Here is a 56,394-nt window from a genome sequence, read left to right as displayed (position 1 = left end):
CAGATAATTCCGTGTGTTGTATTGCAGTCGGGAAAGCAATCTGGCCGGCAGCCACCAGTACAACTCGGCCGCCAGTTCCGGTACCGAGATAAAGGCAGACTCCAGAATAAGTGCGCCGGGTTGCACGCGTGCAGCGAGCCAGGCTGCCAATGCGCCGCCGAGTGATCGACCGAACAGTACGATTCGATCAGGTGATTCGCCCCGGATGTCCACCAGATGATGCCATGCCGCCAGGGCGTCCAACTGGGTTCCCCGCTCGCCGGGTTGTCCCTGGCTTTGTCCATAGCCACGGTAATCAAAGATCAGGACGTTGAGTCCCAGTTGATGAAAGATCTGCAATGATTCCAGCCGGTGGGAGATATTACCCGCGTTGCCATGGAAGAACAGCAGGGTTCCGCGCGCGCGCTCGGTGGGAATATACCAGCCATGCAGGTCCACGCCGTCGTCGGTCAGCAGCCGCACATCTTCATGGATCAGGCCGATATCACGTGGGCTGGCGGTGAGTTCCCGTGATGGCATGCCGGGCAAATAGAGCAGGCTGGATTGATTGAGATAAACGATGAGCAGTAAGACAGCGTAAATGCCGGCCGCTATCAGTATCACGTTCAACATGGTCCCGGATTTCCTGGATTGATCCATAAGAGCAGCATAGCGGAATCCTTACCCTGTGTGTGGTCGACGTAGAGAGGCCGGGTTTGTTGGAGGGGGGCGATTCCAGGAAGTTTCAAAATAGAGAGATTGGAGGGTTACAGGAAGTGCCATGGGTAAAACCGGCTGCCATACATGGTTGATAACTGTACCGGGGGCTTTAATATTGCTGTGTGTTATTTATGGAAATTGATTGACAATATTCGCACGGTTATTTGCAGAGAGAAAAAACAGGGCATCTTCTATGAAATATTCCAGACTGGGCAGCAGTAATCTTAGGGTATCCCGGGTGTGTCTGGGCACCATGACCTGGGGTACCCGGAACAGTCAGCAAGATGCCAATGCACAGATAGAGTACGCCCTGTCCCAGGGGATCAACTTTATCGATACGGCGGAGATGTACGCCATACCGCCTACGGCAAAGACCTATGGAACGACAGAAACCCTTATAGGTAACTGGATCGCGGCCAATTCAACCCGGCGTGGCGAGTTTGTTCTTGCCAGCAAGATCGCCGGTAACGGCCTGGAATACATCCGCAAGGGCGGCGATATTACCGGTGAGGCGGTCATCGCTTCGGTGGATGCCTCTTTACGGCGATTGCAGACGGATTATATCGACCTGTACCAACTGCACTGGCCCAATCGCACCTCCCCCCACTTTGCCAAACATCATCCAGGGATGCTGCGTTTCACGGAAGTGGAGGCAACGGTCCATTCCCGGCAGATGCTGGAGATTTTGCAGGCGCTTGATGCCTGTGTTAAAGCGGGAAAAATCCGCCACTTTGGACTCTCTGACGATACCCCCTGGGGCATCAATGAGTATATCCGTCTCAGTGAGCAGCATGATCTTGTACGCGTGACTTCGATTCAGAATGAATTCAATCTGCTACATACCAAGGACTGGCCCTATCTGATCGAAAACTGCGTGCACGCCGATGTGGCCTATCTGCCCTGGTCACCGCTGGCGGGTGGGGCGTTGACAGGGAAGTATATTGATGGTGCCCGGCCTCCAGGTACCCGCTGGAGCAAAATGCAGCGTAATGGATTGTTTCGGGATACCGGAGTGAGCAATAGTGCGATAAAGGCTTATGCCGAAGTGGCGACCCGGCACGGGCTTGTTCCCGCCCAGATGGCACTGGCTTGGTGTAATCAGGTGGATGGCGTGACCTCTACTATCATCGGTGCCACTTCAATGGATCAGCTGCGGGAAGATATCGCCGCATTTGCACTCTGTTTAAGTGAGGCTGTACTGAATGATATTGCATCGGTCCATCGGCAGTACCCGGTGCCATTCTGAAAGTGGCCGCATTTCTGCTCCGGCTTGACCTAACTTTTATCCACCAACACAGTTGAAGCCGAATGAGGTGAGACGGGCCATATGCACAGCCGTAGTTCTGTTATGGATCAAACCTTCCCCTGTATCGGGATCTGCTACTATTGATACCTAAGGCAGATCCCAATACAGGGGATGAGGTAATGCGGGTGCTCTCATGAATAGTATCGGGCCAAATAAGCAGCAGTATTCGTCAGCCATCAACAATAAGATCGGTTCATTACCTCTGTTGCCATCCGTCGTCTCACAACTGCTGGTATTGAGTCCGGATGATGATGACTTTCTTGATCAGGTATATCACCTGGCCAGGCAGGACCCAACCTTTTCCATCAGGCTGGTCCAGTATGCCGCAAAGACCTGCAAGTCCAGTCAGATGGCGGAGAAGTTCAGTCTTAAACATGCCATAGCCAGACTCGGCTCCCGGCAAATCGCCAGTATCGTCGCCAGCCTGTCCTTGATGGACTCCTTTGAACCGCGTAATCAGAGTGACCGAAATCTCTGGGTTCACTCAGTACAAGTTGCGGTAATTGCGAAAAAGCTGGTGGAGGTGATGCCCGATCTGCATCTGGAAAGTGAAATCATCTACCTCGGAGCGCTGTTGCATGATATCGGGCGATTCATCATTTTTCAGGCCGTTCCGGAGGGTCCTTCCCGTATTGATGAAAATCGCTGGTCGACGCCTGCCGCGCTACTCGATGCTGAGATGAAAACCTGCGGTATCGATCATGTTCGGGTCGGAGCCGATGCCTGTGTGCATTGGGAGATACCCAAGGCGATAACTGATATTGTTGCCAATCACCACAACTATAATCTGCCGACTGATGCGTTGGATGAGCGATTGCTGCGCCTGCGTGTCGATATCATTCAGATCGCGGATTTTTACAGTGTCTATCTGATGAACCAGCCCGTTATGGTACCGGATGAGATTGAACAGGAAGAGGGATATGAAGAAAAACAGATTGAAATACTGGCCGCAGAGCTTGCTGAAGTGATCTTGTCCACCGGCTCTGTACTGCCGGAAAAATACCGATCAATAATCCCCAGAACATTGATTGTTCAGCGGGAAAATATACTTGTTGAAACCGGGAAAATCCTGGATGCGTTGGGGCTTCAGGAGTAGACGGCAAACGGTGTGATGCGGTATGTCTGAAGTTAAAACGGTAGGGCTTTTTCTATTAACCGCGCTGGCGGAAATTGTTGGCTGCTATCTGCCGTATCTCTGGCTTAACCAGAATAGATCCCCCTGGTTACTTGTTCCTGCCGCACTTAGTCTCTCCCTGTTCGCCTGGCTGCTTACGCTGCACCCGACGGCGGCCGGACGAGTATACGCGGCATACGGCGGTGTTTATGTGTTTGTGGCCATTCTCTGGCTCTGGGCCGTTGATGGCGTTCAGCCTACGTCCTGGGATCTGGTGGGTTCGGCTGTTGCATTGACCGGTATGGCGATAATCATGTTTGCCCCGCGGTATGGCTGAAACATCAGGGTCTGGCAATGTTCTATAAAAGTACATTGCACGTTATGCCACCCTGCGGTGGCTCTTAATATCACGCGGATCGCGTTATCGATTTACCGGTCAGATTAATTCATTTTATGGAGATCTATGACACAACAAGAAGCTGTATTCATTGGTCCGCCGGTTACATACAAGCAGGACGATACACCCAGGCGGGTCGGCTTCGAGCTGGAGTTCACCGGCCTGACACTTGATCAGACGGAGACGGCACTGGTGTCTTCACTGAAAGGTGTTGTAGAGAGCATATCGGTAGCGGAGCGGAAATTACATGTAGAGGATCTGGGTACGTTTAATATCGAGCTGGACTGGGAATTTCTCAAGCGTACAGCGGCGAGGAGTGAGCAGGCGGAGGAGGGCGGTGACTGGGTCGATCTGCTGAGTCAGGCGGCGACCCTGCTGGTGCCAATGGAGGTGGTTTGCCCGCCGATTCCGATTGCGGATCTAGGGGCTCTGCTACCCATGGTTGACGCCCTGCGCCAGGCCGGGGCCATCGGGACCGAACATTCCCCGATTGCTGCCTATGGGGTTCATGTGAATACCGAAATTCCGAGTCTCGATGCCGGCACACTGAACGCCTATCTGCGTGCCTTTGCACTCCTGCAGTGGTGGCTGGTTGACGATCTGCAGGTTGATGTGACACGTAAAATCAGCCCCTACATTGATTTGTTTCCACAAGCCTATCTGGAACAGTTGTTTTCCCGGTCTGAACCGACACTGGATCAGGTTTTTTCTGACTATCTTCAGCATAATGCCACGCGCAACCGTGCCCTGGATATGCTGCCAATACTGTCTGACATAGACAATGACCGCGTGCGCCGTGCCGTGGATGATCCGAAGATCAAGTCAAGGCCCGCTTTTCATTATCGGCTTCCCGATTGTCATGTCGAGAAGGCTGACTGGACATTGGTAGATCCCTGGAATAACTGGTTGGTGGTCGAACGCCTGGCCAACCAGAGGAGTGCATTGGATGAGTTGTCGTCTGCCTTCCTTGCGGCGGAACGGCCAGTGATTGGCGTAGGGCGTTCGAGCTGGGTTGAGTTTATTGATCAATGGTTAAGAGACCACGAGTTGGTGTAACCGGCAATGCACGACGCTGGTCTCCCAGTTGGTGGTGCACCCGGTTTGCATTACGCCTGGCCGGTGGCGTGCCGGAACGGATCAGTGTGCGCCACCAGTTCAGCGGCGATTCTCCAGACGCATTGATTATTGGCGGTGGAGACGATATTGCACCGGAACACTACAACGGTGATATCAACGCCATGGTCAAAGCGGATCCGGAACGTGATCGTCTGGAGATCGGCTGGATAAAGTATGCACTGGAGAAGCACATACCACTGCTGGGGATCTGTCGTGGCGCCCAACTGATCAACGTGGTATTAGGCGGTACCCTGCACCAGGATATCCGTCAGTTGCGCAAACTCACTTACAACCGGCCTGGTCTGTTACCCACCAAGCAGGTGCGGCTGGCAGAAGATTCGAATATTGCCTCGGTGTGCGGAAAGATCCATCTCAGGGTTAACAGTCTGCACTATCAGGCAATCAAAGAGCACGGTCCCGATCTCAGGGTTGTGGGTTGGGACCTGGACCAGATTACCCAGGCTGTTGAATCGACCACCGGATGCAGAATCATTGGCGTACAGTGGCATCCGGAATACCTGTTCTACCTGCCGTCCCAGTTTGCGCTGTTTCGCTGGTTGCTGCAGGATACGGCATGATTCTTTCGTACCTGCTGTTGTTCAGCTCCGCCTTTCTGGCGGCCACCATTCTTCCGTTCTATTCTGAGGTGGTTCTGTTCGCCCTGTTGCGCGATGGCGGTGATCCCATCGTGCTGGTGAGTATTGCCACGCTCGGTAATACCTTGGGGGCCGTGGTCAATTGGCTATTGGGCTGGTACCTGCTGCACTTTCAGGACCGACGCTGGTTCTATTTCAAGCCGGCACAGATCGAACGGGCCCAGCGCTGGTTTCAGCGTTACGGTTTCTGGACCCTGTTGCTCGCCTGGATGCCGGTGGGGGGGGATGCCCTGACCCTGATTGCCGGCATCATGAAGGTCCGTCTCTGGCTGTTCCTGCTGCTGGTGGGCACTGGCAAGGCGCTACGCTATATTTCGGTAGTCTATCTGACTGCCTGGGCCCCGGTGTAAAAACTCAACGAACTAAAGTAGCGGTAGTTCCTCTTGGGTAGATGGGCAATCCTGTTTTTTAGCAAAACGCATACTGAGGTTTTCCACAATTCTGTTGCTACGGCAAACCAGTACAATAGCGATTGAAAATAAATTTGGGGGTTAAATGAATATGAAAAGAAGAATTGGTGCAATCTGCCTGGGCGTCCTGCTGTCAAACACTCTGCCGGCTGATGAGGTATCCCGAACGATCAATATCAAGCGCCTCTCCCTGGAGACGGCCCAGGAGATTGCCCATGGTGCGATCGAGGCGTGTCGTAAGGAGGGCATTCAGATAGGCGTCACGGTCGTTGACCGTGAGGGCACAACACAAGCCGTGCTGCGGGACACAATCGCCGCGCCCATTACCTTGGAAATCAGTCGGCAGAAGGCCTTTACGGCGGTCAATTTCAATGCCGCTACTTCACAACTGGTTTCCCGTGCCAATACACCGATTGGTCGTGTCGAAGGACTGGTGATGTCTGCCGGTGGCCTGCCGGTTCAGGCTGGCGGCATGCTGCTCGGTGGCGTGGGGGTCAGCGGTGCGCCCTCCGGTGAAACTGACGAGGCCTGTGCCCAGGCCGGCATCGACAAGGTCGTGGATGATCTTGAGATGTCCATGTAAGCCAGTATGTCGGCACGCCGGTCATCACATTACCGATGGTTAATCAGGAGAGCTCATGGGGGTAGTGCTATGGATGATGGGGGCCTTGTTCTCTTTCTGCCTGATGGCGGTGGGTGCTCGTGAGCTGTCGGGAGAGATCGATACCTTTCAAACACTGTTTTTCCGCAGCCTGATCGGCCTGATTTTCATCACCCTGATTATCTACAGTACCGGGCGTGTTGCTCTTTTTTCCACCCGGAGAGGTGCCCTGCATATCGGCCGAAACCTGTTCCACTTTGGCGGACAGTATGGCTGGTTCACCGGTATCGGATTATTGCCGCTGGCGGAGGTGTTTGCTCTTGAGTTTACCGTACCGATATGGACCCTGTTGTTCGCTGCCTTGTTTCTGAAGGAGGGGCTGACGGCCAAAAAGATCCTGGCCATTTTGTTCGGAATTGCTGGTGTCCTGGTGATTGTCAGGCCGGGTTCGGAGATATTTGATCTCGCTTCACTGATTGTGATCGCCGCGGCGATCTGCTATTCCGTCGCCCATGTCTCCACCAAGGCTCTTTCGAATACCGACCATCCCCTGACGGTGCTGTTCTATATGTGCCTGGTGCAACTGCCGGTCGGCTTGTTGCTTTCCCTCTCCTCCTGGCGCCTGCCGGATCCCCTCCAGTGGTTGTGGCTGTTGCTGGTGGGTATTACCGCCCTGACTGCACATTACTGCATTACCCGGGCGATGCAACTGTCCGAGGCCGGTATTGTGGTGACACTGGATTTTCTTCGCCTGCCGCTGATTGCGGTAGTCGGTGTGTTGTTTTATCACGAGGCGTTTGATGTCGCGTTGATGCTGGGTGCAGGATTGATGCTGCTGGGAAATCTGCTGAACGTGTATCAACAGAAGGCGGATGCTCCACGCATCCTCCGCGGTGGCCAGGACTAGCGGGACATTACCAAAAACCGGATGGCATAAACTGCTCCGGCTTCAGGCGCTTTTGTGCTAAATTTGTCCGGTCATTGTTGTGGATATAGCGAAGCCCTATGAGCGGAATGCCAGTTAAAAAACCAGTTTTATCACTTTGCATGTTATTGATTGCGCTTGTCTTTCACCATTCCGGGCTCCATGCGGCCAAGATGTATAAGTGGGTGGATGAGGACGGCGGCGTCCACTTCAGCCAGACGCCACCGCTGAACAATGAAACACCGGTGGCACAGGATCAGGTTCAGGTCCACCAGACCTCCGGGGCCGTGCTGGTTCCCGCCCTGGTTGATGATCAGCTGTATTGTGGCGAGTTGAAGTTGCCGCTGGAAACAGACCGACAGCGATTGTCGGTCAAACGGCTGAACGATCAAATCAAGCACTGGAGCCAGTCGCTGGAGCGCTCAACACAGGCTCTGGAGCAGTTTCTGGCGCCTAAAAAGCGCTCCAGGTACACATCCTCCTATCAGAAAAAGAGCACATTCAACGAAGATCTGGCACGCTATCAGAAACCGGTGAATGAGTACCAGTGTGCCATCGAGTGGGCCAATGGAAAAATGGACCAGGTACGCGAAAGTGAGTCTGCCCATGCAGAGGCACGATCCAAAGCCAGGCAGGATCTGGATGTGGCCACGGCGCAAATGTACCGAATTTGTGGTGATGAACCGGAAAAATATAACGAATACGGCAAGAAACGTGAACGTTATCTGGAGTGGCGCCGGTGCACCCGAAAACACAGTGAAGTGGTGCGGGAGATGCGTGACCGGTTGCGCGCCGTTGAGCGCAATATTTATTGACCTCTGGAGAGCAAGCTGATGATCACATCGATTATTTTACTGAATGTCGTCCGTACCCGGATCAATGAGATTGCGGAACAGTTGGCCGGGATGGATGAGGTATCCGAGGTCTACTCGGTGACCGGCAACTATGATCTGGTGGCCATTGTGCGTGTTGAGCACAATGATGATCTGGCTCGACTGGTGACCGATCAACTGGTCAAGATCGACGGCATCGAAAAGACCGATACCATGCTGGCATTCAAGGCTTACTCCAGACACGATCTGGAAGCGATGTTCTCACTCTGATTTCAACACAAAGCCTGTTCAAATTAATACTCCGGGTTGGGCTATGATTAATGCCTCTCTTAGCAGTTGAGCGTTAATCGGATCAGGAGAACAGGTGATGAGTGAACCCGTACGTGCAGCAGATAGCCCCTTTGCGGTTGAGGTCGAACAGGGCAAGACCTACTACTGGTGTGCCTGTGGCCGGAGCGCAACCCAACCCTTCTGCGATGGTTCGCATAAGGTGACAGAGTTCCGCCCGGTGAAATATGAGGCTGTAGAGTCAGGAACTGTCTACTTTTGCGGCTGCAAGGGGTCGCAGAATAAACCCCTGTGTGATGGCAGTCATAAGAAAACCTGAAAATCCATCTTTCCCGGCCATATTCAGGCGACTCCATTTCTGAGCCGATGGCGGGCGCGAATCCCGCCCGGTTTGCTTACGATCAATTCGTATTGATTCGATCTCAGCCTATAATTGCCGAATCGTTATAGGTGGAGCTTATATGAACAGTTTTGGAACCCTGAAGATTTTTGCCACCGCCCTGATGGTCAGCGTGCTGGCCGGGCCGGTTATCCAACGACTGCTACCCGATTGGGCGACGCTGGCGGAGAGCGTCGGATCGGGCGGTGCCTGGTTCGCCTCGATCATGTACCACATTGTTTACGGGATCATCATCGGCGCTGCAGCGGCGTTGGCGGTGACTCTGCTTGGCCGATTCGGCAAGTTTTTGACCCTGCCCGGTGCGGCGATTGCGGCGCTGGTCACTGTTGTGCTGTTTGATGCCGGATTTGTGCTGTTCAAGCCAAAGGTGGAGACTTTCGCCTGGCTGGCGCTGATTCTGGCGCTGATCAGTTTTGCCGCCCATACCCTGATGACCTTCATTCCGATTGGCCAGCATGCGGGGGATGATAACCGGGAACTGCCGGGGTAAATCCTGCCCCTCCCGGTTTGTCGCTTTGAAAAATCAGGTGCTGCCGCCCCGGTAGCGGATCGACCGCAAACAGAAAAACACTATCCCGCCAGTGTGCCGAATTCACGATCGGCGAAAAATCCCTGCGGATCTTTCAGCATCAGGATGCTGTCCTGGATCGCCTTCAAATGATGGAACTCTTCGTGGGCCAGTTGGGTATAGAAGTTTTTCTCAAACAGATCGGTGACGGCTTCCGCCCGCTCGGCATAGAAATTCTCGCCCTTGCGCTCGAACTCGGCGGCCTGCTCAAGCGCCGCGATATCGTCAGCATCCAGATGCTGTTTTTCATCCAGTTCGGCCAGGGCGTTGGTGAAGATGGTTTTGTACGCATCCCCAGTTTCTTCGGCCACGGGGGGGTGCTCTGGCCAGACGCCGGATTGTTCCAGGGTGTGGTAGATCTCGCGGATGCGCCGGATGTGGCCCTCCTCGGACTTGCGCAGATATTCAAACATATTGCGTCCGATTTCACTGGTAGCTTTGTCGCGGGAAGCCTGGTAGTAGGCCATACCCTCTTTTTCCAGTTGCATGGCCCGTTTGAGGGCGTTTAGTCGTACATCCAGCATCGTTCTGTCTCCGGTCAGACGGGAAGAGTCATAACCCGGCATGTGAATATGCTTCTTTATTCAGCGCCGAATATCGTAATCTGTATCAGTTTTACACGGTTTGCCATCAACTGGCAAAGGAACTGTTTGGGTGATGTAGGGCTCCGATCCCTTCTGCGCCTTCGATTTCTATTTCTCCCCCAGGGCTCGAATGGTCTGCATGAAGTCCTTTGCAAACTGTTCGCCATCCAGCTTGGCAAAGTCGAGCTGGTACTTTCCATTGATGATCAATGCGGGCACGCCAGTCAGCTCCGCCTGATCGAACAGGCGCCTTGACCGTTCGATCAGTATTGAAACCTCCTGGCTGTTCATCTGCTGCTCCAGGGCTTCCCTAGTGATACCGGCGTCGCTGAACAGGTCGGCCACTTCGTCCAGTGTCGGATAGCGCTTTTCATTGCGCTTGTCGGCGTAGATTTTGAACACCCGATCATAGTGGGATTCCTTTACCCCCAGGGCCTCCATGGCGTAATAGATTCGCGCCTCGATCTCCCAGCGCTGGTTTGGCGCCGCCGGGATGGTGATGAACTGGATATCCTGGTTGTCCTGCCTGAATGCCTTGACCAGGGGTTCCAGGCTGTAGCAATGGGGGCAGCCGAACCAGAAAAATTCCACCACATAGGGCGCGCTGGCGCCCAGTTCATCGGCTGGCAGGGGTGTATTGAGCAGGGTGTACTTGTCCTGGGCGATGTCCACCGCGCTCTCTGTCAGGCTGGTCTGCTTGCCAGGCTCTGGTTTCGGAACCTGGGTGCCATTGTCGCAACCCAGAAGGGCCAGTGCCAGACTGGCGATGAGGAGGTACTTTTTCATTATTTTTCCAATGGATGGTTAAATTGGGGAATGGTCTTGGGCGACGCTCGATCGGGGAAGAATAGCCTTACACCCGGCGGACTTCAACCTGGAGCGCTGTTTGATGTCGCGCCTGTTATCCGGGGTGAGATAACCTTCACGCCATGATCGCCTCTGTGCAATACTCACTGCTGCTTCATGGTGAATTATTGCTTTGCAACCGAGTGGCGGTACATTCGGGGCTACGCCGCTGATGAGAGGAGCTGTGTCCGTTGAGTTATCGAATCGATTCCACTGTACGAAAACTCACCCCCCCCAGGATCCTGTTGCTTGACTGGCATGCCACGCTGGTGGATTCACTGGATGCCATGTATCGCGCCATCGATGATCTGCTACCGCAGTTTGAAGAGCTGGGTCTGTTGAACCGTCTGGCCCCGGAGGAGCTGAGCAAGACCCCGGATGATGTCAAGCTGGTCCGCTTTGTCCGTATTTTCCGGCGTCTGCACCCCAAGATCCGCGCCGAACGCCGGGTCTCCCGGACGGATATTTTTGATGCCCTGTTCGGTCCCGACCTGGAGGCGATCTCGATTGCCCACAAGGCGTTCAACGAGTGCTACCGGGACCATTTTGGTGAAGTGAAGCCGTTCGAGGTCGGGATGCGGGAGCGGTTGCTGTTGTTGCGAAAACTGGGTATTCGCCTCGGGGTGCCGACCAACCGCAGCCGGGAGTTTCTGGGGCAGGAGATGCACAGCCTGGAAGGGGGCAGTTGGGTCGAGCTGTTTGACACCACCGTGTGTGGTGATGAGGTGACTCACCACAAGCCGGCACCGGATGTTCTGCTCCAGGCCATCGCCAACCTGAACGCCGAACCGGGAGCGGATGTCTGGTATCTGGGGGATAGTCGCACCGATACCATCGCCGCCAAGGAGGCCGGCATCACCAGCATCTTCTACAACGGCGCCATGTGGGACTGGGATTGGCTGGAACGGATCTTTCCCCGTACCGAGCAGCATCCACACAAGCCGGACGCGGTGGTGGATGATCTCGATTCACTGCTGGATCTGCTCTACAAGCTGGAGCCGGAAACGATAACACCGGAACGATCCGCCATCTGGGCGAGCCGGCCGGAACCGTTGCCACCGCGCCGCCCGCCGCCGCCCCGTATCGAACCGGACTGGCATCCGGCGGTGGTGGACCTGACCGCCCCGGTGCTGCTGCTGTTTGACTGGCACGCCACCCTGGTGGATACCCTGGATGCCATGTATCACGCGGTGGATGATATGCTGCCCGAGCTCGATACGCTGGGACTGTCGGAGCGCCTGGTGGATTCCGCCCACAGCAAGACTCTTGAGGATGCCAAACTGGTGGAGCACGTGCGCAATTACCATCAGTTGCATCCCAAGATCAAGGCGGACCGGAAGATCTCCCGCACCGATATTTTTGAAGTGCTGTTTGGTAGCGATGAGGAGGCCAAGCAGATTGCCCATGCCGCGTTCAACCGGCACTATCGCAACCACTTTGGCGCTGTTTACCCGTTTGAACCCGGGGTCAAGGATATGCTGGTGGCACTGCGCGCGCTGGATATGAAGCTGGGGGTGCTGACCAACCGTGATCGCGAGTTTTTCGAGCACGAGCTGGCGGCCGTGGAAGGTACCGGCTGGACCGACCTGTTCGACACCACGGTGTGCGGTGACGACACGGCGCTGCGTAAGCCCCATGCCGAGCCGATACTCAAGGCGCTGGACAATCTCCACCTGCTGCCGGGGCCGGAGATCTGGTATATCGGCGACAGCACCACCGACACCATCGCCGCCAAGCGGGCTGGCGTCACCAGCGTGTTTTTCAACGGCGCCCAGTGGGATCAGCAGTGGCTGGACAAGATCTTTCCCGGCACCGAGCGGCACCCGCACAAGCCGGATGTGGTGGTGAATGATTTTGGCGAGTTCTGGGCCCTGACCCTGGCCTGTCGCGCGGCCCGTCCACGCAAAGGGTGGAGCATCTGATCGGTCGGATCAGAGGCCGCTGTTATGGATATCAACCGTTTTCACTGCCCGGGCTGTGGCCAGCGAGTCGAATCCTGGGTGGCCCGCCGGCCCGAATTCCACTGTCCTGGTTGTGCTCAACGGTTTCACTCCAATTACCGCCGTTCGCTGAAACGGAGTGCGTTGTTCGGTCTGTTGTTCTGGATTGGTGGAACCGCGCTGGGCTGTCTGCTGATAGATCCCTGGCAGGTGGTGTTTGTATTTGCCATTGAATTCGGTGGTCTGCTGGCTTTCGCCGCTGCCTTCCTGCTGCACCGTTACACCATCCGTATCACTCCAGATCCATAGGGCGGACCATGCCAGCCCGGAGCCGGTTTCCTCCCCTATGGATAGTCCGCCTCAGACCCCCACACGACTAAAATCTGTCCCCACCCTGAGTCCGTAATGCTGTTCCAGGTCAAACTCCTGGATCAGGCCGTCCACTGCCTGCTGACCCTGGGTGCGCTGCATCTCGCCGAGAATCATGCGCACTGCATTGCGGTTGTAGCCGCTGCCGAACTGTAGCTGTACCTGTATCAGCTCCCGTGCCCTGTCGATATTCATAATGCGTCACCTTTTGACCGGCCTCTAAAAAACTTACGACCGGCTGAAACAGCTTCTACCGGTACGGCTGGCCGCCGGCGTGAGTTTGATCTGTAGGAGGCTCGCGCCGGGCCGAATTCCCGGCGAGGGTGCCATCCTGGTGTGCGAATCCGTGGCGGAGTCAACCCTGAACCGGTTTTACGCGCATACCGACGGTATCGAACAGATGTGATTCCGGCATGCCGCATAAAAGCACATAAAGTTTGCGTAAATATAATAATAAAGCAAATAAAATTGCATTCATCCATTCTGCTGCCTATGCTTTAGGGCAGTTCAGCACCCTTTGTGATGCGTAACAACCCCCGGAGACTATGGATAGCCAGCGACAGAACGCCACCGGCATGGAGAGCGTGAACGGGCCGCAATCCCTGGAGCAGCTCTCCCGATTGCTGGCGGACCTGAAATCAGGCACCGCGGAGCTTAAAGTCGGCAAGCGCGCGCTTGAGGTGCTGGACGGAATGATTACCTATCCCAAGCAATCCGCGATCTCCTCCATATCGCATCTGGCCAAGACATTCGACGTGAACCCCTCAACCCTGACCCGGCTGGCCAAATCCCTCGGATACAAGGGGTTCGCCGAGCTGCAGAAAATCTTTCGGGATTACACCGCCGGTACGGAAAACTTCTACAGCCGGCGTGCCGGACAGCTGTTTCAGCGTGAGGATAACCGTCATGAAGGGATGCATCTGGCGACCCGGATCGCCAATGAGGAGACCCAGAACATCGCCAGTATGGTCGATAACCTCAACAGCAAGACACTGGATGGGGTGGTGGATCTGTTGGTCCACGCGCCGCGCATACGTACCCATGGTTTGCGCCAGTCCTATCCGATCGCCAACTATCTCTCCTATGGGTTGGGTCTGATCCGCAACAATGTCTCGGTTCTGAGTATTGCCGAGCATGGCATTATTCATGGAATCTCCCAGCTGGAACCGGGTGACCTGTTGTTTACCATCGGCTGTGCTCCATACACCCGCAGTACAGTCACGGCCTCGCAGGTCGCGCGGGAGCAGGGGGTTGCGGTGGTGACGATCACGGACAACCACGCCTCGCCGCTGGCGGCCTCGGCCAGCTATACCTTCATCTCGCCCACTTCCGGCACCTTCTTCAGTAACAGCATGAGCGCATCCCTGGTGCTTATCGAAGTGCTGCTCTCCCTGGTGGCACGCAAACTGGGCGACAAGGCGCTGGACTCGCTTATGCGCTATGAAAAGTTGATCGGGAAAATGCAATTTGAGATATGAACAGCCAACATGAAAACCTGCTGGTGACCTGTGATGACGGCATTGCCGAGCTGCGCTTCAACCGTCCGGAGCGGCTGAACGCGGTCAATGAAGCGCTCTATGCGGAGTTGCAGGAGCAGCTTGGACGGCTGGAGCAGATGCCAGATGTAAGGGTGATCCTGCTGACAGGTGCAGGACGCGCCTTCTGTGTTGGTGCCGACATGAAGGCCCATGGCGAGGCCACACGCAGCGCCTATCAGCGCCGTCAGTACCTGAACGCGGAACAGCAGGTATGTCGGGCCATTCGCGAATCCGCCAAACCGGTAGTGGCGGCGGTCAACGGTTATGCCCTGGGGGCCGGTGCCGAGATGGCCATTGCGGCGGACTTTATACTGATGAAGGCGTCCGCCCGGATCGGTCTGCCGGAGATCACCATCGGCACTTTCCTGGGGGGCGGCGTGACCCACACCCTGCCACGCCTGGTCGGGCTGGCGAAGGCGCGTGAGCTGGTGTTTCTGGGAGAAAAGATAGACGGTGCGGAGGCGTTGCGCATCGGCCTGGCCAGCCGCTGTTTCGCCGATGACCGGTTTGATGAGGAGGTTCGGGCATTTTGCCGCCAGCTGGCGCTTGGCGCACCGCACTCCATGCAGCTGGCCAAGCGGCAACTCAATCATGCGCTGCAACAGGGTTTTGATAATGCGTTGCAGGCGGAACTGGAGGGCATGACCTTCTGTGCAACCACCCGGGACTGGCAGGAAGGGGTGGATGCGTTCCGGGAGAAACGTGCACCGCGCTTCGAGGGACGCTGAGATGACCCGGCCAATGGACAATCCGCTGCAGCAGATTCTCGCCCCTCGCTCCATTGCCGTGCTGGGTGCCTCCCGTGACGCCGGGAAAAGGGGCAACCTGGCGATCCGTTATCTGCAGCAGAATCAGTTTCAGGGAGCAATCTATCCGGTCCATCCGAAAGAGACAGAGGTGCTGGGGCTGGCATGCTATCCCACGGTCGAGAGCCTGCCGGAGGCACCGGACCTGGCCTTGATCTGCACCGCCGCAAACACTTTGCCTGAGCTTGTCCGCCGCTGCGGAAGCAAGGGAATTCGTGGGGCGGTGGTACTGGCCACCGGTTTTTCCGAGACCGGAGAGGTGGGGCTGGCGCTGGAGAATGAGATGGTGCGGGCGGCCCGGGAGAGTGGGCTGAGAATCATCGGTCCCAACACCTCCGGCATGTTCAATACCCATTGCGGCGCCAACCTGGTTGGCTATCGGGATTTGCGTACCGGTTCGATTGGCCTGCTCTCCCAATCCGGCAACATGGCGCTCTCGCTGGTGACCGAAGGGGGGCAGCACGCCACGCTGGGTTTCTCCACCTATGTGGGTGTGGGTAACGAGGCGGACGTGCAGTTTCACGAATATCTGGACTACTTCGCCGCCGACCCACATACCCGGGTGATTGTCGGCTATGTGGAAGGGCTGAAACAGGGCCGGCGTTTTTTGCAATCCGCCGCCAGTATCTGCCTGGAAAAGCCGCTGGTCATTTACCTGTCAGGCCGTACCGCGGTTGGCCAGCAGTCGGCACGCTCCCACACCGGTGCACTGGCCGGCAGCTATGAGATGGCGAAAGGCGTGATGCGACAGGCCGGAGTATTGCTGGTGGAGCGGGCCGACGAGATCCTGCCGGTTGCCAGTACTCTGGCGTCAACCGCAGAATGGTTACCGCTCAACGGCAACCGTGTCGCCATTCTCGCCGATGGTGGGGGGCACGCCACCATCGCTGCCGATGCCCTGCATCAGCTCGGTCTGTCGATTCCGTCGTTGAGTGAAACGACCCGGCAGCAGCTGCGTAGCCTGTTGCCACCGGCCGCCGCTATCAATAATCCGGTGGATGTGGCCGGTGGCACCGATAATCATCCGCAACTGTTCGCCGACTGTGCCGAGGTCCTGCTGGCCGACAGCCGGATCGATGCCCTGTTGATCGTCGGTCTGTTCGGTGGCTATGCGTTGCGTTTTTCCGAATCGCTTGCCGGCGAGGAGCGGCAGTGTGCCGAGCGGCTGGCCCGGTTGCCGGGCAGTCTCGGAAAACCACTGCTGCTGCAGAGTCTTTACCGGCCGCTCAAGCCTGAACCGCTGCGCTATCTCGAAAGTTCGAATATCCCGCTGTTCAGCTCCATTGATGAAGCAGCCCGCTGCCTGGCTGCCGTGGTCAACTACAGCGAGGCAAAAAAACGCCTGTCGATCCATGACCAAACAGCAGCGGCCGATCCGTCAATCCCGGTATCCGAGTTGATTTTCAAAGTGCTGCAGGCAGGCCGTAGCAGCCTGTATGAATACGAGGCGCTGGATGCACTCGCCGCCTACGGGGCGAAGGTTGTCGTGCCGCAGGTGATCCGGGATGAAGAAGGATTCAGCGACATGGCGCCGTCCCCGCCGGATCTGCGTTATGTGATGAAACTGGTGTCCCGGGACATCCTGCACAAGACGGATGCGGGCGGTGTCAAGCTTGACCTGATGCGCGACGATTTCCCGCAGGCCTATCATGAGATCCTGGCCAACGCCCTGCGCTACCAGGCGGACGCTCGGATCGAAGGGGTACTGTTGGTGCCGATGGCGGAGCCGGGTGTGGAGGTGATTATTGGTGTCACCCAGGACAGGCAGTTTGGTCCGGTGATGATGTTCGGACTCGGTGGCGTATTTGTGGAAGTGTTGCGGGATGTGGTGTTTCGCACGCTGCCTTTGCGCCGAGCCGATGCGCTGGAGATGCTGGATGGGATTCGTGGCAGTAAAGTCCTGGATGGAATCAGGGGCGGGGAGCCGGTAGACCGGCAGGCGCTGGTCTCCCTGATGCTGGCGGTTTCCGATCTCTGCATGAACCACCCCGAAATCGTCGAGCTGGATCTAAACCCGGTGCTGGCAAGGCCCGGGGATTATTGCGTGCTGGATGCACGCGTCTTGCTAAACCCGCAACAGGAGGCGGCATGATTGGCACGGCACGAGGGAGAGATGCCCGGGCGTGGTCCCGGCGATCAATGCGTTTATTGAATAGCGCAAAACGAAATTCAAGGGAAGGTAGGCACGTTTCCTTGGCATCGTGCGGCTATCCGGGCACGGGTAGGCTGCACATTTTGCGGAACAAACTGCTACCAGTGAAGGTAGCAAGCTGAAACTGTTCACTCAGGAGGATTTATCATGTTGAAGAAAAAAGTAACCACCTTGGCACTGCTGGCGGGACTGGCGCTGGGTGTTGTCGGCGCCGCCCATGCGGAGTCATTTATCACTATCGGTACCGGCGGTGTTACCGGTGTCTATTATCCCACCGGCGGCGCGATCTGCCGTCTGGTGAATAAAAACCGCGCGGAGCACGGCATCCGTTGCTCCGTGGAGTCGACCGGTGGTTCGGTCTATAACCTGAACACTATCCGTGCGGGTGAGTTGGACATGGGCGTGGCGCAGTCAGACTGGCAATACCACGCTTATCATGGCACCAGTAAGTTTGAGGAGAGCGGTCCAAACAAGGAACTGCGCGCTGTCTTCTCGGTGCACCCGGAACCGTTCACCGTGGTGGCGCGTGCCGATTCCGGCATCAAGACCTTCACCGACCTGAAGGGAAAACGGGTCAATATCGGCAATCCCGGTTCCGGTCAGCGTGGCACCATGGAGGTGTTGATGGAAGCGTTGGGCTGGACCAAGGATGACTTCTCCCTGGCTTCAGAACTGAAGTCTGCCGAGCAGTCAAAAGCCCTGTGTGACAACAAGATCGACGCCATGGTGTTCACTGTGGGTCACCCCTCCGGTTCCATCAAGGAGGCCACCACCACCTGTGATGCCGTACTGGTCTCGGTCACCGGACCGGAAGTGGAGAAGCTGATCGCGGAGAACGCCTATTACCGGGTCGCCACCATTCCGGGCGGAATGTATCGTGGTAATGACAATGATGTGCAGACCTTTGGTGTGGGTGCCACCTTTGTCTCTTCCACCAATACCCCGGCTGATACCGTTTATCAGGTGGTCAAGGCGGTGTTCGAAAACTTCGATGACTTCCGTAAGCTGCATCCCGCCTTTGAAGTTCTGAAGAAGGAGCAGATGGTCAAGGATGGTCTGTCGGCCCCGCTGCACGACGGTGCGATGAAATATTATAAAGAGGCTGGCCTGATGTAAGACGACTGAGCGGGCGTCCGGCGGGCTGCCCGTTTTGTCCAGGGATGGAGTTATACCGCGGAGGCCAAGGATGGCCGGGAGCGGATTTGTCCAGGGATGGAGTTATACCGCGGAGGCCAAGGATGGCCGGGAGCGGATTTGTCCAGGGATGGAGTTATACCGCGTAGCACAAGGATGTGTGGGAGCGGGTTTGTCCAGGGCTGTTTGATGAGCGTGAACTGGCAGCGGAGGCGTTGCCCTTCTTGTGGTAGGAGCGGTGCCTCGCCGCGAATTCGGCCCGGGGCGGGCCTCCTACAGATCAAGCCCACTCCGGTGGCCAGCGGTATCGGCAGGGGCGGCCTCGCCGCGAAACGGGACCCATTGGGAGAGCAGAATGAATAAGGAACCCACAAGAGAGGAGAGCGTCAGCGACCAGGAACTGCAGGAGATGGTCGCACAGACCGACAGTGGTGCCCGACATCCCGGTGGCGTGCCCGGCAAGGTTCTGTTCGGCGTGCCCCTGGCGTGGTCGCTGTTCCAGCTCTGGTACGCCTCACCGCTGCCGTTCTTTTTCAATTTCGGCGTATTCAACAATACCGAAGCCCGTTCGATTCATCTGGCGTTTGCCCTGTTCCTGGCGTTTACCGCCTATCCTGCGTTCAAGCGTTCGCCACGTGAGAGCATTCCGCTGCAGGACTGGATATTCGCCGTCCTGGGTGCTTTCAGCGCGGCCTACATCTACCTGTTTTATGAAGATTTATCGGGTCGTTCAGGAGCGCCGATTACCCAGGATCTGGTGATCGCTTCCATCGGCATGCTGCTGTTGCTGGAGGCCACCCGGCGCTCCCTGGGACCCCCGCTGATGGTGGTGGCAATCGTCTTTCTCATCTACACATTCGGCGGTCCCTATATGCCGGATGTCATTGCCCATAAAGGACAGAGCCTCTCCAAGGTGATGTCCCACCAGTGGCTCACCACGGAAGGCGTGTTCGGTGTTGCATTGGGTGTTTCCACCAGTTTTGTATTTTTGTTTGTATTGTTCGGGGCCATGCTGGAAAAGGCCGGGGCGGGCAACTATTTCATCAAGATGGCGTTCGCCCTGCTGGGTCATATGAAGGGCGGTCCGGCCAAGGCGGCGGTGGTCGCCTCAGCGGCTACAGGACTGATCTCCGGCTCTTCGATCGCCAATGTGGCAACCACCGGCACCTTTACTATTCCGCTGATGAAGCGGGTGGGTTTCTCCGGTGCCAAGGCCGGTGCGGTCGAAGTGGCCAGTTCAACCAACGGACAGTTGACCCCGCCGGTGATGGGTGCGGCGGCGTTTCTGATGATCGAATATGTCGGTATCTCCTATCTCGAAGTGATCAAGCATGCCATTCTGCCAGCGGTGATCTCCTATATCGCCCTGTTTTACATCGTTCATCTGGAAGCGCTGAAAGCCAATATGCAGGGACTGAAAAGGCCGGTCCAAACGACGCTGCTGCAGAAACTGATGACCTTTTCCGCCATTGTCGCCGGTACCTGTTTTATCGGGTTGGCGGTTTATTACGGTATTGGATGGATCAAGACTTACGCCGGTGAGGCAGCCTTCTATATTGTCTCTTTGCTGATCCTGGTTGCCTATGTCGGATTGATAAAATTCGCCGCACGATATCCCAAGCTGGAAGTGGATGACCCGAACAACCCGCTGATCGAACTGCCGGAAGTGGGGCCCACGGTCAAGGTCGGACTCTATTTTCTGCTACCGATTGTGGTGTTGATGTGGTGCCTGGTGGTGGAGCGTTTCTCTCCGGGGCTTGCGGCTTTCTGGGCCACCCTGTTCATGATTTTTATCGTCATCACCCAACGACCATTGGTGGCCTTTTTTCGTGGTCAGAGTGGTCAGGTGGAGTGGATAGAGTTCCGGTACGGTCTGAATGACTGTATCGATGGCCTGGTGGTCGGTGCGCGTAACATGATCGGTATTGGTGTGGCGACGGCGGCGGCCGGCATCGTCGTTGGCACCATTACCCTCACCGGTATAGGACAGGTGATGATCGAGTTCGTAGAGTTCATCTCCGGCGGTTACCTGATACTGGCGCTGATCTTTACCGCCGCCATCTGTATCGTGCTTGGCATGGGACTGCCCACCACCGCCAATTATATCGTGGTTTCCAGTCTGATGGCGCCGGTGGTGGTGACGTTGGCGGCCACCAATGGGCTGGTGGTTCCCCTGATTGCGGTGCATATGTTCGTGTTCTATTTCGGCATCCTGGCGGATGACACGCCGCCGGTGGGACTGGCGGCCTTTGCCGCCGCCGCCATCGCCAAGAGCGATCCGATCAAGACCGGTATCCAGGGGTTTATGTACGACATCCGGACGGCCATCCTGCCGTTCCTTTTCATTTTTAATACCCAGCTATTGTTGATTGATATCGACGGTTGGTTTGAGTTGCTTCTGGTGATTGTCAGTGCGGTGATTGCCATGCTGCTGTTTGCTGCGGCCACCCAGGGCTACTGGTTGACCCGGAGTCGGTTCTGGGAGTCGATTGCCATTCTGCTGGTGGCATTTACCCTGTTTCGTCCCGGTTTCTGGTGGGATGAACTGTATGCGCCGATGGATGTTATCTCCGCCACCGAGATTAACCGGGTAGCGGAAAACGTCCGGGAGAACGGCAAGTTGCAGATCACGGTTGCCGGGGAAAACCTGGACGGCAAGTTTATTCGAAAAACCGTTCTGCTACCCCTGGGTGCGGCCGGTAGTGGCGAGGCGCGGCTGGCCAGCGCCGGGCTGGAGACCCGTATAGAGGGGGATAAGGTGTACGCCGACAATGTGGTGTTCGGCAGTACGGCGCAGAGTGTGGGCATTGATTTTGACTGGGAGATCGTCCACCTGGAAGTGGAAGCCGACCGCCCGGCCAAACAGTGGATGTTCATCCCCGCATTGATATTGCTGGCGCTGGTGGGTCTGATACAGCGGCGGCGTCATGCCCGGCAACAGCGCCAGGACGTGCCCTTGTCGGTCTGATCTCCACAATTGTCGCCTCTGCTTTGAAGGGGCCGCCCATGGTAAAAGGAACCGGTTATGTTCAAAAAAATATTGCTACCGATTGATCTCCAGGAGACGGAGCTGGCAGTCAAGGCGTTGAAGATTGCCACTGATGAAGCGCGCAAACATCAGGCCGAGATCTATGTGATGACGGTGCTGCCGGGGTTTGGTATGCCGCTGGTCGCCTCCTTCTTTCCCGACCAGGCGATGAAGGAAGCAATGAAAGAGGTGGCCAAGGTGATAAAACGCTACATCCGTGACAATCTGCCCGATGACATCGTCACCCATCCGGTGATTACCGAAGGCAATCCGCCGGAGCAGATCCTCAAACAGGCGAAAAAGATCGAAGCGGATCTAATTGTCATCCCATCCCACACCAAGGGCTTGTCACAGGTCTTTCTTGGCTCCTGTGCCGCCAAGGTGGTGGAACACGCCAAATGCTCTGTCATGGTGATCAAGGGTGAGTGATGATTTGCCCCACAACGCCGTGATAGATAGCATGGTGGTGTAGGGTGGATAAACCAGGTGCGGCCGCTGTGCATATTCTGACAATGGCAAGTGTCATATTTGTATTCTGAATTTTACGCAAGGAGTAAGCCCCATGGGGAAAAAGAAGAGTGAGAAGAAGAGTGAAAAAAAAGCCGAAGAGCTGAAGCAGAAGGCGAAAGCCAAGGCTAAAGCTAAGGCCAAAGCCAAGGCCAAGAAGCGTAAGGAGAAAAAGAAGGCCAAAAACAAACTTGATAAAAAGAAAAAACAGAAGAAGAAAAAAGGGTCGAAAAAAAGCAAGAAGTGAAGCATCCCGGCTATAGATGAAACCCAATGCAACAACACCCGTCACGGCGGGTGTTGTGCTTTCCACAGATTAATTCTCCAGCTCCAGCAGGGGCAGAGAACTGCGGGCCTTGATCTGCGACAGCTGGATATTTGACTTGATGGAAGAGACACCGGGCATCTTCATCAGATGCTCGGAAATAAAGCGCGAAAAACCCTGTAGATTCCTCGCAATCACCCGCATCTCATAATCGCCATCACCTGTTATCAGCAGGCACTCGAGGATTTCCGGCCGTGCTTGTACCGCTTTTTCAAATGCCCCGGCGATATTTTCCTGATGCTTTTCCAGGGTGATGTTAATCAGTGCCACCACATCCAGTCCCAGAGCCTGTGGGTCGATTACTGCCGAATAACCGGTGATGATGCCGGCTTTTTCCAGTTGCTGCAGTCGCCTGGCACATTGGGAGGGGGAGAGGTTGATCCGTTCCGACAGGGCCACGTGGCTGAGACGGGCATCCTGCTGCAGATGATGCAGGATCAGCTTGTCGTACTTGTCCAGTTTGATGGTCATGGCCTACCCCTGTGGCATGTAAAGCCGTGTATTCTGGAAGAATAATGCTTGAAACATTCATATTAAACAAAAATATGCAATAAACAAGCGTATTTGCTTAAAAACTCTTCAGCATACACGCGATAACGTCATGTGGTTTCCGCTATGCTGGCGCCCAGTTTTTACCCTGACCTGGAGAGATGATCATGACACTGGCCGAGGCACTGCTGGACGGTTTGAAACGGCATGGGGCGGAAGAGATATTCGGCATCCCCGGGGACTTTGCCCTGCCTTTTTTCAAGGTGATTGAGCAGTCGGGCATCCTGCCCTTCTTTACCCTGAGCCATGAGCCGGGGGTCGGCTTTGCCGCTGATGCAGCGGGGCGCTGTCGCGGTTCCCTGGGGGTGGCGGTGGTCACTTATGGGGCCGGTGCCTTTAACATGGTCAACAGCGTGGCCTGCGCCTATGCGGAGAAGTCGCCGCTGGTGGTGATCTCCGGCGCACCCGGTATCGCCGAGAAGCAGGGTGATCTGTTGCTGCATCATCAGGTGAAAACCCTCGGCTCCCAGTTCGAGGTATTCAAGGAGTTTACCTGTGACCAGGTGGTGCTGGATGATCCGCGCAACGCACCGGAAAAGATCGCCCGGGTGTTGCGCAACTGCCTCGAGCAGTCACGCCCGGTCTATATCGAGTTTCCCCGTGATCTGGTCAATGCCGCCTGTGATGCCGTTCCGCTGCTGGAACCTTCCGTGGCTGATCCCCAGGCGCTGGCCGCCTGTGCGGAAGATATCCTGACCCGGATCACGGCGGCCGAGCGGCCGGTGATCCTGGCCGGTGTCGAGGTGCGCCGCTACGGACTGGAGCAAAAGGTGGCTGAGCTGTCGCGACGGCTGAACCTGCCGGTGGCCACTTCGTTCATGGGCCGTGGCCTGTTCTCCAAATCCGACTGCCCACTGATCGGCTCCTATATTGGCATGGCTGGCGACGCGGCAGTCTGCGAGGCGGTGGAGGAGTCGGACCAGTTGTTGATGTTGGGGGTGATTGTCTGTGACACTAATTTCGGCGTCTCGGCCAAGCGGCTGGATATTCGCCATACCGTGAACGCCTCGGACCGCGAGGTACAGGTGGGTTATCACGGCTACCGGGGACTCTCCCTGTCCGAACTGGTGGATGAACTGTTGTGCCAGACCGAATCCAATGCCAACCATGCCACGCCGGTCAAGCCGGACTATCCCCGCGGCTTGGAGGCGGATGCATCACCTGTCGTACCCACCGATATTGCCCGGGCGGTCAATGACCTGTTCGACCGGCATGGTCCGATGCCGATCGCCTCGGACATCGGGGACTGCCTGTTTACCGCCATGGATATGGACAATACCCAGCTGGTGGCGCCCGGCTATTACGCCACCATGGGATTTGGCGTGCCGGCGGGATTGGGTCTGCAGGCGGCCACCGGACAGCGCCCTATTATCCTGGTGGGTGACGGGGCGTTCCAGATGACCGGTTGGGAACTGGGCAACTGCCGGCGCTATGGCTGGGATCCTATTGTGCTGCTGTTCAACAACAGCTGTTGGGGCATGCTGGCTACTTTTCAGCCGGAGAGCCGCTTCAACCAGCTGGATGACTGGCACTTTGCCGACATGTGCGGCCCGCTGGGGGGCGATGGAGTGCGGGTCAACAATCGGGCCGAACTGCAGGCCGCACTGGAGCAAGCGGTTGCCACCCGGGGACGGTTTCAGCTGATCGAGATCATGCTGGCACCGGATGCCCGCAGCGCCACCCTGCAGCAGTTCATTGAGGCACAGGGCCGGCGTACCGGGATGCGGCCGGGTTGACGCCATGGCTCCGGGGGGAGCGGTGCGCAGTTCGTGGGTTGGGATGAGGGACGAATCCCAACATCACGGTGCATGGAGATGAATCCCCCGTTGGGGTTAGCGGGTTCACCCCTACCCATTACAGATCCATGTCCCAGCACTCACTGGTGAGCTCGGTGCCGAACAGTTTTTCCTGCCAGGCCCGGGTACAGCTGAAGCCCGTCTTGCCATAGAGTTTTCTCGCCTGCGTCAGGTCTGAGCAGGTCCAGAGGGTGATCTTCCGGTAACCGGACTGGCGGCAAAAATCGACACACTGTTCAATGAGTTGTCTGCCGATCAGCATTCCGCGAAAACGGGGCTCTACCAGCAACGCGCGCAGCCGGGCGGTGGTGTCATCCTCCTTGACGGCAAAGATACTGCCGGCGAACTGTCCGCCCACCTCTGCCACCCAGCCCTGCTCGCGCTGTTTGTCATAATGGCTGGCGAATGCCGAGAGCACCTCCAGTACCGTACGCTCGAAACTCTGATCCCAGCCGTATTCATCGGCGTAGAGCACGGCGTGCCGGTTGATAATGGTGCCGAGATCACCCAGCTTCAGGGGGCGTATCAGCACTGCGCGCTGCTTGTCGGATTCCAGCAGTTGACGGATTCGTTGCATGGCCGATATCAGCTCGTCCTGCTGGTCCGGGGGCAACGGCTTGAGCAGTTGTTGCAGATTTTCCCGTGCCAGGCTATCCAGCGACCCCAACCGGGTCTTTCCAGAAGGTGTCAGGGTAAGCTGCTTGCGCCGCCGATCCTCTGGATCAGGGGTACGCTGCAGCAGACCCTGATCCAGCAGTTTGGCGAGTATCCGGCTCACGTAGCCTGGGTCCATGCGCAGATAATCGGCCAGTGATGTGGCGGTAGTACTGCTGTCCCCGGCCACCTCGAACAGCACGCGGATCTCGGGCAGGCTGTACTGTTGGCCGAGAAAACCCTCGTCGAGGATACCGATGTGGCGGGTATAAAAGCGGTTGAATGCGCGGATCTGATCGATCCTGTCTGCTGTCTGGTTGCCGGTCATCGTCCGTTCTCCCTGGGCCTGTGCAGCTAATATGCAGCCAAATAGTTGACTGAGTCAAATAAAAAAGCCGGCCGTTTTCCGGATGTTCGAATTCATACATTCCGGGGAGATGAGCGGTGATGCGGCGTTCACAGGACGCCCTAGGGGCGGAGAGGTCCATCGGGATGCCTATAGGGCATGCCCGCCAATCGACCGGTGAATCAGTTGAAACTGAGTCGGCCTATCAGGGGGAAGCGGAATTCGTTCCCGGCCATCGCCTTGGCCAATCCGACAATGCCGAGTAGTACCAGGGTGGAGTGGACGGTGGTGAAATAGAGAATCAGCACCATCCAGGTGTTGGCACTTTTATAACCCCCGAGCCAGAGGATCGCCAGGTTGGCAATCACCAGCAGAATACCGCCGATAATGCTGGCAATGAAGGTCTGTTCCAGATGACAACGAGCCAGGGGCGGAGCGCTGTGGCGATGCTTGAAATAGAGATAGGCAAGCCAGAGAAAACAGACGCCGGGCAGGAGCAGCAGGTTGGAAAGGAACAGCGCCTCCGCCATGATAGCCAGTTGGGTGCCGGGTTGTTCATTTGTCTCATTCATAGCCTGAAACCGTTGTTGTTTATTCTGTTTGACTACAGTGTAGCTGCTGACATGATACGGGCAACGGCTTCAGCTGTCTCTTGTCCCGCCGCTGTTTACGCTTACTATTCAAGTGGGAACTGCTATATTGCCTGTCAGAGTGAATCAGGAGGGAAGCCGTATGCCACAACTGTTATCACTGTCCCGGGCCGCGCGTCTCGCGGATGTCACGCGCGGCGAGTTGCAGAAAAAAATCAGAAAAGAGCGGGTCAAGACCTTTGAAGGTGAGATCGCCGTAGAGGATCTGTTGATTCTCTATCCCCATGTCAATCTGGATGATGACCCGGTGCTTGAGCGGGTCCAGCGCATCAAGAGCGAGGCACGCCCGAAATCCCATTACAGTGACGGCTGGATGCCTGATCCTCAGGTATTGATGCAGCGCCTGCATGAATTTCAGCACACCCTGGTACAGACCAAGTCAGCGCTAAACACCTCAGAGGCGCTACTGGATGAAGTGGTTTCCGATCTGCGGAGTGCACTGGAAAAGCCCGAGACCGCCCTGCGCGCGGCCATCAAACTATGCATTGGCAAACTGGATGGTGCGATGGGTCGGCTGGATCGGGCAGGAGACGCCAAGGCGCGGCTGTTTGCCAAGGATGCACTGCTGAAGATTGTCACCGCCAGTGTACGCCTGCAACCAAGTGGGCATGAATATTTTATCGAGGGCAATGACTCGATCCTGGAGGCCGGCCTCAAGGCCGGTCTATATCTCGACTACGGTTGCACCAGTGGCAATTGTGGCGCTTGCAAGTGCAAGGTGGTCTCCGGTGCCGTGCGCAAGCTGCGTCAACACGACTATGTGCTGAGTGCCAAAGAGCAGGAGGAAGGCTATGTCCTGGCCTGTTCCAATACGGCTATATCCGATCTGGTGATTGAGGCCAATGAGGCGTCAGTCAGCGATGAATTGCCGCATCAGATGATTCGTGCCGTCGTGCGCAAGGTGGAGCGGGAGAGCCCTGAACTGGCGGTGCTGCATGTGCAGACGCCGCGCACCCGGTCGCTTCGCTTCAAGGCGGGCCAGCGCGTGCAGGTGACCACCGAGGCGGGTGTGAGCGATACACTTTATATTGCCAGCTGCCCCTGTGATGGCCGCAATCTGCTGTTTCTGCTCTTTGCCGGTATCGGTTCTGCACTGGAAGAGACGGTATTCAACTGCGACCTTGTAAAGCAGACGCTGGTGCTGGAAGGTCCGGAAGGTCAGTTTCTGTTGCATGAAGATTCCAAACGCCCGGTGTTGTTTGTCGCCAGGGGCGGTGGTCTGGCGCCGGTCAAGAGCCTGGTGGAACAGGCCATTACCATCGATGAAGCGGAAGATATCTCCCTGATCCTGGTGGGTGGAAGCCCGGCCGGCTCCTCCCTGGAACGGCTTTGTCGATCCTGGGATGATGCCCTGGATAACTTCCAGTACCGCAGCACCGAGGCAACCATTGCGGCCGATGAATTGGTCGGGCAGATTGTCCAGGCGATGGAAGAGAATGCGCGAACCGAGATCTATATCGCCGGTCCCGATGCCTGGTTGCAGGAGCTGTTACAGGTGGCAGCAGGAAAAGGCGTGGACACCGGTGAATGGTCGCTGGAAACGGTGGGGTGTTGACCTGGATGCCCCGGTTGCAAAGGTGGATTAAAATGGTTTGCGCCCATGCCGGTCGCATCCGTTTCAACCCGGTTTTATCAGCCACATAGTGACCGCCGGCGTGGATGTCTCCACTCCGTAAATCGCCCGGGTACATCAGGTATCCCGCGTTAATTCGGATGATAACCGGCAGTTTGTATACAGGCTTACATCATTCGATGGATTCCGGTATGCCGGTTATTTCATTCGCTCTTTGCTGCATCCTTGATGGCTTCACCGGCCTTTTCCATCTGCTCGCCGGCCTGTTCGGCCGCGTTGTCGATTTTTTCGCCCGCCTGTTCTGCCGGTCCGTCATTCTGGTCACAGCCGGTGAGTGCAACTAGTAGTGCACCCGTGGCTAAGGAGAGACCGATGGTGGCGCCACGTTTTGTAAGTTTCATTACGCTGTTCCTCGGTAATGGTGTTTTCGCTAATGGAATCTGATTTCAAGACATGCGCACCCCTGGGCGTGGTTACTGCGAAATGGGTTACTGCAACATTGGCCGAGGCCAATATTTTATCCAGTAAATATCTGTCGTCATCCTGGCCGATTTCGTGGCTAATAATGCCCCATAATACTGCTGAACCCATGGTGCCGTCCGTGTCGCCCCGGTAAGTATAGCCTAACCCGCAAGTAGCGAGTGGCTCCTGAGTTTATGATCTGACTGCGCATGACTATGGGACAGTATGAAACACGTTATTTTTTCGGTGCTGAACCCTGCACCCCATATTTTCTCTTATATATTTAGAGAGCTATGTGAAATCAGGAGATCAGGCATGAATCTGATAACCACGGGAATAGATCATTTAAATCTTGATGTAATTGACCTGGAAGAGAGCTGTAAATTCTGGAATGAGTTGCTTGGATTTGAGGTGCTGGAAGAGATCCCGGAGCAGAATGGAAAAATTATTGGCGTTAAAAGTGCGCTTTTAGCCTTATATGAGAGGCCGGGTATGCAGAAATATGAGAAAGGTGGGTTTGCACACGTTTCATTCAATATTCAAAACTTTAATGATTTTGAGGAGAGGTGTAGGGAGTTAGGCATCGGCATCAAATATGATGGTCCCATCCAATGGCCACAATCCAGGTCTATCTATATTGAAGATCCGAATGGCTATGACATAGAGCTGTCCGAGGTCTGGGGAGGCAATCTCGTATAAGCATATTTGGGATCGGTTTAATTACCTTTCTTGCGCGTCTGACCTGAATTGCAGCTGAAACAGCAGCGTCATCCGGTTCAACTTGACGGAAGCGGTGGGAGGGCGAATTCTGCCATGGCTTGGCGTAGCGCACGCACGGCGTTGGTGATGGGAAGCTTATTTTTGATTGTAAAATCGTGTTTTTTACAGTTTCCTCGCAGGCAACTGTACGAACTGATTGTTTGACTCATAACACCGTTCATGCCGGGGCACGGGCCGCGACCCCTGGAAATCACTTACATTGCGTCACTCCTCCTCCCGTGCTTACAATGCGGCAATAGTCCATACATATGTTTCCAACTGGAACAAGAGTCGCGAACGACCAGAACTGAAGGCTATGTACACCTCTTATTTCGGTATCGAAGAGAGTCCGTTCTCCATCACCCCTGATCCGCGCTTTCTCTATATGAGTCAGCAGCACCAGGAGGCACTGGGTTATCTGCTCTATGGTGTCAGCGAGAGTGGCGGATTCGTACTGTTGACCGGCGAGGTTGGGGCCGGCAAGACCACGGTATGTCGTTGCCTGCTGGAGCAATTGCCGGAGCATGTGGATGCCGCTCTGATCCTCAATCCGCGCCTGACCGCCTACGAACTGGTCGCCACCCTTTGTGATGAACTGGGGATCGATTACCCGCAATCCTCCCAGAGCCTGAAGGTTTTGTATGATGTACTTAACCGGTATCTGTTGGAGGCGCATGGTGCGGGACGCAGGACGGTGCTCATTATCGATGAGTCGCAAAACCTGAGTCCGGATGCGTTGGAACAGGTTCGGTTGCTGACCAATCTTGAGACCAACAAGCATAAATTACTGCAGATCATACTGATTGGCCAACCCGAACTGAGGGATATGCTTGATCGCCCCGATCTGCGCCAACTCTCCCAGCGGGTCACCGCCCGCTTTCACCTGCCGCCTCTGACTGAGCAGGAGACCCTGGCCTACATAGCCCACAGATTGTCGGTGGTGGGTCTGGACCGTGCTGTATTCAGTCTCTCTAGCCGGCGTCGGGTATACCAGCACTCTGGTGGAGTACCCCGGCTGATAAACACCATTTGCGACCGGGCTCTGTTGGGCGCCTATGCTGAGGACCGGATATCCACTGACCGGCGGATAATCGACAAGGCGGCCGAGGAGGTCACCGGTAAGCGATTGCAGGGCTCGTCCCGGGTATTGCTGATCTCGCTTATCCTCGTTCTGGTCGCCGGTATCGGGGGCTTCACTTATTCACGTGTGGCGAATGTCCCGGTGGCCCAAGACGAGATCGGCCCGGGCGATACCCCAAGGCAGCCACCACTTGCGGTGGGTAAGCCAGGCGAGGCGGTTACTGTCGAACCGGCACCCGCCGTGGATTCCCCGCCAGCAGCAGCGGAGACGCCGGCGCTTGGAGACGAAGTGTTGGCGCCAGGACTCCCGCAACTGTCAACCGCAGTACCTTCAGCAGAACTGCAGGCAGGGGTTGATAAGGTCGATAGCACTCCCCAACCTGAACCGGATCAGACAGATGAAGAACCGCCACTGGCTGCCGATGGCGAATCCTTGATCACCGCCGAGGCATTGAATCCGGTGGATGAATTGATACAAGAATCCCCCGTCGGTAATCTGGTGGGAGCCTTGAACGACCTTTTTGCGTTATGGGGTATGGCCTACGCACAGCTGGATGGTAGTTCTCCCTGCATGCGCGCGGCAGCAGCTCAGCTGGAGTGTCTCCAGGGCAAGGCAAGCCTGCAAAAACTTCGCACCATTGATAGACCTGCAATCATCGAGCTTGCCGGAAATGGGGGCAATGTACACTTCGTTGTACTGGTCGGTTTAGAGGAAACAACTGCACAGGTGCAAGTGGGGGAACGGATTTTCAAGGTGCCCCTGGATGGATTGGCTCGCGTTTATACGGGGGATTACCTATCACTTTGGCATCCGCCGGTTTCGGGCGTAAGTTATTTGCAGCCGGGGATGCGCGGCAATGGTGTGCGCTGGCTCCGAGAAAGCTTGTCTCGGGTTAGAAATTGGGTGGAGACGACGGAGGATGCCGGCTACTTCGATAACGGGTTGTATGATCAGCTGCGTGCATTCCAGAGTGATCAGGGACTGGATGTTGATGGAATCGCAGGTCCCATGACATTTATCTCCTTGAACAGCCTTGTTAATGATACGTCGGTGCCCAGGCTGCGACGTTCAGAAAAATGAGTATATAGCTCTATGTCCTACATACTCGATGCATTAAGAAAATCTGAGCAGGAGAGAAAACTCCAATCCGGTGAGGTGCCCAATCTGTCGACATCCCATGTTGGCAAACCACAAATACGTTCTATAGGGGGGTACTGGCTGGGTATAGTTCTGATGCTGCTGGGAGCCGGGGGGGCGATATTTCTGCTATGGGACCGGCAGGCGCCGAGTGACGTTGCCAAGCAAGTGACTCAGCATCCTGCCACCGATGTGCCCGCCGTGGTGACTCCTTCGCCTTCAGCAACCCGACCACGCATCGTGGAGCCGCCAGCCAAACCTCAGAAGGTGGCGCCTGCGGTCCCCACCATACAAAAAAAGCCAGCGCTACCATCGCAGCCGATACCATCATCGGTCGTCAAGTTGCCCGAGGATTCAGTCAATAAGCCTCCACAACCGGTCTATCCCGTTGTGTCGAAGGGTGGTCGGCTGGCGGAAAAGCTGCGGGCATTGGCAGTGCCTGAACAGTCGGAGGATGCGGCTGAAAAACCGGCAGAACGGCTGGATGAGCGTGTTATTGCCCGCCCGATGCAATCTGAAAAGGTCGCTGAATTGCCACCGACTGTGCCGGTAGACAGGGTTGCCGAGATCTTGAAGGAGGAGAGGGCCAAAAGAGCGGAGCAACCCGTTACAGAACCGGCTCCGGTGCAGGAAGTCCAAGCCCAGGAAAAAACAGAGGCGAACCCGGGCGAACCCGTTCCCGAGCAGAGTGCCCTGGACCTTTACTACCGTACCCTACCCGCGGCACAGAACCATGGGGTGCCGATGACGACAGTCAGTGTTCATGTCTACTACGATGATCCCGCCAAACGATTCATCCTGGGTGGGAGGAAGCGGTATACGGAGGGTGACTCGATGCCCAACGGAGTGAAGCTGGAGTCGATTACGCGGCGGGGCATCATCCTTGAGTACCAGGGAAAGCAGTACCGACATGATATTGGTTGGGGAGGGTGAGGGAACACACCTGAGCTATAATCATGTTATTACCCGTTGAGGGTACGAGGCGCAGGTCGGGCTGGGACTACTGTCGAGGCGGAACCATGACAGACGGGACAACGGTTAAAGCGCGAATCCTGGATATTGCCATCATGTTGGCAGAGGACAAGTCCTGGGAAGCGGTTCGGCTGCAGGAAGTGGCGAGTCGGGCCTCGCTCACACTGGAGGATATCCGGGCCGAATTCAGCGAAAAGGATGAACTGGTCGACGCCTGGTTTGACCGTGCTGACCGTGCCATGTTGATGGATGCCGCGACACTGGTACATACCCGGCTGGCACGACATCAGCGCATGCACCGGGCGATCATGACCTGGCTCAATGCACTGTCCAGACATCGACAGGTGACCCGCCAGATGATCCTCGGGAAACTGGAACCGGGGCATCTGCATCTGCAGATTCCCGCGCTGATGCGCGTCAGTCGTACTGTGCAGTGGATGCGCGAGGCGGCAGGCTATCAGGCCGTTTTTCCTCGGCGGGCGCTGGAGGAGACGGTGCATACCGGTATCTATCTCGCGACCTTTTTCTACTGGATGTCGGATGAATCAGTGCGCTCCCAAAGAACGCACCGATTTCTCCATAGCCAGTTGAGACTGGCCAGCCCGATCTTCAACTGTGGTACTGGATTGATCAGGACCCATGGGCATGACTATGACCCCTCCCGTGACGGAGCACGGACCGAAGTACAAGGTGACCGGTCAATTCATTGAGTTTGTCTGCGGGCGATGGATCCTCTGACCCACTCGTTGTTTGGCGTACTGGTGGTACGTGCTGCGCCTGGCCAGAAAGCGGCGTGGAGCCGCGTCAGCTCCCCACGGGCAATCCTGGTGGGTGCCACCGCCGCCCTCTTTCCCGATATTGACTATCTCGCATTCTGGCTTGATCCGCTCAGTTTCATCGCGGACTGGCATCGGGGCCCGACCCATTCGCTGGTCCTGGCTCCGCTGTGGGCAGCTGCGCTCGGCTGGTCATTCTCAAGATTGTTGCGTGATCGAAGCAATAGCCGTGTCTATATGGGCATTTGTCTGCTCGGGCTGCTGTCTCATATCGCTGGTGATCTTATTACCATATACGGTACGCAGATCCTGGCGCCATTTTCGGATTGGCGCCCGGGATTGGGGACAACCTTTGTCATCGATCCCTATTTCAGCGCGATAGTATTGGCCGGAGTAGTGGCATCACTCAGATGGACAACCATGCGTTGGGCGCGCGTCGGCTTGCTGGTACTGGCGCTTTATCTCGTGCTTCAACTGTTCCTGCAGCAGCGCGCGACCTCGATGGGTGAAACCTATGCCCGGGTCCAGCAACTGGAGCAGGCGACCAGCCGTGCCTTGGCGCAGCCGTTGTCACCTTACAACTGGTTGATCATCGTCACCGAGGGAGAGCGTTATCACCTTGCCCGGGTGAGTCTTGCCGCTACAGGCGATCAGCAACCGGATGGTGCCTGGGGATGGCTGGGGAGGCTCTGGACTGCCTACCGGTCGCCGTCGCTGCTGAACTGGGAGCGATACAGCCACTTCGGGGCGCCCGGCCGTGAGCGGGCGCTGGTGCAGTCAGCGTGGCAAGCGGCCAGGTTTGACGGGTTTCGGCGTTTTGCCCGCTACCCTGTGCTCTATCGTGTGGACCGGGTGGCGGGGGAGACCTGCGTCTGGTTTACCGATCTGCGTTATCTGTTACCGGAACTGATTCCACCATTTCGCTACGGTATGTGCGGCTCGGGGGTGATCGACCACTGGAGACCGTACCGGTTAAGACGCTCCACCCTGGATGAGCGCCAGCCCTTGGGGTATCGCTGAGAAATTAACGTATTCATCGGCGCCAGTGTGCTGCCAGTGACCCATCACCGGCAAGTAGATAGTGGATGTCCTATGCTCGATGGCATGGAGCACGTTATTTTTCTCAGCTATCGGCGCGTGGATACCTCGGGTCACGCGGGTCGTATCAGTGATGACCTGGCGCGTCATTTTGGGCGTTCAGTGACCTTTCGTGACATCGAGTCGATTACCGCCGGAGTCGATTTTGTACAGGCGCTGGAACAGGCTGTCCATGCCGCCCGCGTGTGCATCGTGCTGATCGGTGATACCTGGCTGACCGAAACATCGGCCGATGGCGCGCGTCGTCTCGACAGTCCTGAAGATCACGTCCGGCGTGAGATTGAAATGGCGCTCAATGACTCGGGGCTGAAGGTGATTCCGGTACTCGTGGAGGGTGCCAGCATGCCGGACGAGGATGATCTGCCGGTATCCATTGGGCGACTGGCGCGGCTGCAAGCGGTGGAGTTATCAGAAAGCCGCTGGGACTACGATATGGCGCGACTGGCGGCTGTGCTCGAGGGATTTGGCGTCGGGCGCGAATTGTACAGACGCCTGCCGCACTGGCGGCTTGTTTTGTCGCTGGTGATGGTGTTGGCAGTGGCTTTGTCTGGGCTGTACTACTGGCGCAATATGGTGGGGGTGGAGCAATACACCGGTTTGTGGTATTTGCCCAACGGCAGCTACTGGTCGGTACGGGAAAAGAACGGACGGTTGTGGGTGGATGAGACTCACTACGAATCGCGCCAGGTTTGGCAACAGGGACCTGGCGAAATTTTGGACGGTGAGCTGCAGGTGGCGCTGGAGCTGGTATTCGAGCGTACGGAGTTTCGTTTCCTGTACCGCTTGCGTCTCTCTGCTGATCGGCAGAGCCTCGTGGGTTCGGTGAGACGTTCCAACAGAAGTATTGAACATCCACAGGTGATGACGCGCCGCAACCCGCCGTAACCAGGTAGTGATGTTAGTACGCGAAGGCTCAATGGATTCCATGCTCTCGTGTTCTGCAACATGCCTACTTGATCGGTGGAGAGAGGCGGTAGCGAATTTTTTACTACACTTGTATGGCACTCTCCACGCCATTATTAAACAGATAGTTTGCTTGTCGGTTATCGAACTATATGCGAATAGCGGAGTGGCTTTGCCGGATGCACTTTAGCAATAGTTGAATTCAGTGAATAAATGGAGAATGAGATGAAAAAGGCATTATTTGCAATGTTGGCCCTTCTGTTTATAACCAGTCCGCTAACGGCGGCAGACGGCGTAATCAATGTTCCAAGTGACTACGGTGTCGAGGAGACCGCCAATCGTCTGGAGGAGGTATTGAAGAATAAAGGCATGACCATTTTCAATCGCGTAAAACATTCTGAAAGCGCGGCCGCGGTCGGTATAGAACTGCGCAAAACGGAACTGATCATTTTTGGCAATCCCAAGGTGGGCAGCCCCCTGATGAAATGCCAGCAAACGGTTGCCATTGATCTGCCCCAGAAAGCCCTGGTCTGGGAGGATGAAGCAGCCAAGGTCTGGGTATCCTACAACGACCCGAGATATTTAGAAAAACGGCATAACATCACGGGCTGTGAAGAGACGCTGATGAAGGTGGAAAAGGCATTGGCGGGTATCACAAAATCTGCGGCGACCAAATAAGGTAGCAGAGCCGTGGCCAACCTCGGGTCCGAGGTAATATGACTGGCACTTTAATCCACGACAAAATCGTTGCTGACCTGGGCGAAGGGCGCAAGTAGATAGTGAATGTCCCATGCTCGATGTGGAAGAGAATTCCTGCACGCCGATTCATATAGCGGGCCAGGAGGGTTGCTTAATTCGAGTTCAGCAGTTGCTGTTCGGATAGTCCTGAGACAGATGATTATCTGTTCCCGGGTTGAACAGTGCTGTTGTGCCCCCTGATTAAAGCGGACTTTCCCATATCATATGCCGGATCAATGCATCGAAGGGCATGATCCACAACTGTTCTACCGGTTCGCTGTCGAGACACTGCATAGATTAATTCTGTTTTAATTTCAGGGTGGGCGTTATATTGTGTAAAACGCTATACCAGTGAACCCTATAATCAATAAGAAATAAAGGAATATTCCGGGTGCCATCGAACAGATCAGGAATTGCTATCAAGGAAATTGACCAGACGCGAAATTTCCAGACCATCAATATAATTGGTTTGGCGGGTGTGGCATTCCTTCTGTTCTTTGGTATCAATGCCATTTTGCAGGAGAACTATTTTCTCGCGGCGGTGTTATTTGGTAGTTCTGTTTTCGGATTATTTTCCATACTTCTGATGCGGAGTACCCGAAACTACGCCTATGGCACTTATGGGATCTCGATTCCAGTTGTCGTTATTTTTGCATATCTGATAGCTTCCGGGGGTGTGGAGAATACCGGACCCCTCTGGAGCTATTCCCTGTTTCTGATAATCATGTTGTTACAGGGATTCAAAAAAGGTGTGATGGCTTTTTTTGCGCTTCTGATTATCGCAATCGTACTGATGTTTTATCCAAACCTTTCATTTGTTTCCGCAGAATATACCCAGGCCTTTAAAATCCGCTTTATAGCGTCGTTTATTGCATTAGGCATCATGGCTTCAATTTATGAATATTTGCGCAGGAAAAGCCAGAATGAGTACGTAGTGATCAGCCATGAGCTGGAACTGGCTTCCCGTACTGATGCACTCACCGGGCTCGCGAACCGACGGGCCATGCAGGCAAGCCTGGAGATTGAGCAGAGTCTGTTTTTTCGGCATGGCCATCCGTTTTCGGTCATCATGATGGACCTGGATCACTTCAAGCAGATTAATGACAGATATGGGCATGGCAAGGGGGACGAACTCCTGATATTAGTCGCCCGGCTTCTTTTAAAGGAGGTCAGGCAGCAGGATTTAGTGTGTCGCTGGGGAGGGGAGGAATTTCTGGTTCTGTTGCCACAGACCAATCAGGAGCAGTCTTTGATTGTGGCGGAGAAACTTCGTAAAGCAATTGAAGTGATTGATCTTGATGTGATTGGTATAACCGATCCTGTCACAGCGAGTTTTGGTGTGGAGTGTATCTCTGCCACCCAAAATATCTCTGAATTGATTGCAGCGTCTGACCGAAATCTCTACGAGGCCAAGCGGCATGGCCGGAATCAGGTTTTTGACCCCGCCGGACGGATCTGTGCGAAGGGTACTGTCGAATAATCTAGTTCGTACTTGACGCAACATTTACATTTGCAAATCATCGAATTGGTGAACGGACGCCGCCTTTGCTGTCGTTCGTTGGCCGGATGACGGATAAGGGTGGTGCAAACATTAACAGCTACAGGTGACGGCATGGATATCGACTACAAAGTCAATACCCCGATAGCAACCGATCAGTTTATTACGCTGCTACGTGAATCGACGCTGGGTGAGCGCAGACCGGTAGAAGATCGTGATTGTATGGAGGGGATGGTCAGGAACAGCAACCTGATGGTGACAGCCTGGTGCGGGGATAAACTGATTGGTATCGCACGTTCAATGACAGATTTTTATTTTGCCTGTTATCTTTCTGACCTGGCTGTTCATGAAAAATTTCAGGGAAGCGGTGTCGGAAGACAACTGCAATCCATCACCCAAGCGCAGCTTGGTCCGTGCTGCAAGCTGATTCTGCTGGCAGCACCGGCGGCCAATTCCTATTACGCGCACATCGGCTATACCAATAATCCACGCTGCTGGGTGTTGGAGCGTGGACAGGCTATCAGCACCCGGCATGCATGAATAATTTATGACGCTTTACTGACGATCAGCGCGGCGTTGACCCCGCCAAAGCCAAAACCGTTGCACAGGGCATGGCGGGTGGCCTGGGGGCGTGCGGTATTGGGCACGAAATCCAGATCCTGCATGGCCTCGTCGGTATTGTCCAGATTGAGGGTAGGGGGCAGCAGGTCGTTCATTACGGCCAGAGCCGAGAAGATACTCTCTATGCCACCCGCCGCGCCAAGCAGATGGCCGGTAGCCGATTTGGTCGACGAGACCGGGATCTTTGGCAAGCCATCGCCAAACACGTTTCTCAGCGAGGCAACCTCCGCATTATCGCCGACCGGGGTAGAGGTGGCGTGGGCATTCACATAGTTGATATCACCGGGTTCGAGTCCGGCCATCTTTAGCGCGGCGCGAATAGCAGCAGCCGCTCCAGAGCCATCCTCCGGCCCCGAGGTAATATGATAGGCATCGGCGCTGGTACCGTAACCACTGAGTATTGCCAGCGGCTTTGCTCCGCGTGCCAGGGCGTGTTCCAGGGTTTCAATCACCATCAGGCCGGAGCCTTCGCCCATCACAAAACCGTTGCGTGCCTGGTCGAACGGGCGCGACGCCTTGGTAGGTGCCTCGCTTTCGGTGGAGAGCGCCTTGAGCGCGTTGAATCCCGCCAGTGACAGCGGATCGACACACGCCTCTGCACCCCCTACCAGGGCGACCTCGGCTTCGCCATTACGGATGATGCGCATGCCATCGCCGATAGCCTGAATCCCTGCTGCGCAGGCCGTTACCGGACAGCCGAGGGGGCCCTTGAAGCCGTATTTGATGGACAGATTGCCCGATGCCATGTTGGCCAGAAAAGCCGGCACGGTAAACGGTGAGAGGCGTTTGTAGCCACGTGCATCGAGGGTCTGTTGTGCCTGGGTGATGGTAGTGAAACCACCGATGCCCGTTGCGATGATGGTGGCGGTTGCCTGCCGCTCAGCCTCGGTTTCGGGAAACCAGCGCGCCTGCTCCAGCGCTTCTTGCGCCGCCGCCAGGGCATAGATGGTAAACAGATCGAGCTTTTTGCGCTCTTTTTTCTCAATCAACGGCTCAATATCGAAACCGGCGTCGGGGTCCTGTTCAATATTGGGTACCAGTCCTGCGATCTTGATCGGAAATGCCTCGGTATCAAAACGATCAATCAGACCAATGCCGGATTGGCCGGTCGTCAAACGTTCCCACACTGGCTTGACGCCGCAACCCAGAGGGCTGATCATGCCCATCCCTGTAATGACGATCGGTGAACTCATGGTTTCTCCACAATGTAATCTAATAATGAAACCCTAGCACTCGCCAATATATGATCAAGATAATATTTTGCCCACGATGATGGGGGAATTTCATGCCTTATTCAGAAGATCACAAAGCAAAATCAAAAGACCGTATCCTTAAATCCGCCACCGAACTGTTTTGCCGCTACGGTTTTGAGAAGGTATCTATCAGTCAGATCATGAAATTAGCGAAGCTGACGCACGGGGCTTTTTATGCCCATTTTGAATCGAAGGAAGCCCTCTATAATGCCTCGTTCCTGGAAACACTCAAGGGCAGCCGCGCCGCACGACTGGTTAAAGGGCCCTTGTCGATCAAACATTTAACTGCGCTGGTTACCAATTACTGGAATCTTCAGGAACTGAAGGAAAAGAGCAAACCCGGGCCTGAAACGATCCTGTTCAACGAGATCGGCAACGATAATGCAGAAGTCAGGAAGTTGTTTGAAACGTCATACCATAGTCTGAAAAAGATGCTGGAAACCCGCATTATGGCCTTGAGCCGTCTGAAAAAACTGCCCTTTGAGCCCGATCGGGACACCATTGCCGAAAAAGCCCGCGCCATCCTCGCATCCCTGGTGGGCGCTGTTGCCATTGCCAAAAGTATTCCTCATGAAGAGGAGCGACGCGGGATTTTAGAGGCCGCCCAAAAGCAGATTTTGATCATGCTCGGAGTGAACGAAAGCGAACTGGACAGCCTTTTGGGGGCAGTTGCGCCAGATGTCTGGTAGCGTACAGATTATATTTGTCAGCATATTTAACACGGCTATGGGAATAAAAAGGTTATGGAGACCAAAAAGATTGACCATCTGTGTATTGCAGTAAAAGATCTGGATGCGGCAAGAAAGGTATGGGAGCCGATTCTGGGCAAATCACAACCCGACGATCCCTATGTGGATGAACCTGAACAGATCCGAGTTGCCAGATACTGGCTTGGCGGAGTAGGTTTTGAACTCATGGAATCGACCTCGCCCGATGGGCCCGTCGCCAAGTGGATAGAAAAACATGGTGAAGGGGTGATGATTGTCAGTCTCAATGTTGCTGATACCCGGGAATCCATAACGGAACTGGAGCCAAAAGGTTATCCATTTATACCGACCCGGAAAGGCGAGAAGGCGAGACCTTTCAGGGACTGCGAGTTTGCCTTTATCCATCCTGAAAAAATGAACAATGTACTGGTAGAGCTGATTGATTATCGCTGGAGTGAACTGGAGAATCAGTAGTCGGCTCCGGCTTTGTCCAACGCAACCACTTCCCTCTGCTACAGTAGGTTCAGACGATCTTATTACCCTTCAATAATTGTGGGTTACCCGTATAACACAACCGCCCTGAACTATACTCAGTGTCTGAGTGACCCCACCCAGACATTGGAGGTTTCAACATGTTCAAGCGCATATTCCTTACAACCGCTATAACTCTGGCGCTGTCCACTCCGGCGCTTGCCAGCCACTGTCCCATGGACGCCAAGGCGATAGATGCGGGACTTGAGAATACCCAACTCAACGATATGCAGAAGTCCGAGGTAATGGCTCTGCGTGATGAAGGGATGAAACTACATAACAGCGGCGAGCACCGCCAGGCAGAGCAGACCCTGGCCAAGGCAATGCGAATGCTGCTGGAAGCAGGCAAGATGTAGCGTGAAAACCTTTTCAGGCCGCCATGCCTCTGCGTGATCAGAGACATGGCGGCCTTTCTGTTGGTGATCTACTTTCGGAAACCGGCAGATTCTCCAGCCAGGCAGGTTATTTATGTGCCGTAATTCGTTGGGTGAAACTTATGGCGTGCCGCACTACAGGGGCGTGAAGTGATCCGCTCAAGCTGTCATAACAGCAACTGATTTGGTAGGCTCGCTGAGTCACAGGGAATAGGACGCGATGCTTCCGGATGCCCTGGCACGACAATAACAGGATCTCCTATTCATGGGTTCGAATTTCTGGAATTTACAGTGAATAATGCTTATGTGATTGGCCATATTTCGGTAAAGAATTCTGAAATGTGGGCGGAATACCGTGACAGGGTGCCGGCTACCCTGGAGCCGTGGGGTGCTGAATTGCTCCTGCGCGGAAAGCTGGTCGCAGTCCTCGGTGGAGCTCACGTGCACACCGATACGGTGGTTATCCGTTTTCCCAGCCTGGATGCGGTGAGCGGCTGGCACGCCTCAGCGGCTTACCAGGCGCTGATTCCATTACGCCAGATGGCGGCGGATGTGGATTTGCTTACCTTCGAGGAATAGCTGCGTTTCAGGATATAGGTAAGCGTTCCGCGCGTTATGATGCCGGTTGTTCATGGAGCGACCTATCCCCTCATCTCGATCATGGGTGAGGGGATAGGTCATGTCATTTAAAGATGGATTTCAGTTTGTCGCCGACTTCTCCGGCCTTGTCGCCGATGCCATCTATCGATCCGCTCTGTTCCTGCACCGCCTTCAGCTTGTCGCCAACCTGTGACTGAAGTTTGGTTTTCAGCTCGTCCAGGGAGACGTTGCCAACGCTGGACGCGGCACTGGTGACTTTCTGCATGACCAGTTTGACTACATCCGAGGCTGAACTGCCACCGCCCTTTTTGCCGATATCCTTCATTTCTATGTTCGGCAATGGCGTGCGGATGGGTGTATCGGAGAGTGGTGTGACTACCAGGACTTCGCCATCCTGTATGGTCAGCAGATCAATAATCAGTTTCTTCTCATTATCTCCCGCCTTTTCATCACCAGTCTTGCCGCTATCGGCAAACTGCTGCACATTTTTTACCAGTTGCTGCAGATTGGAGCCGGCGTCGCCACCCGGTTCATAGCTCAGCTTGGGAGCTTCGATATTGATGCTCTTGATGCGAATGACATCGGTGGTCAGGGATTCCGGGTCAAGGGCAACCTTGATCGCGCCCAGTTGAAAGGCATTGTCGCTTTTGTAACCGGCCGGGTTGCCCACGGTCAGTCCCTTGAGTGCACCTTCGCCGGATATGGCCACCTCCGCGCTGTCCAGTGATACGCTGCTCTGGGTCACCTTGGACCCGAAACCCTCCACGGCATCAACAATCAGGGAGCCCAGGTTGGATGAGAGAAATATAAACACGCCGATCACGACGATAATGATAAGGGTTGCCAGGCTGATGGCGGTACGTTTGACGGTGCCCATTGTTATTGTCTCCTTTCGATTGGGAATCATTCCAGAGTCAATGGTGACACTATTCTGTTTGAATTGTCACCCCGGATCTCGAGTTAGGGGCGGAGCGGGACCTGTTGAACAAGTTGTTGTGGACAAACAGCGGGTCAGTCATCGTGCCGGGTGCTTTTTTTCTTTTTCTTTACCCGATGTGCGTTCTTGGAGTTCTTCACCAGGTCTTCGATAATCGGTGTCAGCAACACCTCCATGGCAAAGGTCATCTTGGTGCCGGGGATCACCAGGGTGTTGCGGCGGGAGATGAAGGAGTTCTCGATCATGTGCTTCATGTAGACCAGGTCGATATTGTATTTCTTGATGATGCGTTTCTTGACCCGGATCACCACCAGGCTCTCATCAGCGGTTGGCACCTCCCTGGAGATGAAGGGATTGGAAGTGTCCACCGTGGGAATACGCTGAAAGTTTATGTCGGTGTGGGAAAACTGGGGCGTGATATGCTCCACGTAGTCATCCATGCGGCGCTTGATCGCCTCGACAGTGGTTTCCGTGTCATAGCCACGGGCTTCATTGTCGCGCTGGATTTTCTGGATCCACTCCAGGTTGATAATCGGCACCACGCCAATCAGCAGGTCCACATAGCGGCGTACTTCCGGCATGCCGCCGTGGAGCCCTTCATAGAGCAGCAGGTCGGTCTCTTCCCGGGTCTCTTCCCAGGGCGTGAAGGTACCCGGCTTCATATCCCACTGCAGAGCTTCTTCTTCGTTGTGCAGGTAGTGGCGGATCTTGCCCTGTCCGGTCGCCTTGTAGTTCTTGAACATCAGTGCCAGTTCGTCCAGCAGGTTGGCCTCGGGGCTGAAATGGCTCAGATTCCGTCCCTGCTGCTTGGCCAGCTTGGTGGCTTTTTTCATTTCGCTACGGGTGTAGCGGTGATAGGAGTCACCCTCGATCATCAGCGACTGAATACCTTCACGATAGAAGATATGGCTGAAGGCATCCCTGACGGTACTGGTACCGGCACCGGATGAGCCGGTCACCGCAACAATCGGAAACTCTCTTTTACCCATGGATATTGGACTCTTGGCAATTCTGGAAGACGAACCGGCCGATTCTGGCATATTTCCAGCTTGATTACCCGGGGATATTGGGCGGTGTTCAGTGTTCGCCCTTGGTCTTGCGGATACCGGCCAGCCGGTTGCCCTGCTTCTGCGGTCCCCCCATGGGGAAAATATCGTGCAGGTAGCGGGTATTGCCCCGCTCGCTGCCCCAGCTCTTCTTGAAGTGCTTTATCATGTCGCGTACCTGCGCCTGCACATGGTGCTGGTGATAATAGTCGCGGATGAAATTAATCACTTCCCAGTGCTCATCTGTCAGCGTCAGGTGCTCTTTTTCCGCCAGAGCCACGGCAAAGCCTTCCGACCACTCATCCATGTCCTGGATATAGCCTTCCTGATCGGTGGCGATCTGCTCATCACCCACAGTGACATAATCAATACGTATGGCAAAAGGGTTCGTTTTCATCTGTTAACCTCCGAAAAAGAGGGGAGCAATCTTGCTCCCCTCCGGGTACTTCTCATGTCTGTTTCCACCTGCCGTGGAGCCCGCAGGTGCCTACTCTTCGATGCGTTTCATCGCACTCTCTTGAGTCGGTAAGCGTAACTTAGAATCGACACTTTCCCAACACTTAGTTCATTTTGATCATTTTCACCCGCACGATCTGGTAGGGGCGGCTGATATAGCTCAACGGCACGCTCCAGACATGTACCAGGCGAGTGAACGGGAACAGCAGGAACACGGTCATGCCGAAGAATATGTGCAGCTTGAAAATGAAGTTTACGTTCTGGATCAGGCTGGGATCGACACTCAGTGTGGCCACGCTCTTCACCCACTCGGTCAGGGCGATCATGGTGCTGGCATCGCCATGGGATGCGTGATCAAAGGAGACCACGGTGGTGCTCAGACCCAGGGCCACGGTGGCCAGCAGCCAGCCGATGATGAAAGTGTCGCGAGTACGGCTGACCGCGCGGACCCGTGGCTCGTTCAGGCGACGCAACAGTAGCATGGTGGCTCCAATCAGACAGAGGCTGCCGAAGACCAGGCCCGCATAGATGGCAATGTACTGGTGTGCGGTATCCGAGATACCCAGTGCCAGGAACCAGCTGTGCGGGGTCAGCATGCCGACCAGGTGGCCGAAAAACACCGCCAGTATGCCCACGTGGAACAGGTTGCTGGCAAGGCGCATGCTTTTACCGCTCAACAGCTGGCTGGAATCGGCTTTCCAGGTGTACTGTTCACGATCGAAACGGAGCCAGCTTCCGAGCAGGAAGATGGTACCGGCCAGGTAGGGGTAGGCCCCAAAAAAGAAGTTATGCAGTGTCATTCAAATCTCTCCTCAGGCTGCTTGGGCCAGATGTCCACGGTTTTCAACAATGCGAAGAATCCGCGCGTAGGGGCTCTCGGCCTTTTCCAGGTTGTCGCCAATCACTTTCAGTACCTTGGCGGCGTCGCCCAGGAAAACCCGCGCCTGCAGATCGTCCAGGGTGGAAACATATTCCAGGATCAGCGGCAGGAAGTCGGGGATCTCTTTGCCCTCAACCTCCAGGCCACTCGCCTTGTAGTACTCCGACAGGTCGATCAGGGCAGGGCCACGACCCCGGTCATCACCAAACAGGTGATGGGTGAGGTGCAGGTCGTGCTCCGGAACCATGTCGAAGGTCTGGACATACTGGCTCTGCAGACCGGTCAGGTCATGCATGTTCATCCAGGAGACAAGATTGAGCAGATCTTCCTTTTCCTGTGGACCAATGGCGTCATCCTGATTGATGGCGTCGATGATCCCGGGCAGGTTCTGCATCAACTCGTCGTCCGGATAGTCGAGCAACCGGGCCATGATGTTGTAGATAAGCATCGTTATAGTCTCCTGTTAAACCGTATCTTTTTTCCGCGGCTGGATATCCTGCGGGGTATAGGTACGTTTACGGGAAGCAGGGAACAGGGAGAAGCCCTGGCCGGCGTCGCTGCCCTGAGAACTGATATTGCCCGCACTGAAGCCGTTCTGCCCCTGGAAGGCGTAGGGATCTTCCTGTGCCAGCGCCTCGTTGGCGGTCGGGATCACGAATCGGTCATTGTAGTTGGCAATGCCGAGCATCTGGTACATCTCGTCGGACTGCGCCTCGGTCAGACCGGCGGCCTCCAGCGCGGCCGTGTTGGTGGTGCCGTCCACATTCTTGGAGCGCTGGTTGCTGCGCATTGCCAGCAGGCGGTTCAGCGCGCTGATGATCGGCTTCTCGTCACCGGCGGTAAGCAGGTTGGCAAGGTACTGAACCGGGAAGCGCAGCGCCTCGGCCTTGGGAATGCAGCCATCGGCCTCGGTCGGCAGGGTGCCCTGGTCGATCTGGCTCTGTACCGGCGACAGCGGCGGCACGTACCACATCATCGGCAGGGTGCGGTATTCCGGATGCAGCGGGAACGCAATCTTCCAATCGATAGCCATCTTGTAAACCGGTGAACGCTTGGCCGCGTCCAGCCAGGTGTCAGGGATACCCTGTTCCTGTGCCTGACGGATCACTTCCGGATCATTCGGGTCGAGGAAGATATCCATCTGTGATTTGTACAGATCCTTGTCGCCCGCAACAGCAGCGGCGTCACTGATCTTGTCTGCGTCGTACAGCACCACGCCCATGTAGCGAATACGACCAACACAGGATTCCGCGCAGGCGGTCGGCATGCCGGACTCGATACGCGGGTAGCAGAGGATACACTTCTCGGATTTGCCGGACTCCCAGTTGAAGTAGATCTTCTTGTAGGGACAGGCGCTGACACACATACGCCAGCCGCGGCAGCGGTCCTGGTCGATCAGTACCGCACCGTCCTCATCGCGCTTGTAGATTGCCCCGGAAGGACAACTGGCCACGCAAGCCGGATTCAGGCAGTGGTTACACAGCCTGGGCAGATACATATGGAAGGTCTTCTCGAACTCCTTGTAGATCTGCTTCTGGATACCCTTGAAGTTCTGATCCACCGAGCGGCTTTCGAACTCGCCGGCCAGGTCATCTTCCCAGTTGGGTCCCCACTGGATCTTCTCCATGCGCTCACCGGTGATCTGGGACAGCGGACGGGCAGTTGGGGCCGCCTCGGAGAGGGGCTTGTTCTGCAGCTTGGGGTAGTCGTAGTCGAACGGCTCGTAGTAGTCGTCGATCTCCGGCATGTCCGGGTTGGCGAAAATGTTCAGCAGCTTGCTGATGCGGCCGCCGGCCTTCAGCTCCAGTTGACCGTTCTCTTTCTTCCAGCCGCCTTTCCACTTCTCCTGGTTTTCCCACTCTTTGGGGAAACCGATACCGGGCTTGGACTCCACGTTGTTGAACCAGGCGTACTCGACACCCTTGCGGTTGGTCCAGATGTTCTTGCAGGTGACAGAACAGGTGTGGCAACCGATGCACTTGTCCAGGTTCAGGACCATTGCGATTTGTGCACGTATATTCATCTTTAGTATTCCTCAATATGCTTTTCACCGGGTGCGGGGTGTTATCACCCCGCACATTGCGATTCACAGGCTCAGTTGTTGATTCCTTCCGGATTCAGTTGAGCCTCGCGTTCCGGTGTCAGATCACCTTCCAGCCAGTTCACATCGGCATCTTCGATTTTGTGCACGATGACGTTCTCGTCACGCTGGCTGCCCACGGTTCCGTAGTAGTTGAAGGAGTAGGAGAGCTGGGCGTAACCGCCGATCATGTTGGTCGGCTTCATCACCACCTTGGTCACGCTGTTGAGAATGCCGCCGCGCTTACCGGTGGTGTTGGAACCCGGTACGTTCACGTTCTTCTCCTGGGCGTGGTACATCAGGGCCATGCCCTTGGGTACACGCTGGCTGACCACTACACGGGCCACGGTGGCACCGTTGGCGTTGACCGCCTCGACCCAGTCGTTGTCCTTCAGGCCGATGCTCTGGGCCTCCTCCTCGTTGACCCAGAAGTAGGGGCCGCCGCGGAACAGGGTCAGCATGCGCAGGTTATCCTGATAGGAGGAGTGGATGCCCCACTTGGAGTGCGGGGTGATCCAGTTCAGGGTCAGGGTCTTCTTGCCTTCCAGCTTTTTCGCCAGCTCTTTCGGCAGGTTCTTGTGTGCACCCAGGTCCTGTGGCGGACGGTAGCAGCAGAGACCTTCACCGAAGTCCAGCATCCACTCGTGATCGAGGTAGAACGATGCACGTCCGGTCAGGGTACGGAACGGAATGTGCTCGTGGACGTTGGTGTAACAGGCGTTGTAGCTCACCTCTTCAGACTCAATGCCGGACCAGGTGGGTGCGGTAATGATCTTGCGCGGTTGCGCCACGATGTCATGGTAACGGATCTTCTCCTCATGACGGCCTTCATACAGGTGACTGTGGTTGATGCCGGTCTTCTTGGAGAGAGCGGACCAGGATTTATGGGCCACTTCACCATTGGTCTCGGGTGCCATCATCAGTACGGTGTCGCACACCTGCACATCTTCCAGCAGTGAGGGCAATCCCTTGGAGATACCTTCCTCGGTAATGACGCCGTTGTGGGTTTTCAACTGGTCGATTTCGAGATCGGTATTCCAGTCCAGCCCCTTGATGTTGTTGCCCAGCTTGTTCATCAGCGGGCCGACCGAGGTGTACTTCTTGTAAGTGTTGGCGTAATCGCGCTCCACCACCTTGAACAGCGGGGCGGTCTTGCCCGGGATCAGGTCACACTCGCCGCGTTTCCAGTCCTTGACCTCGCCATAGGGCTGGGCCAGGGCCATTGGGGAGTCGTGCTGCATCGGCAGCGAGACCACATCCTTCACGGTGCCCAGATGCTTCTCGGCGATCTCGGAGAACTTCTTGGCAACGCGCATGAAGATCTGCCAGTCGGACTTGGACTCGAACGCCGGATCCACCGCCTTGCCCAGCGGATGCACAAACGGGTGCATGTCGGTGGTGTTCAGGTCGGCCTTCTCGTACCAGGTGGCGGTCGGCAGGATGATGTCCGAATAGGCGCCGGTGGAGTTGAGGCGGAAGTTGATATCCACCATCAGGTCCAGCTTGCCGATCGGCGCCTTTTCACGCCACTTGATCTCCTTGCAGTTGGCGCCTTCGGTGCCCTCCTGCATGACGCCGTTCTGGGCGCCCAGCAGATGCTTGAGGAAGTACTCGTGCCCCTTTGCGGAACAGCCGATCAGGTTGGCGCGCCAGACGAACAGGTTACGTGGATGGTTCTCTTCCGCATCGATATCCTCGATGGAGAAGGCCATCTCGCCGCTCTTCAGCTGCTCGGCCATGTACTGGGAGATGCCTGCCTCGTCGGTGGCACCGGCCGCTTCCGCCGCCTTGACGATATCCAGCGGGTTCTTGTTGAAGTGCGGCGCCGACGGCAGCCAGCCAAGACGCTGGGAGACTACGTTGTAGTCGGCGATCTGGTAGCCGCGATACTTGGCGGTGGCGGTGGAGCCGAGGATGTTATCGGCCTCGACCTTCTCATAGCGCCACTGGTCAGTGTGGAAATACCAGTAGGTGGTGCTGTTCATGTGACGCGGCGGACGGTGCCAGTCGAGGGCGAATGCGATCGGTGCCCAACCGGCCTGCGGACGCAGCTTCTCCTGGCCCACGTAGTGCGCCCAGCCGCCACCGGACTGACCGACACAGCCGCACATGTGCAGGATGTTCATGATCGAACGGTAGCCCAGGTCGTTGTGGTACCAGTGATTGATGGCGGCGCCCATGATCACCATGGATTTGCCGCGGGTCTTGGAGGCGTTCTCGGCAAACTCACGTCCGGTGCGGATCAGGTCTGCGGTCTTGATGCCGGTCACCTTGGAGCCCCAGGCCGGGGTGTAAGCGACGCTCTCATCCTCGTAGGAGGTGGCCAGGTTGTCGCCCAGGCCGCGGTCGATGCCGTACTGGGAGACCATCAGGTCGAACACGGAGGTGACGAAGACCTCCTCACCCGATGCCAGCTTCAGCTTGCGTACCGGGATGTTGCGCAGCAGGGTGTCGTCCTCGCCCGGGTTGAAGTGGGGGAAGGCGACGCTGACCACGTCATCGCGGCTGTCGATACAGGTCAGTTCGGCCTCGATATCGGCCTGGTTGGCGGCGTTCTTCGGCAACAGGTTCCATTTGCCTTCCTCGCCCCAGCGGAATCCGACAGAGCCGTTAGGCACCACAAAGGCCTTGCTGACCTCGTCATACACCACGGTCTTCCACTCGGGGTTGTTGGACTCACCCAGGTTCTTGTCGAAGTCAGTGGCGCGCAGGAAGCGGCCGGAGACATAACGGTCACCATCCTTGCGCAGCATCACCTGCATCGGCATGTCGGTGTAGGTGCGGACGTACTCGGAGAAGTAGGGGTCCTGCTTCTTGATGTGGAACTCGTTCAGCGCCACGTGGCCCATGGCCATGAAGGCGGCGGAGTCGGTGCCCTGCTTGACCGGCATCCAGAGGTCGGCGAACTTCACAAAACTCGGCGTAGTCCGGCGCCATGGAGACCACCTTGGTGCCGTTGTAACGGGACTCGATGGCGAAGTGGGCGTCCGGAGTACGGGTCATCGGCAGGTTGGCGCCGCAGATGATGATGTACTTGGAGTTGTACCAGTCGGCCGCTTCCGGCACGTCGGTCTGCTCGCCCCAAACCTGCGGGGAGGCGGCGGGCAGGTCACAGTACCAGTCATAGAAGGAGCCGCAGGCGCCGCCGATCAGCGACAGGTAGCGGGAGCCGGCCGCATAGCTGATCATGGACATGGCGGGAATGGGGGAGAAGCCGTAGATACGGTCCGGTCCCCATTTCTTGATGGTGTAGACGTTGGCCGCGGCGATGATCTCGGTCAGCTCTTCCCAGTTGGAACGGACGAAACCGCCCAGGCCGCGCACGGCGGTGTAGCTCTTGCGCTTGGCGGGATCTTGCTGGATCGCTTCCCAGGCTTCCACCGGGTCCTTGCCGCTTTTGCGCTCGCTGCGATAAAGGTCGATCAGACGGCCGCGCACCAGCGGATACTTGATCCGGTGCGGGCTGTACAGGTACCAGGAGAAGGAGGCGCCACGCTGACAGCCACGGGGTTCGTGGTTGGGCAGGTCTGGCCGGGTCTCCGGGTAATCAGTCTGCTGCATTTCATAGGCAACCAGACCATTCTTGACATAGATTTTCCAGGAGCAACCACCGGTACAGTTCACGCCATGGGTGGAGCGAACCACCTTGTCATGGCGCCAGCGGTTACGATAGGTATCCTCCCACTGGCGATCTTCGTTAGTCACTATACCGTGGCCTTTGGAGAAGGTCCCCTGGACCTTCTTGAAAAACCTCAGGCGGTCAAGAAAGTGGCTCATTGTGTATCTCCTCTAAGCATGTTTTTTAACGTGCTATTAACTAAAACAGTATTAAGTAGGAGCAGGCCCTGATTGGGGGGTAAGTATCCGCATGAGCAAAGCACGTGTGGATGGGCGGGCCTGCTCCAGACCCTTTTTACTCGGTTGATCAACGCGATCGATCAGGGGTTGTCGTACTCCCGCTTCGGGCCCAGGTAATACCACCAGTTGATGATCAGGCAGACCACGTAGAAGATGGCGAAACCGTAGAGGGCGTACTCGGGCGTGGCAGCCTTGATCTGTTCACCGAACACCTGAGGGATAATGAAAGCGCCATAGGCGGCTACCGCGGAGGTCCATCCCAGTGCGGGCCCTGCCTGCTCCTTGTTAAACACCATGGCGATGGTGCGGAAGGTGGAGCCGTTACCGATGCCGGTGGCGGCAAACAGGATCAGGAACAGGATCAGGAAGGGCACAAAGAACTCTTCCGGTGTAGCCGATGCATAGGCAGCCTGCAGGTAGTAGGCGACACCCAGGGCGCTGCCGATCATGATGATGGAGACGATCTGGGTCACCTTGGCACCACCCACCTTATCGGCGATCCAGCCGCCGACCGGGCGGATCAGGGCACCGATGAAGGGGCCCATCCAGGCGTACATCAGGGCCGAGGGGCCGTTGGCGTTGACCGTGTTGTGAGTCAGTACGCCGTCGACCATCAGATGCTGGTAACCGAACACCACCTTGATGGCCAGGGCGAAACCGGCGGAATAGCCGATGAAGCTGCCGAAGGTCATGGTGTAGATGACGCTCATGATCCAGGTGTGCTTGTTGCTGAAGATCTTGAACTGACGCTGCAGGTTCGGCTTGATGTCACCGGGGATCATCTTCATCAGCATCACGGTGCCGAACAGGATGCCAGCGATCACTGGCCACTTGGCCCAACCCGGCGCACCCAGCCCGGTCGGTGCCGGCAGGATGATGTAGAGACCGATAGCGGCGGTGATAAAGCCGATCAGCAGCATGCCGGCGATCTTGGACATGGCGCCGATGGGGGAGCCGATGTGGGGAGAGACGTCATCGGTGCGGATGTTGTTCATGCCGAACCAGCCGGCAAAGGCCAGTGGTATCAGCAGCAGCAACCAGACGTAGCCGGCGTTATGGATATAGCTTTCGGTGCCGGCCGGGATCTTGCCGATCAGGGTGCCGGAGGTGTTCTCCAGGATCATCGGTTCACCACCGAAGATGCCGAAGGTCATCACCAGCGGTACCAGGATCTGCATGGTGGTAACGCCAGCGTTGCCCAGACCCGCATTCAGACCCAGTGCCAGACCCTGCTGACGCTTGGGAAAGAAAAAGCTGATGTTGGACATGGATGAGGCAAAGTTGCCGCCACCAAAGCCGGACAGGAAGGCCAGTGCCTGGAAAACCCAGATCGGCGTGGTCTTGTCCTGCAGCGCGATACCGGTACCGATGGCCGGCAGCATCAGCAGGGCGGTGGTGAAAAAGATGGTGTTGCGCCCACCCGCGATACGGATGAAGAAGCTGCTGGGAATACGCAGCGTGGCGCCGGTCAGGCCGGCGATGGCGGCCAGGGTAAACAGCTCGGATTTGGCGAACGGAAAACCCAGGTTGAGCATCTGGACCGTGATGATGCCCCAGTAGAGCCAGATGGCGAAGCCACACAGCAGGCTGGGGATCGAGATCCAGAGGTTGCGATTGGCGATCCGCTTGCCCTCCGACTCCCAGAACTGGGCGTTTTCCACATCCCATTTTTGTAAATCAGACATAATTGCCTCTCTATATAAGATTGTTACTACTAATCGTTATTTTCAGTGCTGTTGTTTATTCAAGGGTGTCCACGGCGGCCGCCTTCAACTGACGCAGTCGCATATCATTGGCTTCCAGTTTTGCCTTCTCTTTCGATTCCGTGTACTTGGTGATCAGCTCTTCCAGCAGATGCGCCTGTTCAACTGCAGCCTTGGCGGCGGCGTACTCTTCGGGGTTTTCGTGCGACTTCACGTATTCATCCACGGCATGCTCCTTGGCAATTTCCATGTCGTGCTCCTGGTGCTCCCTGGCGAAGGTGTAGTGCATCCAGATCAGGGAGACGCAGGTGGCGCCGTAGAGCAGCATGAAGACGGTGGAGTTGACGCCGGTGATATCCTTCATGGCGCCAAACATGATTGGCAGCAGGAAGCCGCCCATGCCGCCTGCCAGGCCGACGATGCCGGAGATAACGCCAATGTTGTCGGGATACTCGTCGGACAGAAACTTGAATACAGACGCCTTGCCAAAGCCCCAGGCGATACCGACGATGAACAGCAGCACGGTAAAGACCCAGACATTCAGTCCAATATCCAGGGTAACCGGGCCATTGATGGTCTTGACGGTGACGGCAGTCTGCGGATAGGACATGAAGAACAGGCATACCCAGGAGATCCACATCACCCACCAGGTCACCTTGTAGGCGCCGTACTTGTCGGAAAACCAGCCACCGAGGGCGCGGATGACACCAGAGGGGAGTACAAAAATGGCGGCCAGCAGGGCGGCAGTAGTCAGGTCGAAGCCGTATTCATTGATGTAATACTTGGTCATCCACAATGAGAGACCGACAAATCCGCCGAACACCAATGAGTAGTACTGGCAGTATTTCCATACCCTGGGATCTTTCAATGCGGCCAACTGGTCCTTGATGGTGATAGTCTTGGAGACCTTGTGCTCGGGATCTTCGTAGGTGAACATCCAGAACAGGATCACCACCACCGCCATGCCAACGGCATAGACCTTGGGTACCATGGTCCAGCCATAGGTAACCACCAGGGTAGGGGCGACGAACTTGGTCAATGCCGCGCCGGCATTACCCGCACCGAATATACCCATGGCGAAGCCCTGCTTCTCCTTGGGGAACCAGCGCGCGGTGTAGGCGATGCCCACGGAGAAGGAGGCGCCGGCGATACCGACAAACAGGCCCAGTACCAGGAATTGCCAGTATTGCGTGGCGTCCCCGATGAACCAGAGCGGAATCAGCATGGCGCACATCAGCACGAAGTAGACAATGCGTCCGCCAAACTTATCGGTGAGCATGCCGACGGGTAGACGCACCAGGGAGCCGGTCAGGATGGGCGTGGCGATCAGCAGTCCGAACTGGGTGTCGTTCAGTGTGAGCAGTTGCTTGATAGGGATGCCGATGATGGAGAACATCACCCAGACTGCGAAGCAGGCCGTAAAGGCGATGGTATTCATGCTCAGTACGGATATTGCTTTTCTCTGCTGACTCGCCATATTTTTCAATACCTGTAATTACAAATTATTGAGAAGAAACAGCCCACTCGTCGGAGTGTGGGTGCAGTCTATACCCATGAAATGGTTGTGGAAGTGGGGTGGGATACTGGTCAGATGCCCTGCATACCACTAAAGAGGTATAGGGGGTAGATAAGGAAAGTGTATGTAAATGAAGGAAAAGTTTTCTAACAAGGGGGTTGCTTTGAGGGTGGTATTAAGCCTGTGAAGTTTAAGGGGGTACTGCTAAATACCTTGCTCCTACCACACCTGAACAGGATAAGATCGCAATATGGCCCAGCGGTATAAAAATTCGATTGTCCTGCGCATGGGAATCTCCATGGGATTCATCATCCTGCTCGGTTTTTTGACCATGCTGGGATCAATCTTTATTGAGGAAAAAACCCAGGGGCATGCGGCGGCGGTCAATCAGGCAGGCAGCCTGCGCATGCAGTCCTATCGCATAGCCACCCGGCTGGTTTACAAGTCCGATATCAATCCCGAAACGTACTGGAAGTTGACCAATCAGCTGGTGCAGGAGTTTGAGGATCGGCTGCGCAGTCCGCGCCTGATAGGTATCATCCCGGCAGATCCGGAGCATAAGCTGACCCGGGCCTACAATCGGATCAATCAGCAGTGGCACAAAAAAATAAAGCCGGTTTTAACCGTTTATGTGGGTCTGATGGCACCCGACAAAACTGGATTGCTGCCACCCCATGAGGTGGGTGATCCTCTCTGGGTGGCGACCCAGCAGAATATACGCTCGCGCTATGTCTCCATTGTCGACCGTTTTGTAGGTGACATCGATATTCTGGTACGGCTGCTGGAAGAGGGAACCGAGTCGAATATCCGTTGGCTCAGGGCCATTCAACTCAACTCCCTGTTTCTGACTCTGGCGGCGGTGTTTTACACCATGTATCTGGTGCAGGCGGTGGTATTGCCGCCGTTGCGTGATCTGCTGCGATTTGCCCAGCTTGCCCGCCATGGTGATTTTACGGTACGGGTCAAGCATGAGCAGAATGATGAACTGGGCCAATTGGGCAGCGCGTTTAATGGCATGGCGGATGACCTTTCAAAAATGTATGCCGACCTGGAGAAGCGGGTACGGGAAAAGACTGCTGATCTGGAGCGCAGCAATCGCTCTCTGGAGCTGCTTTACAAGACCACCCGTCGTCTAAGTGATACCCACATCTCACCCCGGATGTATGAGGAGCTGCTCAAGGATATCGAGAAAGTGGTCGGGTTTGGGCCGGGCAACATCTGTCTGGCAAAATCGATGGGTGGTGAGGTGTTTACCCTGGCCTCCAGCAATCTTTCCGGAGCCACGGTCTGCAGCCAGGATGAGTGCCTCTCCTGCATGAACCAGCAGGGGACCGAGATCAAGGAGTGGCGGGAGTCAGATCAGACCCTGCGGCGGGTGCTGTCGATACCGATACGGGATCAGGATGAGCAGCATGGTATCCTGTTTATTGCCATCCCGGAGGGCACGCTGCTGAAGGTGTGGCAGAAGCAGTTGCTGGAGGCGGTGGCGGATCACATCGGTGCGGCTATCAGTGTGGCCTACCGCACCACCTATAACAGACGCCTGGCACTTTATGAGGAGCGGGGGGTGATCGCCCGTGAGCTGCATGACTCCCTGGCCCAGTCGCTCTCCTATCTGAAGATTCAGGTCAGTCGCCTGGATATGGCGATCAAGCAATCCAGCGACACGCAGGCTATCCAGGGCGTGGTTCAGGAGATTCGAGAGGGGTTGAGCAGCGCCTACCGCCAGCTGCGGGAGCTGCTGACCACCTTCCGACTGAAGGTGGATGGCCGAGGGCTGTTGCAGGCCCTGGAAGATACGGTTGATGAGTTCAAGGGGCGTAGTGAAATTGATATCCGGCTGGACTGTAATCTGCAGGGTCTGCAGTTGAGTGAAAATCAGGAGATCCATGTGCTGCAGGTGATACGGGAGGCACTCTCCAACGTGATCCGCCACTCCGGTGCAACGTCGGCGCAGGTGACACTGACGGGTGGGGAGGATGAACCGATCAGAGTCTCCGTGGTGGATAACGGGCGTGGTATACCGGCCTCGCCCGAGCGTTCCCGTCACTACGGTCTGGCTATTATGGATGAGAGGGTCAGGAGCCTTAACGGCATATTGACTATCGAGCCTCTGCCGGGGTGCGGCACCCGGGTGGCATTTGAATTCATGGCCGCGAAAAAAGGCCACGAGGCAATCGTTGATAAAGTGGATTCCCTAGAGATATGAGCAAACAAACGCCGATTTCCATCATGATTATTGATGATCATCCGCTGTTCAGGAAAGGGCTGGCCGATCTGATCGGAATGGATCCGGGT

Annotated in this window: 56 protein-coding genes and 1 pseudogene (2 of these 57 cut by a window edge); 38 read left to right on the top strand and 19 right to left on the bottom strand. The window is 56.0% G+C overall.

Annotation, left to right across the window (positions count from 1 at the left end; genetic code table 11):
- Positions 1–612, bottom strand: partial view of an alpha/beta hydrolase gene (locus ACHZBF_RS11145; RefSeq protein ID WP_029132574.1) — the 5' portion only. Its footprint begins 228 nt before the window's first position; only the first 612 of its 840 coding nucleotides appear in the window; the start codon lies at positions 610–612; its stop codon lies off the left edge, out of view.
- A 280-nt stretch (positions 613–892) separates the two neighbouring features.
- On the opposite strand from ACHZBF_RS11145, the gene ACHZBF_RS11140 reads away from it, so the two are divergent.
- From ACHZBF_RS11140 to ACHZBF_RS11085, 12 genes are all read left to right on the top strand, one after another.
- Positions 893–1,945 carry an aldo/keto reductase gene (locus tag ACHZBF_RS11140; protein WP_321528434.1) on the top strand — a complete coding sequence of 351 codons (1,053 nt, stop codon included), beginning with the start codon at positions 893–895 and terminating at the stop codon, positions 1,943–1,945.
- A gap of 193 nt (positions 1,946–2,138) precedes the next feature.
- Positions 2,139–3,101 (top strand): HDOD domain-containing protein, encoded by a 963-nt coding sequence (locus tag ACHZBF_RS11135; protein ID WP_321528433.1) that lies wholly within the window; start codon positions 2,139–2,141, stop codon positions 3,099–3,101.
- 22 nt (positions 3,102–3,123) lie between these two features.
- Entirely contained in the window at positions 3,124–3,456 is a 333-nt protein-coding gene (locus ACHZBF_RS11130; protein ID WP_029132577.1) for a YnfA family protein, read from the top strand.
- Positions 3,457–3,582: 126 nt separating this feature from the next.
- Entirely contained in the window at positions 3,583–4,572 is a 990-nt protein-coding gene (locus ACHZBF_RS11125) for an amidoligase family protein (protein ID WP_321528432.1), read from the top strand.
- Entirely contained in the window at positions 4,545–5,210 is a 666-nt protein-coding gene (locus tag ACHZBF_RS11120) for a gamma-glutamyl-gamma-aminobutyrate hydrolase family protein (RefSeq protein WP_321528431.1), read from the top strand. The genes ACHZBF_RS11125 and ACHZBF_RS11120 overlap by 28 nt, the downstream gene beginning before the upstream one ends.
- The gene (locus ACHZBF_RS11115) at positions 5,207–5,638 is read left to right on the top strand and encodes a YqaA family protein (protein ID WP_084609826.1); all 432 of its coding nucleotides are present in this window, start codon (positions 5,207–5,209) and stop codon (positions 5,636–5,638) included. Before ACHZBF_RS11120 ends, ACHZBF_RS11115 begins: the two co-directional genes overlap by 4 nt.
- A 151-nt stretch (positions 5,639–5,789) precedes the next feature.
- Positions 5,790–6,281: a GlcG/HbpS family heme-binding protein gene (locus ACHZBF_RS11110; RefSeq protein ID WP_029132581.1), complete on the top strand. Its 492-nt coding sequence runs from the start codon at positions 5,790–5,792 to the stop codon at positions 6,279–6,281.
- 55 nt (positions 6,282–6,336) lie between these two features.
- Entirely contained in the window at positions 6,337–7,206 is an 870-nt protein-coding gene (locus tag ACHZBF_RS11105) for a DMT family transporter (RefSeq protein ID WP_245621677.1), read from the top strand.
- Positions 7,207–7,304: 98 nt separating this feature from the next.
- Positions 7,305–8,039, top strand: a complete 735-nt coding sequence (locus ACHZBF_RS11100; RefSeq protein WP_321528430.1) for a DUF4124 domain-containing protein — start codon at positions 7,305–7,307, stop codon at positions 8,037–8,039.
- Positions 8,040–8,057: 18 nt separating this feature from the next.
- A complete protein-coding gene (locus ACHZBF_RS11095) occupies positions 8,058–8,327 on the top strand; it encodes an Lrp/AsnC family transcriptional regulator (RefSeq protein ID WP_029132582.1) in 270 nt (89 codons plus the stop codon).
- A 97-nt stretch (positions 8,328–8,424) separates the two neighbouring features.
- Complete coding sequence (locus ACHZBF_RS11090; protein ID WP_029132583.1) at positions 8,425–8,664, top strand: CDGSH iron-sulfur domain-containing protein; 240 nt, start codon at positions 8,425–8,427, stop codon at positions 8,662–8,664.
- A 142-nt stretch (positions 8,665–8,806) separates the two neighbouring features.
- Positions 8,807–9,235 carry a hypothetical protein gene (locus ACHZBF_RS11085; RefSeq protein ID WP_321528429.1) on the top strand — a complete coding sequence of 143 codons (429 nt, stop codon included), beginning with the start codon at positions 8,807–8,809 and terminating at the stop codon, positions 9,233–9,235.
- A gap of 80 nt (positions 9,236–9,315) precedes the next feature.
- Here the strand turns inward: ACHZBF_RS11085 and ACHZBF_RS11080 are convergent, their stop codons facing one another.
- Positions 9,316–9,879: a ferritin family protein gene (locus tag ACHZBF_RS11080; RefSeq protein ID WP_273437254.1), complete on the bottom strand. Its 564-nt coding sequence runs from the start codon at positions 9,877–9,879 to the stop codon at positions 9,316–9,318.
- Between the two features lie 126 nt (positions 9,880–10,005).
- On the bottom strand, positions 10,006–10,683 hold the full coding sequence (locus tag ACHZBF_RS11075) for a thiol:disulfide interchange protein DsbA/DsbL (protein ID WP_321528428.1): 678 nt from the start codon (positions 10,681–10,683) through the stop codon (positions 10,006–10,008).
- A gap of 251 nt (positions 10,684–10,934) precedes the next feature.
- Between ACHZBF_RS11075 and ACHZBF_RS11070 the strand changes: the two genes are divergently transcribed.
- A complete protein-coding gene (locus ACHZBF_RS11070) occupies positions 10,935–12,665 on the top strand; it encodes an HAD family hydrolase (RefSeq protein ID WP_281179366.1) in 1,731 nt (576 codons plus the stop codon).
- A 24-nt stretch (positions 12,666–12,689) separates the two neighbouring features.
- On the top strand, positions 12,690–12,992 hold the full coding sequence (locus ACHZBF_RS11065) for a hypothetical protein (RefSeq protein ID WP_029132588.1): 303 nt from the start codon (positions 12,690–12,692) through the stop codon (positions 12,990–12,992).
- 51 nt (positions 12,993–13,043) lie between these two features.
- On the opposite strand, the gene ACHZBF_RS11060 is transcribed toward ACHZBF_RS11065, so the two are convergent.
- Positions 13,044–13,247 (bottom strand): hypothetical protein, encoded by a 204-nt coding sequence (locus ACHZBF_RS11060; RefSeq protein WP_029132589.1) that lies wholly within the window; start codon positions 13,245–13,247, stop codon positions 13,044–13,046.
- Positions 13,248–13,597: 350 nt separating this feature from the next.
- On the opposite strand from ACHZBF_RS11060, the gene ACHZBF_RS11055 reads away from it, so the two are divergent.
- From ACHZBF_RS11055 to ACHZBF_RS11025, 7 genes are all read left to right on the top strand, one after another.
- Complete coding sequence (locus ACHZBF_RS11055; protein ID WP_051301875.1) at positions 13,598–14,530, top strand: MurR/RpiR family transcriptional regulator; 933 nt, start codon at positions 13,598–13,600, stop codon at positions 14,528–14,530.
- Positions 14,527–15,318: an enoyl-CoA hydratase/isomerase family protein gene (locus ACHZBF_RS11050; protein ID WP_037374751.1), complete on the top strand. Its 792-nt coding sequence runs from the start codon at positions 14,527–14,529 to the stop codon at positions 15,316–15,318. The genes ACHZBF_RS11055 and ACHZBF_RS11050 overlap by 4 nt, the downstream gene beginning before the upstream one ends.
- 1 nt (position 15,319) lies before the next feature.
- Positions 15,320–17,488 carry an acetate--CoA ligase family protein gene (locus ACHZBF_RS11045; protein ID WP_321528427.1) on the top strand — a complete coding sequence of 723 codons (2,169 nt, stop codon included), beginning with the start codon at positions 15,320–15,322 and terminating at the stop codon, positions 17,486–17,488.
- Positions 17,489–17,695: 207 nt separating this feature from the next.
- A complete protein-coding gene (locus ACHZBF_RS11040; RefSeq protein WP_029132593.1) occupies positions 17,696–18,664 on the top strand; it encodes a TAXI family TRAP transporter solute-binding subunit in 969 nt (322 codons plus the stop codon).
- A gap of 373 nt (positions 18,665–19,037) precedes the next feature.
- Positions 19,038–21,650 carry a TRAP transporter permease gene (locus ACHZBF_RS11035; protein ID WP_037374752.1) on the top strand — a complete coding sequence of 871 codons (2,613 nt, stop codon included), beginning with the start codon at positions 19,038–19,040 and terminating at the stop codon, positions 21,648–21,650.
- Positions 21,651–21,707: 57 nt separating this feature from the next.
- Positions 21,708–22,139, top strand: coding sequence for a universal stress protein (locus tag ACHZBF_RS11030; RefSeq protein ID WP_029132595.1), 432 nt, complete (start codon positions 21,708–21,710; stop codon positions 22,137–22,139).
- Between the two features lie 133 nt (positions 22,140–22,272).
- On the top strand, positions 22,273–22,464 hold the full coding sequence (locus tag ACHZBF_RS11025; RefSeq protein ID WP_029132596.1) for a hypothetical protein: 192 nt from the start codon (positions 22,273–22,275) through the stop codon (positions 22,462–22,464).
- Positions 22,465–22,533: 69 nt separating this feature from the next.
- Here ACHZBF_RS11025 and ACHZBF_RS11020 read toward each other — a convergent pair whose 3' ends face one another.
- On the bottom strand, positions 22,534–23,013 hold the full coding sequence (locus ACHZBF_RS11020; protein WP_029132597.1) for an Lrp/AsnC family transcriptional regulator: 480 nt from the start codon (positions 23,011–23,013) through the stop codon (positions 22,534–22,536).
- A 185-nt stretch (positions 23,014–23,198) separates the two neighbouring features.
- On the opposite strand from ACHZBF_RS11020, the gene ipdC reads away from it, so the two are divergent.
- Positions 23,199–24,827, top strand: a complete 1,629-nt coding sequence (ipdC, locus tag ACHZBF_RS11015; protein ID WP_029132598.1) for an indolepyruvate/phenylpyruvate decarboxylase — start codon at positions 23,199–23,201, stop codon at positions 24,825–24,827.
- Between the two features lie 118 nt (positions 24,828–24,945).
- Here the strand turns inward: ipdC and ACHZBF_RS11010 are convergent, their stop codons facing one another.
- On the bottom strand, positions 24,946–25,869 hold the full coding sequence (locus ACHZBF_RS11010; RefSeq protein ID WP_321528426.1) for a bifunctional helix-turn-helix transcriptional regulator/GNAT family N-acetyltransferase: 924 nt from the start codon (positions 25,867–25,869) through the stop codon (positions 24,946–24,948).
- Positions 25,870–26,069: 200 nt separating this feature from the next.
- Positions 26,070–26,459 carry a hypothetical protein gene (locus ACHZBF_RS11005; RefSeq protein WP_029132600.1) on the bottom strand — a complete coding sequence of 130 codons (390 nt, stop codon included), beginning with the start codon at positions 26,457–26,459 and terminating at the stop codon, positions 26,070–26,072.
- Positions 26,460–26,619: 160 nt separating this feature from the next.
- On the opposite strand from ACHZBF_RS11005, the gene ACHZBF_RS11000 reads away from it, so the two are divergent.
- On the top strand, positions 26,620–28,092 hold the full coding sequence (locus ACHZBF_RS11000; protein WP_321528425.1) for a 2Fe-2S iron-sulfur cluster-binding protein: 1,473 nt from the start codon (positions 26,620–26,622) through the stop codon (positions 28,090–28,092).
- A 221-nt stretch (positions 28,093–28,313) separates the two neighbouring features.
- Here the strand turns inward: ACHZBF_RS11000 and ACHZBF_RS10995 are convergent, their stop codons facing one another.
- Entirely contained in the window at positions 28,314–28,511 is a 198-nt protein-coding gene (locus ACHZBF_RS10995) for a hypothetical protein (RefSeq protein ID WP_273437268.1), read from the bottom strand.
- A 376-nt stretch (positions 28,512–28,887) separates the two neighbouring features.
- On the opposite strand from ACHZBF_RS10995, the gene ACHZBF_RS10990 reads away from it, so the two are divergent.
- The 9 genes from ACHZBF_RS10990 (at position 28,888) to ACHZBF_RS10950 (ending at position 38,074) form a co-directional block, all read left to right on the top strand.
- The gene (locus ACHZBF_RS10990) at positions 28,888–29,271 is read left to right on the top strand and encodes a VOC family protein (RefSeq protein WP_321528424.1); all 384 of its coding nucleotides are present in this window, start codon (positions 28,888–28,890) and stop codon (positions 29,269–29,271) included.
- 376 nt (positions 29,272–29,647) lie between these two features.
- Positions 29,648–31,492, top strand: coding sequence for an AAA family ATPase (locus tag ACHZBF_RS10985; RefSeq protein WP_321528423.1), 1,845 nt, complete (start codon positions 29,648–29,650; stop codon positions 31,490–31,492).
- 12 nt (positions 31,493–31,504) lie between these two features.
- Positions 31,505–32,482 carry a general secretion pathway protein GspB gene (locus tag ACHZBF_RS10980; protein ID WP_321528422.1) on the top strand — a complete coding sequence of 326 codons (978 nt, stop codon included), beginning with the start codon at positions 31,505–31,507 and terminating at the stop codon, positions 32,480–32,482.
- 86 nt (positions 32,483–32,568) lie between these two features.
- A complete protein-coding gene (locus tag ACHZBF_RS10975; RefSeq protein ID WP_321528421.1) occupies positions 32,569–33,231 on the top strand; it encodes a TetR/AcrR family transcriptional regulator in 663 nt (220 codons plus the stop codon).
- Between the two features lie 15 nt (positions 33,232–33,246).
- Entirely contained in the window at positions 33,247–34,317 is a 1,071-nt protein-coding gene (locus ACHZBF_RS10970) for a metal-dependent hydrolase (RefSeq protein ID WP_273437273.1), read from the top strand.
- Positions 34,318–34,389: 72 nt separating this feature from the next.
- Complete coding sequence (locus ACHZBF_RS10965; RefSeq protein ID WP_273437274.1) at positions 34,390–35,280, top strand: toll/interleukin-1 receptor domain-containing protein; 891 nt, start codon at positions 34,390–34,392, stop codon at positions 35,278–35,280.
- A 243-nt stretch (positions 35,281–35,523) separates the two neighbouring features.
- Positions 35,524–35,976 (top strand): DUF302 domain-containing protein, encoded by a 453-nt coding sequence (locus ACHZBF_RS10960; RefSeq protein WP_321528420.1) that lies wholly within the window; start codon positions 35,524–35,526, stop codon positions 35,974–35,976.
- A gap of 451 nt (positions 35,977–36,427) precedes the next feature.
- Positions 36,428–37,516 carry a GGDEF domain-containing protein gene (locus tag ACHZBF_RS10955; protein ID WP_321528419.1) on the top strand — a complete coding sequence of 363 codons (1,089 nt, stop codon included), beginning with the start codon at positions 36,428–36,430 and terminating at the stop codon, positions 37,514–37,516.
- 102 nt (positions 37,517–37,618) lie between these two features.
- Positions 37,619–38,074, top strand: a complete 456-nt coding sequence (locus ACHZBF_RS10950) for a GNAT family N-acetyltransferase (RefSeq protein ID WP_335342968.1) — start codon at positions 37,619–37,621, stop codon at positions 38,072–38,074.
- Between the two features lie 5 nt (positions 38,075–38,079).
- Here ACHZBF_RS10950 and fabF read toward each other — a convergent pair whose 3' ends face one another.
- Positions 38,080–39,348: a beta-ketoacyl-ACP synthase II gene (gene fabF / locus ACHZBF_RS10945; protein ID WP_321528418.1), complete on the bottom strand. Its 1,269-nt coding sequence runs from the start codon at positions 39,346–39,348 to the stop codon at positions 38,080–38,082.
- A 92-nt stretch (positions 39,349–39,440) separates the two neighbouring features.
- Between fabF and ACHZBF_RS10940 the strand changes: the two genes are divergently transcribed.
- From ACHZBF_RS10940 to ACHZBF_RS10925, 4 genes are all read left to right on the top strand, one after another.
- A complete protein-coding gene (locus ACHZBF_RS10940) occupies positions 39,441–40,097 on the top strand; it encodes a TetR/AcrR family transcriptional regulator (protein WP_273437279.1) in 657 nt (218 codons plus the stop codon).
- Between the two features lie 54 nt (positions 40,098–40,151).
- Entirely contained in the window at positions 40,152–40,589 is a 438-nt protein-coding gene (locus tag ACHZBF_RS10935) for a VOC family protein (protein WP_037374755.1), read from the top strand.
- A gap of 158 nt (positions 40,590–40,747) precedes the next feature.
- Positions 40,748–41,002 (top strand): hypothetical protein, encoded by a 255-nt coding sequence (locus ACHZBF_RS10930; RefSeq protein ID WP_273437281.1) that lies wholly within the window; start codon positions 40,748–40,750, stop codon positions 41,000–41,002.
- A 309-nt stretch (positions 41,003–41,311) separates the two neighbouring features.
- On the top strand, positions 41,312–41,599 hold the full coding sequence (locus ACHZBF_RS10925; protein WP_321528417.1) for a DUF1330 domain-containing protein: 288 nt from the start codon (positions 41,312–41,314) through the stop codon (positions 41,597–41,599).
- Positions 41,600–41,702: 103 nt separating this feature from the next.
- On the opposite strand, the gene ACHZBF_RS10920 is transcribed toward ACHZBF_RS10925, so the two are convergent.
- From ACHZBF_RS10920 to ACHZBF_RS10875, 10 genes and pseudogenes are all read right to left on the bottom strand, one after another.
- Positions 41,703–42,497, bottom strand: coding sequence for an AsmA family protein (locus ACHZBF_RS10920; RefSeq protein WP_321528416.1), 795 nt, complete (start codon positions 42,495–42,497; stop codon positions 41,703–41,705).
- Between the two features lie 134 nt (positions 42,498–42,631).
- Positions 42,632–43,546: a phosphoribulokinase gene (locus tag ACHZBF_RS10915; RefSeq protein ID WP_273437283.1), complete on the bottom strand. Its 915-nt coding sequence runs from the start codon at positions 43,544–43,546 to the stop codon at positions 42,632–42,634.
- An 88-nt stretch (positions 43,547–43,634) separates the two neighbouring features.
- The gene (locus tag ACHZBF_RS10910; RefSeq protein WP_029132612.1) at positions 43,635–44,000 is read right to left on the bottom strand and encodes a TusE/DsrC/DsvC family sulfur relay protein; all 366 of its coding nucleotides are present in this window, start codon (positions 43,998–44,000) and stop codon (positions 43,635–43,637) included.
- Positions 44,001–44,163: 163 nt separating this feature from the next.
- Entirely contained in the window at positions 44,164–44,859 is a 696-nt protein-coding gene (gene narI, locus ACHZBF_RS10905; RefSeq protein WP_029132613.1) for a respiratory nitrate reductase subunit gamma, read from the bottom strand.
- Positions 44,860–44,871: 12 nt separating this feature from the next.
- The gene (narJ, locus tag ACHZBF_RS10900) at positions 44,872–45,387 is read right to left on the bottom strand and encodes a nitrate reductase molybdenum cofactor assembly chaperone (RefSeq protein ID WP_029132614.1); all 516 of its coding nucleotides are present in this window, start codon (positions 45,385–45,387) and stop codon (positions 44,872–44,874) included.
- Between the two features lie 15 nt (positions 45,388–45,402).
- Positions 45,403–46,962: a nitrate reductase subunit beta gene (narH, locus tag ACHZBF_RS10895; protein ID WP_029132615.1), complete on the bottom strand. Its 1,560-nt coding sequence runs from the start codon at positions 46,960–46,962 to the stop codon at positions 45,403–45,405.
- 71 nt (positions 46,963–47,033) lie between these two features.
- Positions 47,034–49,931, bottom strand: a complete 2,898-nt coding sequence (locus ACHZBF_RS10890; RefSeq protein WP_335342967.1) for a nitrate reductase subunit alpha — start codon at positions 49,929–49,931, stop codon at positions 47,034–47,036.
- A 67-nt stretch (positions 49,932–49,998) separates the two neighbouring features.
- A pseudogene (locus ACHZBF_RS10885) lies at positions 49,999–50,796 on the bottom strand (molybdopterin-dependent oxidoreductase); the annotation flags it as partial.
- Between the two features lie 161 nt (positions 50,797–50,957).
- A complete protein-coding gene (locus tag ACHZBF_RS10880; RefSeq protein ID WP_029132617.1) occupies positions 50,958–52,562 on the bottom strand; it encodes an MFS transporter in 1,605 nt (534 codons plus the stop codon).
- Positions 52,563–52,617: 55 nt separating this feature from the next.
- A complete protein-coding gene (locus tag ACHZBF_RS10875) occupies positions 52,618–54,057 on the bottom strand; it encodes an MFS transporter (protein WP_084609827.1) in 1,440 nt (479 codons plus the stop codon).
- A gap of 289 nt (positions 54,058–54,346) precedes the next feature.
- Here ACHZBF_RS10875 and ACHZBF_RS10870 point away from each other — a divergent pair, with 289 nt between their 5' ends.
- Together ACHZBF_RS10870 and narL are read left to right on the top strand one after the other, a co-directional pair.
- Positions 54,347–56,305 (top strand): histidine kinase, encoded by a 1,959-nt coding sequence (locus ACHZBF_RS10870; RefSeq protein ID WP_321528415.1) that lies wholly within the window; start codon positions 54,347–54,349, stop codon positions 56,303–56,305.
- Positions 56,302–56,394, top strand: partial view of a two-component system response regulator NarL gene (narL, locus tag ACHZBF_RS10865; RefSeq protein WP_321528414.1) — the 5' end (the start) only. The gene runs 561 nt beyond the window's last position; only the first 93 of its 654 coding nucleotides appear in the window; it begins with the start codon at positions 56,302–56,304; the stop codon falls past the right edge of the window. Before ACHZBF_RS10870 ends, narL begins: the two co-directional genes overlap by 4 nt.

The organism is Sedimenticola selenatireducens (assembly GCF_963675335.2).
Lineage (GTDB): Bacteria > Pseudomonadota > Gammaproteobacteria > Chromatiales > Chromatiaceae > Sedimenticola > Sedimenticola selenatireducens.
The sequence above is the reverse complement of the archived record's forward strand: the minus strand, read 5'-3'. Positions and strand labels throughout refer to the sequence as shown.

Bases quoted from the DNA above. Each gene is read 5' to 3' on its own strand.
- narJ (WP_029132614.1), bottom strand. From the start codon at position 45,387: ATGCTTATCTACAACATCATGGCCCGGTTGCTCGACTATCCGGACGAC.
- ACHZBF_RS11060 (WP_029132589.1), bottom strand. From the start codon at position 13,247: ATGAATATCGACAGGGCACGGGAGCTGATACAGGTACAGCTACAGTTC.
- ACHZBF_RS10935 (WP_037374755.1), top strand. From the start codon at position 40,152: ATGGAGACCAAAAAGATTGACCATCTGTGTATTGCAGTAAAAGATCTG.
- ACHZBF_RS10930 (WP_273437281.1), top strand. From the start codon at position 40,748: ATGTTCAAGCGCATATTCCTTACAACCGCTATAACTCTGGCGCTGTCC.
- ACHZBF_RS11005 (WP_029132600.1), bottom strand. From the start codon at position 26,459: ATGAATGAGACAAATGAACAACCCGGCACCCAACTGGCTATCATGGCG.
- ACHZBF_RS11065 (WP_029132588.1), top strand. From the start codon at position 12,690: ATGGATATCAACCGTTTTCACTGCCCGGGCTGTGGCCAGCGAGTCGAA.
- ACHZBF_RS10985 (WP_321528423.1), top strand. From the start codon at position 29,648: ATGTACACCTCTTATTTCGGTATCGAAGAGAGTCCGTTCTCCATCACC.
- ACHZBF_RS11125 (WP_321528432.1), top strand. From the start codon at position 3,583: ATGACACAACAAGAAGCTGTATTCATTGGTCCGCCGGTTACATACAAG.
- ipdC (WP_029132598.1), top strand. From the start codon at position 23,199: ATGACACTGGCCGAGGCACTGCTGGACGGTTTGAAACGGCATGGGGCG.
- ACHZBF_RS11120 (WP_321528431.1), top strand. From the start codon at position 4,545: ATGGTTAAGAGACCACGAGTTGGTGTAACCGGCAATGCACGACGCTGG.
- ACHZBF_RS11010 (WP_321528426.1), bottom strand. From the start codon at position 25,869: ATGACCGGCAACCAGACAGCAGACAGGATCGATCAGATCCGCGCATTC.
- ACHZBF_RS10875 (WP_084609827.1), bottom strand. From the start codon at position 54,057: ATGGCGAGTCAGCAGAGAAAAGCAATATCCGTACTGAGCATGAATACC.
- ACHZBF_RS10940 (WP_273437279.1), top strand. From the start codon at position 39,441: ATGCCTTATTCAGAAGATCACAAAGCAAAATCAAAAGACCGTATCCTT.
- fabF (WP_321528418.1), bottom strand. From the start codon at position 39,348: ATGAGTTCACCGATCGTCATTACAGGGATGGGCATGATCAGCCCTCTG.
- ACHZBF_RS11055 (WP_051301875.1), top strand. From the start codon at position 13,598: ATGGATAGCCAGCGACAGAACGCCACCGGCATGGAGAGCGTGAACGGG.
- narI (WP_029132613.1), bottom strand. From the start codon at position 44,859: ATGACACTGCATAACTTCTTTTTTGGGGCCTACCCCTACCTGGCCGGT.
- ACHZBF_RS10970 (WP_273437273.1), top strand. From the start codon at position 33,247: ATGGATCCTCTGACCCACTCGTTGTTTGGCGTACTGGTGGTACGTGCT.
- ACHZBF_RS10975 (WP_321528421.1), top strand. From the start codon at position 32,569: ATGACAGACGGGACAACGGTTAAAGCGCGAATCCTGGATATTGCCATC.
- ACHZBF_RS10880 (WP_029132617.1), bottom strand. From the start codon at position 52,562: ATGTCTGATTTACAAAAATGGGATGTGGAAAACGCCCAGTTCTGGGAG.
- ACHZBF_RS11140 (WP_321528434.1), top strand. From the start codon at position 893: ATGAAATATTCCAGACTGGGCAGCAGTAATCTTAGGGTATCCCGGGTG.
- ACHZBF_RS10915 (WP_273437283.1), bottom strand. From the start codon at position 43,546: ATGGGTAAAAGAGAGTTTCCGATTGTTGCGGTGACCGGCTCATCCGGT.
- ACHZBF_RS10870 (WP_321528415.1), top strand. From the start codon at position 54,347: ATGGCCCAGCGGTATAAAAATTCGATTGTCCTGCGCATGGGAATCTCC.
- ACHZBF_RS10990 (WP_321528424.1), top strand. From the start codon at position 28,888: ATGAATCTGATAACCACGGGAATAGATCATTTAAATCTTGATGTAATT.
- ACHZBF_RS10980 (WP_321528422.1), top strand. From the start codon at position 31,505: ATGTCCTACATACTCGATGCATTAAGAAAATCTGAGCAGGAGAGAAAA.
- ACHZBF_RS11030 (WP_029132595.1), top strand. From the start codon at position 21,708: ATGTTCAAAAAAATATTGCTACCGATTGATCTCCAGGAGACGGAGCTG.
- ACHZBF_RS11130 (WP_029132577.1), top strand. From the start codon at position 3,124: ATGTCTGAAGTTAAAACGGTAGGGCTTTTTCTATTAACCGCGCTGGCG.
- ACHZBF_RS11000 (WP_321528425.1), top strand. From the start codon at position 26,620: ATGCCACAACTGTTATCACTGTCCCGGGCCGCGCGTCTCGCGGATGTC.
- ACHZBF_RS10920 (WP_321528416.1), bottom strand. From the start codon at position 42,497: ATGGGCACCGTCAAACGTACCGCCATCAGCCTGGCAACCCTTATCATT.
- ACHZBF_RS10910 (WP_029132612.1), bottom strand. From the start codon at position 44,000: ATGAAAACGAACCCTTTTGCCATACGTATTGATTATGTCACTGTGGGT.
- ACHZBF_RS11090 (WP_029132583.1), top strand. From the start codon at position 8,425: ATGAGTGAACCCGTACGTGCAGCAGATAGCCCCTTTGCGGTTGAGGTC.
- ACHZBF_RS11040 (WP_029132593.1), top strand. From the start codon at position 17,696: ATGTTGAAGAAAAAAGTAACCACCTTGGCACTGCTGGCGGGACTGGCG.
- ACHZBF_RS11135 (WP_321528433.1), top strand. From the start codon at position 2,139: ATGAATAGTATCGGGCCAAATAAGCAGCAGTATTCGTCAGCCATCAAC.
- ACHZBF_RS10965 (WP_273437274.1), top strand. From the start codon at position 34,390: ATGCTCGATGGCATGGAGCACGTTATTTTTCTCAGCTATCGGCGCGTG.
- ACHZBF_RS11045 (WP_321528427.1), top strand. From the start codon at position 15,320: ATGACCCGGCCAATGGACAATCCGCTGCAGCAGATTCTCGCCCCTCGC.
- ACHZBF_RS11100 (WP_321528430.1), top strand. From the start codon at position 7,305: ATGAGCGGAATGCCAGTTAAAAAACCAGTTTTATCACTTTGCATGTTA.
- ACHZBF_RS11115 (WP_084609826.1), top strand. From the start codon at position 5,207: ATGATTCTTTCGTACCTGCTGTTGTTCAGCTCCGCCTTTCTGGCGGCC.
- ACHZBF_RS11105 (WP_245621677.1), top strand. From the start codon at position 6,337: ATGGGGGTAGTGCTATGGATGATGGGGGCCTTGTTCTCTTTCTGCCTG.
- ACHZBF_RS11025 (WP_029132596.1), top strand. From the start codon at position 22,273: ATGGGGAAAAAGAAGAGTGAGAAGAAGAGTGAAAAAAAAGCCGAAGAG.
- ACHZBF_RS11080 (WP_273437254.1), bottom strand. From the start codon at position 9,879: ATGCCGGGTTATGACTCTTCCCGTCTGACCGGAGACAGAACGATGCTG.
- ACHZBF_RS11035 (WP_037374752.1), top strand. From the start codon at position 19,038: ATGAATAAGGAACCCACAAGAGAGGAGAGCGTCAGCGACCAGGAACTG.
- ACHZBF_RS11095 (WP_029132582.1), top strand. From the start codon at position 8,058: ATGATCACATCGATTATTTTACTGAATGTCGTCCGTACCCGGATCAAT.
- ACHZBF_RS11085 (WP_321528429.1), top strand. From the start codon at position 8,807: ATGAACAGTTTTGGAACCCTGAAGATTTTTGCCACCGCCCTGATGGTC.
- ACHZBF_RS11050 (WP_037374751.1), top strand. From the start codon at position 14,527: ATGAACAGCCAACATGAAAACCTGCTGGTGACCTGTGATGACGGCATT.
- ACHZBF_RS11020 (WP_029132597.1), bottom strand. From the start codon at position 23,013: ATGACCATCAAACTGGACAAGTACGACAAGCTGATCCTGCATCATCTG.
- ACHZBF_RS10995 (WP_273437268.1), bottom strand. From the start codon at position 28,511: ATGAAACTTACAAAACGTGGCGCCACCATCGGTCTCTCCTTAGCCACG.
- ACHZBF_RS11110 (WP_029132581.1), top strand. From the start codon at position 5,790: ATGAAAAGAAGAATTGGTGCAATCTGCCTGGGCGTCCTGCTGTCAAAC.
- ACHZBF_RS10960 (WP_321528420.1), top strand. From the start codon at position 35,524: ATGAAAAAGGCATTATTTGCAATGTTGGCCCTTCTGTTTATAACCAGT.
- narH (WP_029132615.1), bottom strand. From the start codon at position 46,962: ATGAATATACGTGCACAAATCGCAATGGTCCTGAACCTGGACAAGTGC.
- ACHZBF_RS11075 (WP_321528428.1), bottom strand. From the start codon at position 10,683: ATGAAAAAGTACCTCCTCATCGCCAGTCTGGCACTGGCCCTTCTGGGT.